This window comes from Polaribacter vadi (assembly GCF_018861005.1).
GTDB classification, from domain to species: Bacteria; Bacteroidota; Bacteroidia; order Flavobacteriales; family Flavobacteriaceae; genus Polaribacter; species Polaribacter vadi_A.
In genome coordinates this window covers 1-57,671 of sequence record NZ_JAHKQL010000034.1, presented here as the reverse complement: position 1 = coordinate 57,671, position 57,671 = coordinate 1, and the positions used below count along the sequence as shown (strand labels likewise).

At 29.3% G+C, this 57,671-nt stretch carries 45 protein-coding genes and 1 tRNA gene (1 of these 46 running past the window's edge); 19 read left to right on the top strand and 27 right to left on the bottom strand.

Features of this window, described 5'->3' with window-relative positions:
• Positions 1-282, bottom strand: the start of a protein-coding gene (locus KO506_RS15215; RefSeq protein WP_215995783.1) for a hydroxymethylglutaryl-CoA reductase, degradative. It extends 1,446 nt beyond the left edge of the window; only the first 282 of its 1,728 coding nucleotides appear in the window; its start codon is at positions 280-282; its stop codon lies off the left edge, out of view.
• A gap of 143 nt (positions 283-425) precedes the next feature.
• Between KO506_RS15215 and KO506_RS15210 the strand changes: the two genes are divergently transcribed.
• The 3 genes from KO506_RS15210 (at position 426) to KO506_RS15200 (ending at position 4,686) form a co-directional block, all read left to right on the top strand.
• Positions 426-2,612 carry a S9 family peptidase gene (locus KO506_RS15210; RefSeq protein WP_215995782.1) on the top strand — a complete coding sequence of 729 codons (2,187 nt, stop codon included), beginning with the start codon at positions 426-428 and terminating at the stop codon, positions 2,610-2,612.
• Between the two features lie 35 nt (positions 2,613-2,647).
• On the top strand, positions 2,648-4,039 hold the full coding sequence (locus KO506_RS15205) for a peptide MFS transporter (RefSeq protein ID WP_215995781.1): 1,392 nt from the start codon (positions 2,648-2,650) through the stop codon (positions 4,037-4,039).
• 125 nt (positions 4,040-4,164) lie between these two features.
• Positions 4,165-4,686 carry a thioredoxin family protein gene (locus tag KO506_RS15200; RefSeq protein ID WP_215995780.1) on the top strand — a complete coding sequence of 174 codons (522 nt, stop codon included), beginning with the start codon at positions 4,165-4,167 and terminating at the stop codon, positions 4,684-4,686.
• Positions 4,687-4,689: 3 nt separating this feature from the next.
• On the opposite strand, the gene KO506_RS15195 is transcribed toward KO506_RS15200, so the two are convergent.
• From KO506_RS15195 to surE, 5 genes are read right to left on the bottom strand one after another with little or no spacing between them, the layout of a single operon-like run.
• A complete protein-coding gene (locus KO506_RS15195; RefSeq protein ID WP_215995779.1) occupies positions 4,690-6,708 on the bottom strand; it encodes a ComEC/Rec2 family competence protein in 2,019 nt (672 codons plus the stop codon).
• A gap of 38 nt (positions 6,709-6,746) precedes the next feature.
• Positions 6,747-7,235 carry a C40 family peptidase gene (locus KO506_RS15190; RefSeq protein WP_215995778.1) on the bottom strand — a complete coding sequence of 163 codons (489 nt, stop codon included), beginning with the start codon at positions 7,233-7,235 and terminating at the stop codon, positions 6,747-6,749.
• A gap of 4 nt (positions 7,236-7,239) precedes the next feature.
• On the bottom strand, positions 7,240-8,352 hold the full coding sequence (gene lpxB / locus KO506_RS15185; RefSeq protein WP_215995777.1) for a lipid-A-disaccharide synthase: 1,113 nt from the start codon (positions 8,350-8,352) through the stop codon (positions 7,240-7,242).
• A complete protein-coding gene (locus KO506_RS15180) occupies positions 8,352-8,639 on the bottom strand; it encodes a hypothetical protein (protein ID WP_215995776.1) in 288 nt (95 codons plus the stop codon). Before KO506_RS15180 ends, lpxB begins: the two co-directional genes overlap by 1 nt.
• Positions 8,627-9,397 carry a 5'/3'-nucleotidase SurE gene (gene surE, locus KO506_RS15175; RefSeq protein WP_068363899.1) on the bottom strand — a complete coding sequence of 257 codons (771 nt, stop codon included), beginning with the start codon at positions 9,395-9,397 and terminating at the stop codon, positions 8,627-8,629. The genes KO506_RS15180 and surE overlap by 13 nt, the downstream gene beginning before the upstream one ends.
• 359 nt (positions 9,398-9,756) lie before the next feature.
• On the opposite strand from surE, the gene KO506_RS15170 reads away from it, so the two are divergent.
• Together KO506_RS15170 and KO506_RS15165 are read left to right on the top strand one after the other, a co-directional pair.
• Positions 9,757-11,895: a carboxy terminal-processing peptidase gene (locus KO506_RS15170; RefSeq protein WP_215995775.1), complete on the top strand. Its 2,139-nt coding sequence runs from the start codon at positions 9,757-9,759 to the stop codon at positions 11,893-11,895.
• Positions 11,896-11,963: 68 nt separating this feature from the next.
• Positions 11,964-12,407, top strand: coding sequence for an acyl-CoA thioesterase (locus KO506_RS15165; protein ID WP_215995774.1), 444 nt, complete (start codon positions 11,964-11,966; stop codon positions 12,405-12,407).
• Between the two features lie 61 nt (positions 12,408-12,468).
• On the opposite strand, the gene KO506_RS15160 is transcribed toward KO506_RS15165, so the two are convergent.
• The 17 genes from KO506_RS15160 to nirB form a co-directional block, all read right to left on the bottom strand.
• Positions 12,469-14,097, bottom strand: a complete 1,629-nt coding sequence (locus tag KO506_RS15160; RefSeq protein WP_215995773.1) for a sodium/sugar symporter — start codon at positions 14,095-14,097, stop codon at positions 12,469-12,471.
• Between the two features lie 257 nt (positions 14,098-14,354).
• Positions 14,355-15,626, bottom strand: a complete 1,272-nt coding sequence (locus KO506_RS15155; protein ID WP_215995772.1) for an alginate export family protein — start codon at positions 15,624-15,626, stop codon at positions 14,355-14,357.
• Positions 15,627-15,761: 135 nt separating this feature from the next.
• Positions 15,762-16,592 carry an ABC transporter ATP-binding protein gene (locus tag KO506_RS15150; RefSeq protein WP_215995771.1) on the bottom strand — a complete coding sequence of 277 codons (831 nt, stop codon included), beginning with the start codon at positions 16,590-16,592 and terminating at the stop codon, positions 15,762-15,764.
• A gap of 8 nt (positions 16,593-16,600) precedes the next feature.
• Positions 16,601-17,449 (bottom strand): ABC transporter ATP-binding protein, encoded by an 849-nt coding sequence (locus KO506_RS15145; RefSeq protein WP_215995770.1) that lies wholly within the window; start codon positions 17,447-17,449, stop codon positions 16,601-16,603.
• A gap of 83 nt (positions 17,450-17,532) precedes the next feature.
• Positions 17,533-18,639 (bottom strand): ABC transporter permease, encoded by a 1,107-nt coding sequence (locus KO506_RS15140; RefSeq protein WP_215995769.1) that lies wholly within the window; start codon positions 18,637-18,639, stop codon positions 17,533-17,535.
• Positions 18,640-18,720: 81 nt separating this feature from the next.
• Positions 18,721-20,106 carry a CmpA/NrtA family ABC transporter substrate-binding protein gene (locus KO506_RS15135; protein WP_215995768.1) on the bottom strand — a complete coding sequence of 462 codons (1,386 nt, stop codon included), beginning with the start codon at positions 20,104-20,106 and terminating at the stop codon, positions 18,721-18,723.
• A gap of 298 nt (positions 20,107-20,404) precedes the next feature.
• Positions 20,405-21,157, bottom strand: a complete 753-nt coding sequence (locus KO506_RS15130; protein WP_252726888.1) for a Crp/Fnr family transcriptional regulator — start codon at positions 21,155-21,157, stop codon at positions 20,405-20,407.
• Positions 21,158-21,172: 15 nt separating this feature from the next.
• Entirely contained in the window at positions 21,173-22,606 is a 1,434-nt protein-coding gene (locus KO506_RS15125; protein ID WP_215995767.1) for a rubredoxin, read from the bottom strand.
• Entirely contained in the window at positions 22,603-26,124 is a 3,522-nt protein-coding gene (locus tag KO506_RS15120; protein WP_215995766.1) for a nitrate reductase, read from the bottom strand. The genes KO506_RS15125 and KO506_RS15120 overlap by 4 nt, the downstream gene beginning before the upstream one ends.
• A 152-nt stretch (positions 26,125-26,276) precedes the next feature.
• On the bottom strand, positions 26,277-27,698 hold the full coding sequence (locus tag KO506_RS15115; protein ID WP_215995765.1) for an MFS transporter: 1,422 nt from the start codon (positions 27,696-27,698) through the stop codon (positions 26,277-26,279).
• 170 nt (positions 27,699-27,868) lie between these two features.
• Positions 27,869-28,528, bottom strand: a complete 660-nt coding sequence (locus KO506_RS15110) for a response regulator transcription factor (RefSeq protein WP_215995764.1) — start codon at positions 28,526-28,528, stop codon at positions 27,869-27,871.
• Positions 28,529-28,614: 86 nt separating this feature from the next.
• Positions 28,615-29,634, bottom strand: coding sequence for a zinc-binding metallopeptidase family protein (locus tag KO506_RS15105; protein WP_215995763.1), 1,020 nt, complete (start codon positions 29,632-29,634; stop codon positions 28,615-28,617).
• 142 nt (positions 29,635-29,776) lie between these two features.
• On the bottom strand, positions 29,777-30,295 hold the full coding sequence (locus KO506_RS15100; protein WP_215995762.1) for a hypothetical protein: 519 nt from the start codon (positions 30,293-30,295) through the stop codon (positions 29,777-29,779).
• A gap of 75 nt (positions 30,296-30,370) precedes the next feature.
• Complete coding sequence (locus tag KO506_RS15095) at positions 30,371-32,191, bottom strand: sensor histidine kinase (protein ID WP_215995761.1); 1,821 nt, start codon at positions 32,189-32,191, stop codon at positions 30,371-30,373.
• Between the two features lie 15 nt (positions 32,192-32,206).
• The gene (locus KO506_RS15090) at positions 32,207-32,791 is read right to left on the bottom strand and encodes a DUF4202 domain-containing protein (protein ID WP_215995760.1); all 585 of its coding nucleotides are present in this window, start codon (positions 32,789-32,791) and stop codon (positions 32,207-32,209) included.
• Between the two features lie 9 nt (positions 32,792-32,800).
• Entirely contained in the window at positions 32,801-33,178 is a 378-nt protein-coding gene (nirD, locus tag KO506_RS15085) for a nitrite reductase small subunit NirD (RefSeq protein ID WP_215995759.1), read from the bottom strand.
• Between the two features lie 298 nt (positions 33,179-33,476).
• Positions 33,477-35,996 carry a nitrite reductase large subunit NirB gene (gene nirB / locus KO506_RS15080; protein ID WP_215995758.1) on the bottom strand — a complete coding sequence of 840 codons (2,520 nt, stop codon included), beginning with the start codon at positions 35,994-35,996 and terminating at the stop codon, positions 33,477-33,479.
• Positions 35,997-36,596: 600 nt separating this feature from the next.
• Between nirB and KO506_RS15075 the strand changes: the two genes are divergently transcribed.
• The 4 genes from KO506_RS15075 to KO506_RS15060 are packed head-to-tail and all read left to right on the top strand — an operon-like array spanning position 36,597 to position 40,687.
• On the top strand, positions 36,597-37,595 hold the full coding sequence (locus KO506_RS15075; protein ID WP_215995757.1) for a GntR family transcriptional regulator: 999 nt from the start codon (positions 36,597-36,599) through the stop codon (positions 37,593-37,595).
• The gene (locus KO506_RS15070) at positions 37,595-38,488 is read left to right on the top strand and encodes an aldose 1-epimerase (protein WP_215995756.1); all 894 of its coding nucleotides are present in this window, start codon (positions 37,595-37,597) and stop codon (positions 38,486-38,488) included. The genes KO506_RS15075 and KO506_RS15070 overlap by 1 nt, the downstream gene beginning before the upstream one ends.
• A gap of 7 nt (positions 38,489-38,495) precedes the next feature.
• Positions 38,496-39,644 (top strand): galactokinase, encoded by a 1,149-nt coding sequence (gene galK / locus KO506_RS15065; protein WP_215995755.1) that lies wholly within the window; start codon positions 38,496-38,498, stop codon positions 39,642-39,644.
• Between the two features lie 20 nt (positions 39,645-39,664).
• Positions 39,665-40,687, top strand: a complete 1,023-nt coding sequence (locus KO506_RS15060; protein WP_215995754.1) for a UDP-glucose--hexose-1-phosphate uridylyltransferase — start codon at positions 39,665-39,667, stop codon at positions 40,685-40,687.
• A gap of 677 nt (positions 40,688-41,364) precedes the next feature.
• Here KO506_RS15060 and KO506_RS15055 read toward each other — a convergent pair.
• Together KO506_RS15055 and KO506_RS15050 are read right to left on the bottom strand one after the other, a co-directional pair.
• Positions 41,365-41,446, bottom strand: a tRNA-Leu gene (locus KO506_RS15055).
• Positions 41,447-41,534: 88 nt separating this feature from the next.
• On the bottom strand, positions 41,535-42,842 hold the full coding sequence (locus KO506_RS15050) for an NAD(P)/FAD-dependent oxidoreductase (RefSeq protein ID WP_215995753.1): 1,308 nt from the start codon (positions 42,840-42,842) through the stop codon (positions 41,535-41,537).
• A gap of 192 nt (positions 42,843-43,034) precedes the next feature.
• Here KO506_RS15050 and KO506_RS15045 point away from each other — a divergent pair, with 192 nt between their 5' ends.
• Both KO506_RS15045 and KO506_RS15040 read left to right on the top strand, forming a co-directional pair.
• On the top strand, positions 43,035-44,420 hold the full coding sequence (locus KO506_RS15045; RefSeq protein ID WP_215995752.1) for a dipeptidase: 1,386 nt from the start codon (positions 43,035-43,037) through the stop codon (positions 44,418-44,420).
• Positions 44,421-44,575: 155 nt separating this feature from the next.
• The gene (locus KO506_RS15040) at positions 44,576-45,754 is read left to right on the top strand and encodes an OmpA family protein (protein ID WP_215995751.1); all 1,179 of its coding nucleotides are present in this window, start codon (positions 44,576-44,578) and stop codon (positions 45,752-45,754) included.
• 90 nt (positions 45,755-45,844) lie between these two features.
• On the opposite strand, the gene KO506_RS15035 is transcribed toward KO506_RS15040, so the two are convergent.
• Positions 45,845-46,471, bottom strand: a complete 627-nt coding sequence (locus tag KO506_RS15035; RefSeq protein ID WP_215995750.1) for a peptidylprolyl isomerase — start codon at positions 46,469-46,471, stop codon at positions 45,845-45,847.
• A gap of 109 nt (positions 46,472-46,580) precedes the next feature.
• Here KO506_RS15035 and KO506_RS15030 point away from each other — a divergent pair, with 109 nt between their 5' ends.
• From KO506_RS15030 to KO506_RS15005, 6 genes are all read left to right on the top strand, one after another.
• The gene (locus KO506_RS15030; RefSeq protein ID WP_215995749.1) at positions 46,581-46,952 is read left to right on the top strand and encodes a BlaI/MecI/CopY family transcriptional regulator; all 372 of its coding nucleotides are present in this window, start codon (positions 46,581-46,583) and stop codon (positions 46,950-46,952) included.
• Positions 46,949-49,243 (top strand): M56 family metallopeptidase, encoded by a 2,295-nt coding sequence (locus KO506_RS15025; protein WP_215995748.1) that lies wholly within the window; start codon positions 46,949-46,951, stop codon positions 49,241-49,243. The genes KO506_RS15030 and KO506_RS15025 overlap by 4 nt, the downstream gene beginning before the upstream one ends.
• 90 nt (positions 49,244-49,333) lie before the next feature.
• Positions 49,334-50,434 (top strand): DUF4407 domain-containing protein, encoded by a 1,101-nt coding sequence (locus tag KO506_RS15020; protein WP_215995747.1) that lies wholly within the window; start codon positions 49,334-49,336, stop codon positions 50,432-50,434.
• Between the two features lie 434 nt (positions 50,435-50,868).
• Positions 50,869-52,566 (top strand): lysine--tRNA ligase, encoded by a 1,698-nt coding sequence (lysS, locus tag KO506_RS15015; protein ID WP_215995746.1) that lies wholly within the window; start codon positions 50,869-50,871, stop codon positions 52,564-52,566.
• Positions 52,567-52,712: 146 nt separating this feature from the next.
• Positions 52,713-53,630, top strand: coding sequence for a glutaminase (locus KO506_RS15010; RefSeq protein ID WP_215995745.1), 918 nt, complete (start codon positions 52,713-52,715; stop codon positions 53,628-53,630).
• A 55-nt stretch (positions 53,631-53,685) separates the two neighbouring features.
• Complete coding sequence (locus KO506_RS15005) at positions 53,686-54,543, top strand: DUF3667 domain-containing protein (protein ID WP_215995744.1); 858 nt, start codon at positions 53,686-53,688, stop codon at positions 54,541-54,543.
• On the opposite strand, the gene rsmG is transcribed toward KO506_RS15005, so the two are convergent.
• Positions 54,540-55,172 carry a 16S rRNA (guanine(527)-N(7))-methyltransferase RsmG gene (gene rsmG / locus KO506_RS15000; protein WP_215995743.1) on the bottom strand — a complete coding sequence of 211 codons (633 nt, stop codon included), beginning with the start codon at positions 55,170-55,172 and terminating at the stop codon, positions 54,540-54,542. The two genes, KO506_RS15005 and rsmG, sit on opposite strands and share 4 nt — an antisense overlap.
• A 119-nt stretch (positions 55,173-55,291) precedes the next feature.
• Between rsmG and KO506_RS14995 the strand changes: the two genes are divergently transcribed.
• On the top strand, positions 55,292-56,383 hold the full coding sequence (locus tag KO506_RS14995) for a fatty acid desaturase family protein (RefSeq protein WP_215995742.1): 1,092 nt from the start codon (positions 55,292-55,294) through the stop codon (positions 56,381-56,383).
• 27 nt (positions 56,384-56,410) lie between these two features.
• The gene (locus KO506_RS14990) at positions 56,411-57,598 is read left to right on the top strand and encodes a pyridoxal phosphate-dependent aminotransferase (RefSeq protein ID WP_215995741.1); all 1,188 of its coding nucleotides are present in this window, start codon (positions 56,411-56,413) and stop codon (positions 57,596-57,598) included.
• Positions 57,599-57,671: the final 73 nt, after the last annotated feature.

Here is a 57,671-nt window from a genome sequence, read left to right as displayed (position 1 = left end):
CAAAGATGCTGCAGCCACAACAGAACTTTCTTCTACAACCATAGGTATAACGTAGGTTCTATCATTAATTACAAAGTTAGGTGCAACTCCATAAGGCATGTAAAAATTAGAAATTGTGTTTTCTATAAAATCGTCATGTAAATCTTGTAAATCAGTATCAACATTCCAATATTGTTTGATAATATTTACAGTTTCTGTTTGATTGTGAAAGTAGTTTTTAGTTAACCAATCAATTTTTTCTTCTTTGGTAAACTTTGAAAAACCAGATATAATTTTACTCATTTAAGTATCTATAAGCTATAAAGAACAAATATAATTGAAACCTTTCAAAAAGTATGATATAATCAAGTTTTATGGATTTTTAAGATATTTTTTGTGGATTTTTCCGTAAACTTGGCAAATCTTTATTAAAAACAAAGTCTCAAATGAAAAAAAGCATCATTTTAGTAACAATTTTCACATTGATCACTTCCTTAAATTATTCACAACAAGAATCAAAAAACACTTCTGGCACCAAAAAAATTACCCTCGAAGAAATTTGGGATGGTACTTTTTCTGCTAAAAGAATGAACTCTTTAAACTCTATGAATGGCGATTTTTATTCGCTCTTAAATAGGGATAAAGACAGAAACACCTCTGTTGATAAATATAGTTATGCCACTTTAGAAAAAGTTGAAACCATTGTAAATAGCAAAGATTTACCAGAAATTAATGGTTTTCAATCTTACAGCTTTAACAATGATGAAACCAAAATTATATTAGGTACAAACTTTAAAAAGATTTACAGACATTCTTATACAGGTACTTATTACGCTTATGATGTTGCATCAAAAAAAGCAACTTTAATAGGAGAAGATATTCAAGAGCCTATTTTTTCTCCTGACAATAAAAAAGTAGCTTACGCTAAAAACAACGATCTTTTTATCAAAGATTTTTCTGAAAACAAAATTATTCAAGTAACCAAAGACGGAAAAAAGAACAGCATTATAAATGGTATTACAGATTGGGTTTACGAAGAAGAATTTGCATTTGTTAGAGCTTTTGAGTGGAGTAATAACAGCAAATATTTGGCATATTTACGTTTCGATGAAAGTAAAGTACCAACCTTTTCTATGGATATTGTTGGGAAAGATTTATACCCAAGTCAACAAGTTTTTAAATACCCAAAAGCAGGAGAAAAAAATGCTGATGTAACTTTACATATGTATACAATTGCATCAGAAAATAGTAAGAAAATTGCTTTAGGTGATTATGAATATATACCAAGAATAAAATGGTCTAATGATGATGAAATTTTAATAGCTACTACCTTGAATCGTCATCAAAATGATTTAAAATTATACAAAGTTGATGCTGTTAAAAGTACAACTTCTGTATTGTTAAACGAAACTGATAAAGCTTATATAGACATTACAGACAACCTTACTTTTTTAGTTGATAATTCTTTTATCTGGACCAGCGAAAAAGATGGATACAACCATATTTATCATTATGATTTTGATGGAAAATTAATCAATCAAATAACAAAAGGAAATTGGGAAGTAACTCGTTATTATGGTTTTAACGAATCTAAAAAAACAATTTATTATCAATCTGTAGAAAACGGATCTATCAACAGAGGTGTTTATTCTATCAAATTAAATGGAAAAAACAAAAAGCTTTTAAGTAATAAAGATGGGCAAAATTCTGCAGCTTTTAGCACCAATTTAAATTACTTTATCAATACGTATTCTTCTGCTGAAACTCCACCAATTTATTCTTTATACAATGCCAAAGGAAAAATGCTAAAGGTGATTAAAGATAATGCAGAATTAAAAGAAGAATTAGCAGCATACAAAATGAGTCCTAAAGAATTTTCTACCATCAATATAAATGGTAATGATTTAAATATGTGGATGATAAAACCTGTAGATTTTGATGAAAGCAAAACTTACCCAATGTTTATGTTTCAATATTCAGGACCAGGCTCTCAGCAAGTAGGTAATCATTGGAATGCAGCCAATGATTATTGGCACAATATGTTAGCCCAAAAAGGGATGATTGTAGTTTGTGTAGATGGTAGAGGAACAGGTTTAAAAGGTGCAGATTTTAAGAAAGTTACACAAAAAGAATTAGGTAAATTTGAGGTTGAAGATCAAATAGCTGCTGCTAAAAAACTAGCAGAATTGCCTTATATAGATAAAGAGAATATTGGTATTTGGGGTTGGTCTTATGGTGGTTTTATGAGCACAAATGTTTTACTAAAAGGTAATGATATTTTTACCACTGCAATTGCTGTAGCTCCTGTTACTTCTTGGCGTTTTTACGATACTGTATATACAGAACGTTACATGCAAACTCCGCAAGAAAATGCAAGTGGTTATGATGATAATTCTCCTATAAATTATGCAGATAAGCTAGAAGGAAATTACTTATTAGTACACGGAACAGGAGATGATAATGTACACGTGCAAAACTCAATGAGAATGATAAATTCTTTAATTGAAGCCAACAAACAATTTGATATGTTTATTGTGCCAGACAGAACTCACGGAATTTATAAAGGAAGAAATACAAGATTAAATTTATACACCAAAATGACAAATTTTGTTGTAGAACATTTATTAAACTAATCAAATAAAACTTAAGAAATAAAAGGATATATTTTATGAGCAATACAGCTAAACTACCACATCAAAAAGAACTATTTGGACATCCTGCAGGATTATATGTTTTATTTTTCACAGAAATGTGGGAAAGATTTTCTTATTACGGAATGAGAGCTTTATTAGTTCTTTATTTAACCTCAAAAACTACTGATGTAAACCCAGGTGCAGGTTGGTCTCAAGGAGAAGCTTTAGCTCTTTATGGTTGGTATACAGCTTTGGTTTACATTATGTCTATACCTGGTGGTATTTTGGCTGATCGATTTTTAGGTCAAAAAAAATCAGTTATAGTTGGTGCAATTTTATTGGTAATTGGTCACAGTATTCTAGCTATAGAAGCAATGTGGGCATTTTATACAGGTTTAGGTTTTATTATTCTTGGAGTTGGTTGTTTAAAACCTAATATTTCTACTATGGTTGGAGGATTATATAAAAAAGGAGATGTAAGAAGAGATAAAGGTTTTACAATTTTCTATATAGGTATTAATGTAGGTGCATTTTTATCTGGAATTGTAGTTGGTTATGTAGGAGAAGTTCATGGATGGCATTATGGTTTTGGGTTAGCAGGAATTTTAATGGTTTTAGGTTTAATACAATTTCTTATGGGACAAAAATATTTAGTTCATGTAGGTAATTATTTAGGCAAATCTGAAAACATTGAAGAACAAGAAGATTATAAGCGACCTTTAACAAAAATAGAAAAGGATAGAATTATTGTTTTATTAATTTCATTTCTGTTGATTATTGCATTTTTTGCTGCTTTTGAACAAGCTGGAGGTCTAATGAATATTTATGCTAGAGAGAAAACAAATAGAATGCTTATGGGATGGGAAATTCCAGCAACTTGGTTTCAATCTTTAAATTCATTTTTCATCATTACATTGGGGGTCGCAATTGCCGCTTTTTGGGCAAAAAGAAAATTAAAAGGAAAGGAAGCTTCATCATTATTTAAAATGATTATTGGTTTAGGAATTACTGGTATAGGTTTCTTATTTATGTCTGCTGCTGCCAACGAATATGACACTACAGGAAGTTCTATGATGATTTGGTTAGTTCTTGCTTATCTGTTTCATACAATTGGAGAGTTATGTTTATCTCCAGTTTCTCTTTCATTTGTAACAAAATTAGCACCTGCAAAATACGCTTCAATAATGATGGGTATTTATTTTGCAACGACTGGTTTAGGTAATAAAGCTGCAGGATTACTTGGTGAATCTTCATCTATTTTTGGGGAATTTAAAGTGTTTACTGGTATTGCAATTTTTTGTGTAGTTTTTTCTGGTTTAGTTTATATATTCTTTAAAAAACTAAAAGAATTAACACATGGAGCAGAAGATAATGAAACAGATTTTAGCACAAAAGAAACTGAAGGTTTCGAATTAGCTGATAACTAAAATATAAAAATCACAAAACCTCATAAACTAAAATTAATGAGGTTTTTTTTATGCTCAAAAATAAGGAAAATTTTAAATCAGCAGATATTTATTAACTTTGGCATATACTTTGTAAATGTTTAATTATGAAAAAAACATTTTTATTATTACTAATAATATTCGCTAGTTTTACAAGCAATGCACAAAACGAAATCAATTGGCTTTCTTTCGAAAAAGCAATCGCTTTAAACAAAGAAAATCCAAAACCTATTTTAATTGATGTTTATACAAATTGGTGTGGCTATTGCAAAAAAATGGATAAAGAAACCTATTCTAACCCAGTAATTATAGACTATGTAAATACAAATTTTTATGCTATTAAATTAAATGGAGAAGGCAAAGAAGATATTAATTACAAAGGCTACACTTTTAAATATAAAAAAGAAGGCAGAACTGAGTTCCATGAATTATCTGCTGCTTTGTTAGAAGGTCAATTATCATATCCTTCAACAATATTTATGTCTGCTAAAGAAGAAATGCTACAAAAAGTACCAGGTTATTTATCTGCTGAGAGATTTGAAAAAATACTCGCTTTTTTTAACACAAAAGCATATAAAGATCAAGAATGGATTAATTTTGAAAAAGGTTTTAAAAGCAACCTAAAATAAGAGTTAATTCTCTAAAATATAAGCTCCTTTTTGTTCTGTGTAATGAAAAGGAGTTTTTTTATTCTCTGCAGTTTTCTGCCATCTTTTTACATAACTTTTATAATTAGAACCATCAGCAATAATTTGTTTTGGCTTTAATTCATTAATTAATCTCTCTAAATTTATTTTAGGTGATTGTTGCAACAATACAATCGGATTTTTTAAACCATTTATTTGATAAATACCTAAACTATCTACAACTAAAATAATTTCATTTTTAAATTGATAAATGTTTGAAACTTCATTTTTTAACGTTTGATGTATATTTTCTCCAATCCTATAAGAAGCTAATAAACCCAAATTTTGGATCATAACAGTATCTAAATCGTGATGAATTACAACTTGTTCTCCTACTCTGTTTCCAAGAATTGAATTTCTACTTTTATGAAAAACAATAAACTCTTCCTTTATTTTCTTTTGATGTTTCTCATACAGGAAAAAGCTTTGTACAACTAATATAGATGCTAGAAAACAAACTAATCTTTTGGATGTATTTTTTATCAAAAACCGAATTCCGAATACAACTAAAGTATAAGTTAACAACATCATAAAAAATGAAAGAGAGATCTCTTTAAGTAAGAATTGTTCTTGATGAGAAACCCAACTTACAAAACTGTTCATTGCAGAGATTATATAACCATAAAGGTTTGCCAAAAATTGAGGTAAAACTCCAAATACTGCCAATATTATAATTAAAATTCCGAAAATTAAAATAGCTCCTAAAAACGGAATAATGATTAAATTAGAAAGCATAAACAATCCTGGAAACTGGTGAAAATAGTACAAACTTAAAGGCAAAACTCCTATTTGAGCAGCAATAGAAACTGAAGCTAATTGCCAGATTTTTTCATCAACTTTAAATCTTGGTTTATAAATTTTATACAATTTGGGTTGCACTAAAATAATTCCGAAAACTGCTAAATAACTCAATTGAAAACCTACATCAAATAAAAACATTGGTTTAAAAATCAACAAGAAGAACATTGACGTTATTAAAGAAAATAACGAAACATTTTTTTGATTAAAAGACATACCAATTGCCAAAAAAGTAAACATAGTTACAGCTCTTGTTACTGAGGCTGATAAACCAGCTATAAATGCAAACATCCAAAGTAATAAAACAACAAGTACTGTTTTAATAATTTTACCATTTTTAATTCTTACAAGAGGTTTTAATAACCAATTTAAAATCAGTAAAATTATACCAACATGTAAACCAGAAACTGCCAAAATATGAATGGCTCCTGCATTAGAATAATTTGCTAAAAGTTCTTTAGAAATTTCTTGTCTTTGCCCTAATAAAATCGCGTTTATTACTGCTAGTTCATCATCTTTAAATTGATACTTTTGTAGTGATTCTTGAATTTTATTTCTAACTTTTGCTGATAACCCAATTAACGAAAAGCTTTTAAAACCTACTCTTAAAAAGTTATTTTTTGTAAAATATAATTGCTGATGAATGCCTTGTTTTGCTAAGTAAAACCGATAATCAAATTGATGCGGATTTACAGGCTTGTTTATTGCTAAAAAAGATGATTTTACATAAAAAACTTCATCAACCTTAAAAGGTTTAAGTTTACTATCTTTTGATAGGTTTACTAATATTCTACCTTTGGTTTTTATGCTATCTATTTGTATAACCTCAGCTTCAAATTTATAATGATATAAACTTGATTTCAGTATTTTATCAACCTTTAAAATAGCAGTAGAATCATCAGTTAAATGGTTTTGATAATAGTTTTCATAATTCAAATCGTTGTTTACAAAAACAGAAAAAACCCCTGTAAAAAAGAAAAAGATGAATGCTAAAATAGTTCTGATAATTTTATTGTTAAGCAACAATATAAAACCTAAAAGCAAAGAAAGTAGTACTCCTATTTTGATAAAACTAAAGTGCCAAATTTTGAAGTAAAATTGTAAAACAATCCCTAGAATTATAAAAACAACAAAATGTAAGGGTAAATAACCCAGTATCTTTTTCATATAGCTTGATAAAGATACTAAATTTTTAACAGACTTTATTACAGTATATTAGTCGCTTTTACAAAGGTTTTTTTCCAATATTTTTCTGACATTGATGAAATAATTACACCTCTAGAAGTTGTTGCATGTATAAAGAAAATTTGTCCGTTTTTAATCTCAGTTACCAAACCCACATGATTAATTTGGTTTGACCTTCTGCTTATTTTAAAGAATAATAAATCGCCTTTTTTAACTTTACCTAAAGCAACTTTATTACCTTCATTTGCCATGTATCTAGAAGATCTTGGCAATGCAATATTTTCCGCTCCAAAAGAAACAAAAACAACTCCAGAACAATCCATCCCTTTTCTGGTTGTGCCTCCATATTTGTATTTTACACCTTTATATTTTAGTGCATTTGCAACAACAATATCTGCTTTAGTAATAGATTTAGATTTTGTTTTACTATGGTAATTTACAGCACTGTTTGTAGAAGAACAAGAACTTAAAATAAAAAGGAATAGTATAAAAAGTATTTTTTTCTGCATAGGCTTAACCCTTTAAATTCTCTACTATAAGTTTTGCTGTTTTTGCTGATGCTCCTTTACCACCTAACTTTTTCTCTAGTTCAAAATAGTCCAAAAACAATTTTTCTCGATGTTCTTGATCGAGTATTTTAGACAATTCTTTTTTAAGTTTTGTTTTGGTAAAATCGTTCTGAATCAATTCAGTAACAACTTCTTTATCCATAATTAAATTTACTAAAGAAATGTATTTTAAAGTTACAATTCTTCTTGCTATTTGATACGATATAAAACTACCTTTATAACAAACCACTTGTGGCACTTTAAACAAAGCTGTTTCTAAAGTTGCTGTACCAGAAGCTACTAAAGCTGCACTTGAAACCGATAATAAATCATAGGTTTTATTATTTATAAAACTTACTCTTTTAGTACCAATTATATTTTGATAAAAAGAAAAATCTTGACTTGGTGCACCACCAATTACAAATTTATAATTAGGATAATCGTCTACCAAAGACAACATTACAGAAAGCATTTTGGTGATTTCTTGTTTTCTACTTCCTGGTAATAAAGCAATTATTGGCTCATTACCTAAATTATGTTCTTCTCTAAATTTTTCTACATCTGTTTGCTCTCTATCTGCAATGGCATCAATTAAAGGATGACCAACAAACTCTACATTATAATCGAATTTTTTATAAAACTCTTTTTCGAAAGGTAAAATCACAAACATTTTATCTACATCTCTTTTTATCCCTTTAACCCTTGTAGCTCTACTTGCCCAAACTTGTGGAGAAATGTAATAATTGGTTTTAAAACCTTTTCTTTTTGCCCATTTTGCAATTCGTAAATTAAAACCAGAATTGTCTATAAAAATAATTACATCTGGTTGAAATAATTCGATATCATTTTTACAAAATTTAATAAAAACTAGAATTTTATTTAAGTTTTTTAGCACTTCAAAAAAACCCATAAAAGCTCTTTCTTTATAATGACTTACTAAATAACCACCAGCAGCTTTCATTAAATCTCCTCCCCAAAATTTAATATCTGCATCAGCATCTTCTTTATACAAGGCTCTCATTAAATTAGAACCATGTAAATCTCCTGAAGCTTCACCTGCTATAATGTAATATTTCATCAGATAAATTTTAAAATTAAGGTGGTTAAAGCAATAAAAATGGTTGTCATTAACACACCTTTTGCTCTATTATCTTGTTTCTTTTTGATAAAAATTAAGAACACAAATAAATTAGGAATTGCAGCTATAGATAGAATTTTACCATATAAATCTCCATCTTCTATCAATTGCAAAGTCTCATTAAAACCTACATTAGAAAAATATTCTACATATAAATAACAACCAGCAAGCGTGGCAAATAAAGCCACTAAAACTCCTATGAATATTTCTTTTTTTACAGTTCCCAAGAATTTAATTTTTGAATCATATGATGTGCAGTTAAATCGAACTGAACAGGTACTATAGAAATGTAACCATTTTCTAACGCATAAATATCTGTGTCCTGACCTTTATCTCTGTTTACAAACTCGCCAGAAAGCCAATAATATTCTTTACCAAAAGGACTTTTTCTTTTGTCAAAATCTTCTTTCCAAACTCCCATTGCTTGTCTGCAAATTTTTGTTCCTTTTATTTCCTCTTCTTTTAAATCAGGAATATTTACGTTTAAAACAATACCTTCTGGTAAACCATTTAACAAGGTATTTAAGGTAATGTTTTTTACAAAGTTTTCACAAGATTTAAAATCTGCATGCCATTTAAAATCTAATAAAGAAAAACCAATTGCAGGAATCCCTTCTATACCAGCTTCTATTGCAGCACTCATTGTACCAGAATAAATAACATTTATAGATGAATTTGGTCCATGATTAATACCAGAAACACACAAATCTGGTTTTTTATTAAGAATTTCACTAATTGCCATTTTTACACAATCTGCAGGTGTACCAGAACACGTATATTCTAACTGAGGTCCATCATCTATAGTTATAGGATTACAAGTCAACACATTATCAACAGTAATTGCATGTCCCATTCCACTTTGTGGGCTATCAGGAGCAACAACTACAACTTCTCCAATTTTGTTCATTATTTTAATAAGCGCTCTAATTCCTGGAGCTGTAATTCCATCATCATTTGTTACTAAAATCAAAGGTCTTTCATTCATAAAGAATAATTTTTAGATTTTAAATTTAAGTCTTTTAAACAAATGTAATTTATTTTAATCGAATTTCTTTTTAACATTTTGTAAAGATTGAAAACCTCTATTTTTAAGTAATATTGTTAGTTAAATAACAAAGAATTAAACAGAAAAAATATTTAACTCATTAAAAAAACAAATACTTTTCTTTTAATCTTAATTATATAATATTCTGTTTAAATTTCTATAAAATTAGAAACCTTAATTATCTCTTAAATTTTAGAGGTAATTATAAAAAGTGTTGATTCTTAAATAATTTGGCACTATTTTAGTAGATTAGCAAGTAATATTAGTAATTTTTAAATAAAAATAACGACAGTAGATTTATGAAGACGAAATTTAAGTTAAGTACCATTTTATTAGCATTTGTATTGTTTATAAATAGCATGTCTATAAATGCATCAGAAAATAATGAAATAACAAACCTTGATCCTGAAAAAGACAAAGTTTTAATTTTTGTACTAAAAAACATTTTAACAAGAGGTCATTTTGTAGTTAAAGATATGAATGATGATTTTTCTGAACATGTTTTTAATTCTTTTATTGATGGTTTAGATAGCAACAAAAGATATTTTACTCAAAAAGATATTAAAGAGTTTTCGAAATATAAATATCAAATAGACAATCAGCTTTTACAAGACGATTTAACTTTTTACAAATTAGTTTACGGGCGTTTTTTAAGTAAAATTAAAAATGCAAAATCTTATTATGGAGAACTATTAGCTCAGCCATTTAATTTTAACAAAAATGAAGTTATTGATTTAGATTATGAGAAAGTTCCTTTTGCTAAAAATGATAATGAATTAATTGATTATTGGAGAAAGCAATTAAAATTACAAACTCTAAGCAGAATCGAAGAACAAACTGACTTACAAGAAGATAAACTTAAAAAAGACAAAACATTTAAACCAAAATCTTTTGCCAATTTAGAAAAAGAATCGAGAGCTAAAGTGCTAGAAAATATGGATGAATTGTATATTAGAATTGAAGAATTAGAACATGATGATTGGTTTTCTACTTTCTTAAATTCGGTTGTTGGTGCTTTTGACCCTCATACAACTTATATGGACCCTTCAATAAAAGAACGTTTTGACCAAACCATTTCTGGTAAATTAGAAGGTATTGGAGCGCGTTTACAAAAAAAGGGAATTTACACACACGTTTTTGAATTGGTTGCTGGTGGACCTGCTTCTAAACAGGGCGAATTAGAACCTGGAGATATTATTTTAAAAGTAGCACAAGGTGATGAAGAACCTTTGGATATTGTTGGTATGCGTTTAGATGATGCCATTAAATTTATAAAAGGAAAAAAAGGAACAGAAGTACAATTAACTGTTAAGAAAAAATTAGATGGTTCTACCAAAGTAATTTCTATTATTAGAGATGTTGTACAGCTTGATGAAACTTTTGTAAAATCGAGCATTGTAGAAAAGAACGGAAAAAAATATGCCATTATAGATTTACCAAGTTTTTACATCGACTTTTCTGATAACAATTACAGAGATTCTGCAAAAGATATGGAAAAGGAAATTGAAAGATTAAAAGCAGAAGGTGTTAATGGTTTAATTATCGATTTAAGAAATAATGGTGGTGGTTCTTTAAAAACTGCCATAGAAATATCTGGTTTATTTATTGATGAAGGCCCAGTTGTACAAGTAAAATACAGAGGAGAAAGCCCAATTATTAAAAATGATATAGATCCTAAAATGCAATGGGATGGAGCAGTTGTTGTTTTGGTAAATGAATTTTCTGCATCTGCATCAGAAATCTTTGCAGCTGCAATGCAAGACTATAAAAGAGGTATTATTTTAGGTGGTAACCAAACTTATGGTAAAGGAACTGTGCAAAATGTATTACCTATCAATCAATTTTATCAAAAATATGAAGGCGACTTAGGTTATTTAAAAATGACAATTCAAAAATTCTACAGAGTTAATGGTGGTTCTACTCAAAAAGAAGGTGTTTACTCTGATATTGCAATGCCAAGCAGATTGAGTTATATGAAATATGGTGAGCGTGATTTAGAAGATGCTTTAGATTGGGACAAAGTACCACAAGCCAACTTTACTCAAACAAATTCTTACACTAATTTTAATGATGTAGTATATAATAGTAAACAAAGAATTGCAAATAGCGATAACTTTAAATTAGTAAATGAATATGCAAAATGGCTTAAGAAAAACCAAGATGACACTTCATATTCATTAAATTATAAAACATTTTTTAAAGAAAGTGAAACTAGAGAAAAAGAAGCAGAAAAGTTTAAATCTGTTTTTGATTACAAATCTAATTTAACCTTTACTTCACCAAAATACGAACAATCTTTATTTAAAGAAAATGAAGATTTAAAAGATAAAAGAGTTGCTTGGCACAAAAATTTATCTAAAGATATGTATATATCTGAAGCTCTAAATGTTTTAAGCGAATTAAAATTAAAAGAAAAAACAGACATTGTTAAACATTAACAATTATTAAAATTAATTTTTAAGCCTGATAAGTTTCTATAACTTATCAGGTTTTTTATTTTTGAACTATGGAATTTAAAGTAAACTTTACAACAAAATGGTCAGATTTTGACCCAAACAGGCACATGCGTCATACAGCCTATAATGATTATGCAGCAGAAGTAAGAGTTCGTTTTTTTGCAGGCCAAAACTTTACGTTAGAAGATTTTAGCAAACACAATATCGGACCAATACTTTTTACAGAAGAAACTTCTTTTAGAAAAGAAATTTATATTGGCGAAAATATTTCTGCAAACTTTAAAATATTAGGTCTTTCTAAAAACAATGAACGCTGGAAAATTACTCATGAAATCTTTAATCAAGCAGGTAAATTATCAGCAATTGTAAAAGTTTACGGTGCTTGGTTAGATTTAAAAACTCGTAAGTTAACAGTACCTCCAAAAGAAGCTCAACATTTATTTTTAGCAGCAGACAAAAGTGATGATTATGAAGAAATAATTCTAAAAAAATAATTACAATAAAAAAACGTCTAAATTTCTTTAGACGTTTTTTTATTGATTTTTAATTTAATTTTTACCAAAATAAAGAATACAATACTGCTAATAAAATACAAACTACGATTGACCCCATATTAAATAATGGTGATGTTTTAAATAGGTTTTTAGAAATTTCTATACCTTTTTCATCATCAGCACCTTTGTTCTGTAAATAACTTAATATCATAGTTACTGCCATAGATAATAAAGTTGCAATTCCCATTTGATGCATCCAAGGCTCTAAAGCCGCAATTGGAATGAATTTTAAAGCTAGTGCAATCGGAATTGATAAAATAGCTCCCCAAATTGCTGCGTTGTTAGTAGTTTTTTTCCAAAATAAACCTAACATAAATACAGCTAAAATACCAGGACTTACAATACCTGTCCACTCTTGTATAAATTGAAAAGCTTGATCTATACCCCCTAATAAAGGAGCAACAATTACAGCAATCAATAATGAGACTGCAGCAGAAATTCTTCCCACATTTACAGTTTGTTTATCATTTGCATTTTTATTGATGTATTGCTTGTAAATATCCATCGTAAAAATGGTAGAAGTTGAATTTAACATAGATGCTAAAGAAGAAACAACAGCAGCAGCTAATGCAGCAAAAGCTACACCTTTTAATCCTGTAGGTAAAAATTGTAATAACCAAGGATAAGCTTTATCTGCTTGTTCTGGAGAAGGTGTATTTAACATACCAACTTCACCTAAATTTGCCATAATTGCAGGATCATTTACCATAACATAAGCTGCAATACCTGGTACAACAACTATTAATGGAATAATTAATTTTAAAAATGCAGCTAATAAAATCCCTTTTTGAGATTCTTTTAAAGATTTTGCTGCTAAAGTTCTTTGAATTATATATTGATTGAATCCCCAATAATATAAATTGGCAACCCATAAACCACCAACTAAAACCCAAATTCCTGGTAAGTTTACATAGTTTTCATTGCTTTCTTCTAAAATCATATGAAACTTTTCTGGTGCAGCTTCCCACACTTTAGAGAAACCAGCTATCATTCCTTCACCTCCAGATACTGTATTTAAGGCTAAATATGTGGTTATTAATCCTCCTAAAACTAAGAAAACTACCTGTATAACATCTGTCCAAGCAACTGCAGATAAACCACCATATAAAGAATATGCAGCTGCAAATAATGCCAAACCTATTATAGCATACATCATATCTACACCCATAATAGTTTCTATGGCTAATCCTCCTAAATAAAGAACAGAAGCTAAGTTTACAAAAATGTATAATGCCAACCAAAAAAGCGCTAAAATGGTTTTTAAGTTTGTTGAAAAACGTTTTTCAACAAATTCAGGAATTGTATATAAGCCTTTTTCAATAAAAATCGGTAAAAAGTATTTACCTACAATAATTAAAGTTAAGGCTGCCATCCACTCATAAGAAGCAATTGCAATACCCAATGCAAAACCAGAACCAGACATACCTATAAACTGTTCTGCTGATATATTTGCTGCAATTAAAGATGTACCAATAGCCCACCAAGGTAAAGATTTACTCGCTAAGAAATAATCTTCTGCATTTTTTTGATGCCCTTTTTTATCACGTGAAACCCATAAACCTACACCTAAAATTAAAATGGCGTAAGCCACAAAAACCACATAGTCCCACATATCAAATCCTGCTGTCATAATTGTTTTTTATTATTTGTTTAGTTAATTTTTAAGACTCAAATATACTATATATTCAAAAGAATAGTAATAGCTAGAACATAAACCAACACAACAAATAACTTAATTTATACAATTAATTGTTTTTTTTTGATAATACAAGTAGACCTCAACAATATACTTTTTTAAGTAAAGTCAAGTTTTATTTTATAAAAAAAGGCTGTTCTACGTAGAACAGCCTATAGCTAATTATCAAATTCAAATAATAAAAAGTTTATTTATTTTCCTAAAAACTTCGGTTTAATGACTAACATAACCCAAGCCCAATTTTGAGTACCTGCAGCTGCAGCTTCTGTTACTCCTTTTAATTCATACATACCATCAGAAGCAAACATTTGAGAATAACCTGCAACTAAAGCGTAACCTTTAAACTTCTTTTTGTATACTAAATCTACCTCTGTTCCCAAAGATTTTTCTCCACTAGCTAAAGCTTGCTCTCCACTAAAATTTAATGCTTTTACTAACAAACTAGAACCTTTACCTAAATTAAAATTAGCACTTACATGAAAATCTACTAAACCAATTGAGTTTGCATGATTACCTACATAGAAATAATCCATAAAACCATTAAATTTATGATTTGTACCATATAAAGGGAAGAACGCTCCTGTTTCTCCTGCTGCACCATCATTACCACTTATAGATTCTATACCTGCTCCTAAAGTAACTTTATCTGATGCTTTAAGTGATGCATCTAAACTAAATAAATAAGCTCCTTTTACATCTACAGCTCCTTGTCTTTTACCTGTTTGTAAAAAAGCGTTAGCAGCCAAACCAAAACTACCAGATTTGTAGTTTAAATGTGTACCAATAGTTTGTAAATTACTTACACCATCTGCTGCACTTGCTGCATCAAATTCTTGAAAACCATTATTTAAAAGTAATAAACTACCTGTAAATTTCTCCCAACTTTGTTTCATATATAACATTTGCATTGTTTTATATGAGAAAAAACCAGTTGTATTATATGCTGTACCTGATGAAATAAAACCTGTTGGGTTTGAGTAATCTTGATTAAAAGCAAACGCAAAATCTAACATAAATTTATCCTTTTTATATTTAATTAATGCTGCATCATGATTTCTACCTTGTTGTGCCCAATCTAAACCTCCTAAAATTCTTTGATCATCGTAAGAAAGTACTTGACGACCAATTTTTGTAGTTGTATTTTCTCCTAACTTAAGAGATGCCCAAGCTTGGAAAACTGCAAATGAATTGTTAGCATCATAAGGCAAAATTTGTCTGTTTTCTCCCCAAACCATTACATCTTGCAAACTAATAAAAACGTTATATGAATCTGTTTTAAAACCTGCATTTAATCTTGCTCTTGTAGATATTCCAAAACCTGCATCTGATGCATCAGGAATTAAACTACCAAATCCGTTTCTATATTCTGTACGTGGTCTAAATTCTCCATCTAATGTAAACTGTGCATTTACAAATTGAAAGCTTACTAACAATATCGCTAAAATTATGTATTGTCTTTTCATTTTTTTTACTTTTTTAATTAGTGTTGTTTGTTATTTAATTTGTTAAGTTTTGGCTGTTAATGCCTAAGTTTATGAAGTTTCATACTTCAAAAACCGATTTTAATTTTAAAATTTATGTTTGTTTGTTATACTTTCTTAATGCTCTAAAAAGTCGATTAAGTGTTTTCGATATTTATAATAATCGTCGTGTTCTAAAACTGATTTTCTTGTTCTTGGTCTTTTAAAATCGATATCTAAAACATCTCCAATTTTTGCTCTTGGCCCACTTGTCATCATTACAACTCTGTCTGCTAAAAAGATGGCTTCATCAACATCATGAGTAATCATTACAGCAGTAATTTTTTCTTTGTTCCAGATTTCGATTAAAATATCTTGTAACTCTCCTCTTGTTAAAGAATCTAACATTCCAAAAGGTTCATCTAGCAATAATACTTTGGGTTTTATAGCAAATGCTCTTGCAATACCAACTCTTTGCTGCATTCCTTGAGATAATTCACTTGCTTTTTTATGAAAAGCATCTTCTAAACCTACTTTTTGCAAATAATATTTAGCAATATCATTTCTTTGCGCTTTTGTTGCGTGAGGAAAAACTTGATTTACCCCAAGTAAAACATTCTGCAAAGATGTCATCCAAGGCATTAAACTTGGCGATTGAAAAATTACACCTCTATCTGGCCCTGGACCTTTAATATGCTTACCCAGTACAGAAATATTACCTCCAGAAATAGGGTTTAAACCTGCAATCATAGAAAGCATTGTTGTTTTTCCACAACCTGAATGCCCAATAATGGTTACAAATTCTTCTTTACGAATTTGCAAATTTAAGTGTTCTAGAACTACATAATCTCCTTTAGGAGTTGGGTAAACTTTCTTTAAATCGTTTAGATCTAACATTACATCATTAGAAGGAAATTTTCCGTTTTCTAAAACATTTTTTGTGATGGTATTTTCAGTTATTATGCTCATAATTTTTCCTATCTAAATTGATTAACAAAATCTTTTGGTGTTAAATCTGGTAATATAAATTCTTCTTTAGCTTCAGATTTACGTTCGTTTCCTATATCCATCAAATACTCAATAATTGCGTTTCTAGTTTTCTTAAAACTTTCGCTATCATTCATTTCTGTTTTATCTCTTGGTCTATCTAAATCAATTTTAAATTCAGGGCCTAAAGTTGCATTTGGTCCAGGTCTTAAAGGGATAATTCTATCTGCCATATAAATACCTTCATCAACATCATTAGTAATTAATAAAGCTGTTCTTTTATCTTTACCCCAAATGTTTAAGATTTGATCTTGTAAATTACCACGAGTTAAAGCATCTAAAGCTCCAAGAGGTTCATCCATTATAATCATGTCTGGCTTCATAGATAAAGCTCTAGCTACAGCAACTCTTTGACGCATTCCTCCAGACAATTCTTTTGGAAGTTTATTTATAGCAGGTGTTAAACTAACCATATCTATATAATGTGCAGCTTTACGTTTCCAAACAGCTTTTTCTCTTTTCGGAAATGCTTCTTTTACTGCCATTAAAACATTTTGCTCAACAGTTAACCAAGGTAATAACGAGTAGTTTTGGAAAATTACACCACGTTCATGGCTAGTTCCAGAAACAGGTTGTCCTTTAAACAAAACCTCACCACTAGTAGGTTTCAATAATCCATTTATAAGATTTACTAAAGTAGTTTTTCCACTACCCGTAAAACCAACTATGGCAACAAATTCTCCTTCTTCTATTTTTAAGTTGATGTTAGACAATACTTCTGTCTCACTATCTCCTTGACCATAGGTTTTGTAAATATTATTTAATTCTAAATATGCCATTTTTTGTATGTTGAATTGTTTAATTGTTTAATTGGGTAATTGTTTACGCTTACACGATTTAACAATTACACGTTTACACATATTTATATTGCATCTTGTTTATCAAAAGAAACCCAGTTTTGAATAGTTAACATTAATCGATCTAATAAGAAACCAATAATACCAATCACAAACATTGCAACAATAATTTTTGCATTAGAATCGTTAGCTCCATTCTGGAATTCTTCCCAAACAAATAATCCTAAACCAGGACTTTGAGCTAATAATTCGATTGCAATTAAAACCATCCAAGCTACTGATAATGTAATTTTTAATCCTGTAAAAATTAATGGTAAAGAAGATGGTAATACCACTTTAAATATCTTTTGAAAAGTTCCTAATTTTAGAACTTTTGCAACATTTATATAATCTTTATCTACAGTAGAAACTCCCATAGCTGTATTTACTAATGTTGCCCACATAGAACATAAACCAACACTTATAAATGAAATTGTAAAAGAACTATCGTCTGTAGAACCTATTAATAATGTTTTTACAATCATAAAAACTAATAGATACCAAACTACTGGAGATACTGGTTTAAAAATTTGAATAAACCAATTGAATGCGCTTTTTAAAGTAGGACTCAATCCAATAAAAATACCTAGTGGCACAGCTATAAATAAGGCTAATAAAAAACCTGCAAATACAGTTTGTAAACTTCTAAAGATTTGGTCTACAAAAGATGGTCTACCTGTATAAACGATTGCATCTTTACCAGCAGCAACTCTTTTTGCATTTAAAGCTGCTGTTTTTTCTACAAATGCGGCTTTGTCTGCACTAATAATATTGTGATCTCTTAATAATGATTGAAAAGAATCCCAAACTTGACTTGGAGATGGCAATGTATTTGGCTGACAACTAGATTCGCCAGAAGCTATACAAGCTGTTAAAGCATCTGCTGCTGCTTGCCCTTGATCTTGTAAAGCTTTTTCAATTTTATATTCTGCCTCTATATTGTATAAAGATTTTGCACCTAAATGCCATAAAAGAAAGAACAATAAAATGGAAGCAAGTGGAACAATAAACTTGCGTAGTAAATTTTTAAAGTCTTCTTTTTCTAACTTTCCAGTAAATAGATCTTTAAGCGTTGTAAAGAAACCCAATCCTAAAAAACTAGAAACTTTTCCTAATGTTAAACTTGCTTTCATTTTTTTATCCTTTTTAGTTTTGTATGCTTTAAGTTATACCTACAAGGCTTTAAAACCTTGTAGGATTTTTAGTAAACTAAATTATTTTTTGTCTTTATTACCTATCGAAAAACTATTGATGTATCCAATAGGATCTTTTGCATCATAAGTAGTACCATCTATAAAATCTGCTGTTGCTGGTTTATAACCATCTGTTGCTGGTATATCTGTTGCTGGTATATTGCCTTCTTCTACTAAAAGAGCCGCAGCTTTTTTCCAGATATCAGGTCTGTAAATATCTTTTATTGTAGAAGAATACCAATCTGCAGTTTTAGCTTCTGGTATTTGTCCCCATCTTCTCATTTGAGTTAAGAACCAAATTCCATCAGAATAAAAAGGATAAGTTGCATTGTATTTATAGAAAACATTAAAATCTTCCATTTCTCTTTTATCACCTTTTTCAAATTCGAAAGTACCTGTCATTGAGTTTGCTAAAACTTCTACTGGAGCTCCAACATATTGACTCATAGATAAAATTTGTACAGCTTCTTTTCTGTTTTCTGGTTTATCTAACCATTTACCAGCTCTAATTAATGCTTTTGTAACTGCAACTGCTGTATTTGGGTTTTCTTCGATAAATTTCTCTGTCATTACAAATACTTTTTCAGGATTATTTTTCCAGATGTCGTAGTTTGTAACTACAGGAACTCCAATTCCTTTAAAAACCGCTTGCTGATTCCAAGGTTCTCCTACACAATATCCAAAAATGGTACCTGCTTCTAAAGTTGCTGGCATTTGTGGTGGTGGAGTTACAGATAATAAAACCTCTGCATCAATTTGTCCTTGCACATTTTCTTTTGTGTACATACCTGGGTGAATCCCTGCTGCTGCTAACCAATATCTAATTTCGTAATTATGAGTAGATACAGGAAAAACCATACCCATTTTAAAGGCTTTACCAGAATTTTTGTATTCTGTAATTACCGGCTTTAAAGCATCTGCTTTAATTGGATGAACTGGTTTTCCATCACCATCTGTAGGTACATTTGGTTTCATTTTAGACCAAACATCATTAGAAACTGTAATTCCATTTCCATTTAAATCCATAGAAAAAGGAGTTACTAGTTTTGCTTGACGACCAAAACCTGCACCAGCAGCAATTGGCTGACCTGCTAACATGTGAGAACCATCTAATTGACCATCTATAACTCTATCTAAAACATTTTTCCAGTTAGATTGTGCTTCTACAGAAACAAATAATCCTTCGTCTTCAAAGAATCCTTTTTCTTTAGCAATAGCTAAAGGAGCCATATCTGTTAATTTGATAAACCCAAAAGTTAATTGAGGTTTTTCTATGTCTAATTGTTTTGTTTTTGATGTTTTTACAACTTCTGTTGTTGTTTCTTTCTTTGTTCCTTTACCTCCACAAGCAAATAATAACATTGCTACTGGTAAAATGTAAATTGTTTTTTTAAATAAAGATTTCATTGTTTCGTAAGTTTTAGTAATCTACGTATTAATACTTAATTTTTTAACAAATATATACCTAGTTATTATTTCAACTTATGATATTACACATACTTAAAACTCTTTTTATACATATAAAAACCTATCAAAAAACATATTTAAAAAATAAAACATTGTTATACATATACTTAACTAAAAAACAAGCACTAAGTAAAAACTAGATATACTTATTTTTTTTTTAAATAAGTACGTAAAAAAAAGCCTTTCAATTAAAAAACTGAAAGACTTTATGGTTCAAAAATAAAAAAGGGTACTAATATTATGAATCTAGATAATAATTATGTTCGCTAATTTCGTTTTTAAGTGCTTGAAGATTAGTAATACCAATCTTTTTTCCTTTAGCAATTATTAATTCTTCTTTTTTTAATAAAGAAAAAACTCTAATTACTTGCTCTTCTGTTGTACCTGCATAATCTGCGTATTCTTTTCTACTTAAAGGCAAATTTAAAAAACCTCTTAAATCACCAAATTTTCTATTGATATATAATAAAGTATCTATAACTCGTTCACGAACCGTCATTTGGGAAATAGATTTAACTTTAGATTCACTCCTATTGAGTTCGTTAGCGTAAAACAACATCATATCATAAGCAAACTTCGGATTTTTTAATAAAGCTTCTTGTAAATCAGTTTTAGAAAAATAACACAAAATAGTATCTTGTAATGCGATTGCACCTATTGAATAATACTCTTCTGTACCAAAACCTCTGTGCCCAATAATTTCACCTTCTTTTGCAAAGCGTACAATTTGTTCACGACCATTAATACCTGTTCTAAATACTTTAACTGTACCTTTTAAAATAAAAAACAAGCCATTTACTGGTGCACCTTCAATAATAAATTGTTGACCTTTTTTACATCTCAGTGATTTTTTATTATCAACAAAACCAGCGTTACCAATAATATTTATATTCTTTTTAATTAAACAATTAGTATTAATACAAGAACCACAAGAAAAATCAACATTTACTTTTCTTGAATTTTTTAACGCTATGTTTTGATTAAATGCCAATTTATAATTAGGGTTTTATTTTACCATCACAACCTTTTCAAAATTACTTTTAGAAGCCTCACAAAGAGGGCATTCATAATTTTCTGGAAGCGCTGTAAATAAGGTTTCTGGTGCTATATTTTGAGTTACATCTCCATAAGCTTCATCGTAAATTGTGAAACAATCTTGACATTGATACACCTCTAACTCAACCTGTTCTTTTTTAACTTCAGTTCCTTTTTCATCTTCTTTTTCACTACCTAAATCATCAAAATACAGCTGACTTAACTCCATTAACAAACCAGGTAATTCAACTTTATCTACATCTTGTACATGCATGATATATTGCCTTGTATTTGGATCAAAGTTTTTGGCATACAATAAATTATAAGTATCTCTAGTTTGAAAATTACCAATCATTTCTGGCTGTTTATTTTTCTGAACTACTATAGATGTAAAATAATAAGAAGCTTTACTGTAATTTGTAATTCCAAAAGTTAAACCATAGGTACTAATATCATTTTGATCGAAATTAGCTACTAAGTATTTTTTTAAATTTAATGCTTCTTTATTTGCAACTGGTAAGTGCCAATTTAACTCTAACATTGAGTGACGTACATTGATACCTCTTTTACCCAAAAATTTTTCCCAAACTAATTTTGATTCTCTTGGAATTCCTTTTACAATAAAAGATTTCCAAGGTGTAATTGAAATTTTACCAATCTTGTTTTCTGAACATAATTCGCACATTTCTTTTAGAAAAGAAATATCATATTTATTATTTCTCCAATACAAACCCAACCAATACTTATCAGGTCCAATTTTATTCATCCCTTCAAAATAAGGAAAAGGATAAAAAGGTACCTCTAAAGGCTTATCTACTGTTCTATTATTTGCATCTAAAGCATCGTTTACCAATTCAAAAATGGTTTCAATAGTCTCAGGCTCTTCTTTTAAAATATTCTCTATTGTCGTTTCAATTTTATCTAAATCCCACGTATAAATTAAAGCTGGGTACATTTTTATTTCATCCCAACCAGGAAGCCTTATGTACAAATACCAATAATCTTCGTGTTCTGAAGCAATAAAATTAATATGTCCTGTAAATAAAGGCACTAAACGTTGTTTTGGGTCTGTAATATTTATTTTTAAAGTTGATTTTGATCGGAATTGTTCTAAAATATACAAATATCTATCTCCAGTTAACCAAGAGGTACTAGGAAAAATATCTGCACAAACATAAGAAGACACCATGTTCTCTATACCAATTTCATCTGCTTCTACCACTTGTAATTTATCAAATTGAGATAAATCTTCTTTTTTTACTTTTTTAGGCAATAAAATATCTTGTCTAGAACCAAATGAAATAGTTTCTTGACCTAAACTTTCTACAGATTCGCAAATGTATTTTAGTTCTCCTGGCGATAAAACACCACCTTTTACAATAACTCGATTCAATTGCTTGCTCATACTTTTACTTTTGCGTTATTCAAAATTTCTCTTACCTCAGTTTTACAACTTCCACAACCTAAACCAGCACCAGTTTTATTACATAATTCTGTAAAATTTGTGCAACCCCCAGCAATTGCCTCTTCTATATTACCAGCCCCAACTTGGCTACAAGAACAAACCAATTCACCTAACATTGGCACATCATTAGAAGAACCTCTAAGCAATGTATCTCTTTTATCAGACATTTCGATTTTGCTTTCTATCATTGTTTTGAATTCTGCAAACTCGTTTTTATCGCCCATTAAAACAGCCCCAATTAAAAGATCATCTTTAACAATACACTTTTTATAGTATCGTTTAGACATATCTGTAAAAATGATTTCCTCATAGCTATTATCGTTTTCTGGCACTTTAATTTCACCTATTGAACAGAGGTTTAAATCATTGAATTTCAGAATATTCATTAACACAGAACCTTTATAAGATTCACTAATATCACCTGCAATAAAATTGGCTAAAATTCCTGCTTGCTCTTCTGCTGCAGATGTAATACCAAATAATTGATTGTTAAATTCTGCAATTTCTCCGATAGCAAAAATATCTGGATGTGAAGATTGTAAATGCTGATTTACTTTTACACCTCTACCACAAATAATTCCGTTATTTTTTGCAATTTCTATATTTGGTCTTGTACCAATAGCATACACAATTGCGTTTGCTGTAATGTATTTTCCTGATTTTAGGTTGATGGTTAATTCACCTGTTTCATCATCATCAAAAACAGTACTTACTTCATTATCAAAATAAATTTGAATTCCTCTTTCTTGTACATCCAAAGACAATAATTTACTAGAAATTTTATCTAATTGACGCTCCATTAATCTTGATGCTCTTTGCACAATTGTAATTTTCACATTCTTGTGCTTCATTGCTGCAGCCAATTCTAAACCTAATAAACCACCACCAACAATAACAACATGTTGCTCTTCTGGAGGCAAACCTGTATTTTCTAAATATTTTTTAAATTCATCTGCATCACTTTTATTACGCATTGTAAAACGACCAGGTAAATCAATTTGCACATCTTTAGGAATAAATGCTCTACTACCTGTGGCTAAAATCAATTTATCAAAATTATGCGTTTCACCATTTGAATCTGTAACTATTTTAGCTTCTTTATCAATCTTATCAATTAAAGTTTCTGGATGAATATGAATGTCTAAATTACTTAATTCAGCATTTTTAATCTTTAATAATTGTTGCCAAGTAAGCTCTTCTGTAATATATTCTGGCAACAAAACACGATTATAAAATAAGTTTGATTCTTTAGAAAACACGTGAATTTCATCTACCTCATTATAATCTCTATAATTCTGTAAAAAACGAAAAGCAGCAGCTCCTGCACCAGCAACAATTATTTTTTCTTTTATTTTTTTATACTTAGAAACTGAAACCGTAGTAAATTTAAAATCTGGCTCTTTAGAAACAGGATCTATATGTGTATTTGTTAAATTATTAGCTCTATTTAAATTACTTTTTAAAACCTTACCCCAATGCATAGGTAAAAAAACGACACCTTCTTTTATAGCATCCGTAATTTTTGCACGCACTCTAACTACACCATTTGTACTTTTTATTTCTGCAACATCACCATCTTTAATTCCATTTAAATATGCATCAACAGGATTAATTTCTAAAACTGGTTTTGGATAATGCGTTTTTAAACGCGACACTTTACCTGTTTTTGTCATGGTGTGCCATTGATCTCGAATACGACCTGTTGTAAGAATTAAAGGAAATTCTTGATTTGTTTTTACTGATGTATTTTCTATGGTTGATGGAACATTAAAAATTGCTTTTTGAGATGGTGTATAGAATTTTTTATCTTCAAAAAGACGAGGCGTACCAGAATGACGATATTCATTTACTGGCCACTGAAAAGTACCTTCGTTTTTTAAACGATCGTAGTTTAAGAAAGAAACATCAATATTTGTACCTTTTGTCATTGATGCATATTCGTCGTAAATTTCTTCTGCACTATTGTAATTAAAACCTCTAAAGCCCATTCTTTGCGCAAAATCGCAGAAAATTTCTACATCTGGCCTTGCTTCTCCTGGTGCATCTATTTCTTTGGGTAGGTAAGAAATTCTACGTTCAGAATTTGTCATTGTACCTTCTTTCTCTAACCAAGCTGCTGCTGGTAAAACCAAATCTGCATATTTTACAGTATCTGATTTATGAGAAATTTCTTGTACCACAACAAACTTAGAATTTGCCATCGCTTTTTCTATTTGATGCGAATTTGGCAAACTCACTAACGGATTTGTACAAGCAATCCAAACAGCTTTTAGCTTTCCACTTTCTAAAGCATCAAACATTTCTGTAGCTGTTAAGCCTGGTTTTGGTGATATTTTATCTACTCCCCAAAACTGTGCAACTTCTCTTCTATGCTCTTCGTTTCCTAAATCTTTATGTACAGCCAAAAGGTTAGCCATTCCACCAACTTCACGACCACCCATTGCATTTGGCTGACCTGTTAACGAAAATGGACCTGAACCAGGCTTACCAACTTGACCTGTAATTAAGGATAGATTTAATAGCGATACATTTTTATCTGTACCCACCACACTTTGGTTTAAACCCATTGCCCACATACTAATAAAACCTTTTGATAGCCCAATTATTTCTGCAGCTTTTTCTATATCATCTTCAGGTACTCCACATATTTTTGAAGCTTTTTTTAAGTTTGTATCTAAAATTATTTTACGATAATCTTCAAAACCTTGAGTATGCTTTTTGATAAAATCTTCATCAATTAAACCTCTTTTATACAAACGTCTGGCAATTGCATTATACAAAACTACGTCTGTACCTGGAGTTAGTTGTAAATGTAAATCTGCAAAATTTGCTGAATCTGTTCTACGAGGATCAATTACAATAATTTTTACATTCGGGTTTTCTTCTTTTCTTTTTTCTATCCTTCTAAATAATATGGGATGACACCAAGCAGGATTTGCACCTGTTATTAAAAAGCAATCTGCCAATTCTATATCTTCATAAGAAACTGGCACACTATCTTCTCCAAATGTTTTTTTATAACCCACAACAGCAGAACTCATACATAAACGTGAGTTTGTGTCTATATTATTTGTACCTAAAAAACCTTTTGTTAATTTATTTGCGATGTAATATTCTTCTGTTAAACTTTGTCCAGAAACGTAGAAAGCCACTGAATCTGGCCCATGTTTTTTTATGATAGATTTAAATACGTTTGCAGCTCTATCCAAAGCTGTATCCCAAGAAACTCTTTCTCTAGGATGAGAACGAGACCAACGCATTTCTGGATATAATATTCTATCAGACACATCATTTGCTACATAATGTAAGTTCATTCCTTTAGAACACAACATCCCTTTATTTACAGGATGATCTTTATCTCCTTCAACAAAAACCTTGTTGTTAATGTCTTTTTTTACGATAATACCACAACCTACCCCACAATAAGAACATGTTGTTTTAACTTCATTTTTGATCATTTAAACTAAGATTTTATACTAAATACGACATTAAATTTTCACAAACCAAACATTGACTTTATTATTCTTAATAACTTAAAATAGTTTAGTTGGTTTTACATCAAAAAAACCAAATATTTTTTTCTGATTAAGAATACAACAACTGTAATTCTTTATTTTACAGTTACCAATTCTGGTGCTATTTCTTTTACTTTTTCTGGAGCTTCTGAGTATTCATCTTCTTTAGAAAACTTAATAGTTAAAGATACAACTGCTGTTGCAATCACCACAAAACCAATTAATAAATACCCACTAGAAACTGCACTTGATGAAGCTACAGATTGGGCTGCTTTAATTGCTTCTTCCCCTAAACCTTCATTAGCTGCAATAGCTGCTTTTTCTGCTACAGCAGATTTTGATTTTAATAACATTGCTGCTAAAAAAGCACCAACATTACCACCAGCACCAACAATACCAGAAACAGAACCAATTGCTTTTTTATTTATAAATGGCACTACAGAAAATGTAGCTCCTTCTGCCATTTGTACACTTAAACTGAAAGAAATTAATAAAACAATTCCTAAAATTATACTTGTTGCTCCTGAAAAGGATATCAACATAATCCCTTGTAATGTTAAGATAAAAGACAAGAATAAAACTCGACCTCTTAAACCTTTTAATTTCCCAAATTTATCACCAAAGAAACCACCTAAAGTTCTTGCAAAAATATTCATTAAAGCAAATGAAAGTACAATATTACCAGCTGTAACTCTTTCTAATTGAAATGTATTTTGAAGGTAATCATCCATAGTTCCGTAAACTGTTAATTCAATTCCAAAACTTGCTGCATAAACCACAAAAAGAATCCAAACTCTATAATCTTTTAAAACCTCTAAAAAACCAATCTGATCTTTTTTGGTCGTAATCATTTCTCCTGAAGCTTTTAATTCTTTAAAATTTCCTTTTGGAGTATCTTGTGTAAAAAAGAAATAAACAATACCCATTAAAAAACAAACAACACCTGCAATAACCATAGAATATCTCCAAGCATCTGCATCTGCAATTCCAAAAGCAACAACTACCCCAGCTATTAAAGGCATTCCTAATCTATTTGCTCCTCCTCCTAAATTACCCCAACCTGCAGAAGTTGCATTTGCAGTACCCACAATATTTGGCGCAAACATTAATGAAGTATGTACTTGCGTTATTACAAAAGATGCCCCTATAAAACCAATAAATAATCTACAAACTAAAAATTGAGTTGGTGTTTGCACTAAACCACATAAAATAACTGGAATAGCACCTAACATTAACAACCAAGTATAACATAATCTTGGACCATATTTATCGCATAATTTACCTATTAGTAAACGCGCAAAAACAGTTCCTGAAACTGCTAAAATTATAGAATTCCATTTTTGATCTGGTGTTAAACCTAAATCTTTTACAACATCTGGCATAAAAGGCACAATACCAAACCAGGCAAAAAAGCACATAAAAAATGAAATAGATGTAATCCAAAAAGTACGAGTGGATACATTTTTAAAATTAAACAAACTTAGTTTTGTTGCTTTTTCTTGAGTTAAAGTAGACATAATACATATATTTATACCACAAAACTAAGTATAAATACTTAATTCTAAGTATAAAAAATACGTATATTCTAATTATTAGGATATCAACAATTACACAACACTGATTTTAAGGATATTGTAAAATTGAAGTTAAAAAATAATTGTTTTAAAAAACAAACTTAATTAAGTACTTATATTAATTGATATTCTTTAACCTTATTAGTTAATTCCATTAGATTTTTAACCTCTAATTTCTTCATTAAGTTAAATCGATGTACTTCTGCAGTTCGTTTACTGATTTTAAGTTCATCAGCAATATCTTTATTATTTTTTAATTCTAAAACTAGATCTAAAATCTGCCTTTCCCTTTTAGTTAATTTAAAAGGAAGCTCTGTACTTACTTTTATAGAAGTATCAATACTTGTGGTATTTCCGCTTACAAAATTGTTCATTATTATAGAAGAAACATCACCTGTAAAGTATTTACCACCAGAAGCTACTTTTATTACAGCTTTTAAAAACTCTTCTTTACTTGCTCCTTTTAACAAATAACCATCTGCACCTGCTTGTATAGATTTTACTACATATTCTTCTGAATCGTGCATAGAAAGCATTAAAGTTTTTACATCTTTAAAATGTTTTTTCACCTCTGCAACAGCTTCAATTCCATTCATTTCTGGCATACGAATATCTATAATTAAAACGTGTGGTTTGTTTTTAGAAAGCACCTCTAAAGCCTCTATACCATTAGAAGCTTCATCAATTACAGTAATTCCTGATTGATCTTCTAATAGCGCTTTTATTCCATCTCTTACCAAAACGTGATCGTCTGCTAACACTACATTTATCATAATTAATTATAGATTTTATACTTACAAAAATAAGAATTTTAAGTAAAACTACGTATGTTGAATAATTAGATTAAGTTTATATTAAATTATTTCAGATTCCAATTGTTATTAAATAATAAATTGTGAATGAACTCTAACTTAAAATAAACGGGCTCTGGAATAATAAAAGGATAAATATCTGGCAAGCCCATTGCTCTATTTAAACTATTTGCAGCAGAAGTTAAAGTAATACTTGCATCAAAAATTTTTCTAAAATCTTTAATTTTATAAGGATCATCAAAATTAGAAACACAATCTTTAGACAATATTGTTTTAGATTTTGTAAAAGAAATACCTAAAGAACTTGCAGTTTCTAAAGTATCCATAATATGTAGATAATGTGCCCAGGTTTCTGCCCAATCTTCCCAAGGATGTGAACTTGCATAGTTACTTATAAAATTCACGTTCCAATCTTTTTGCTCACCGTTTTTGTAATGTGCTTCTAATGATTTACCATAATCTTTTCTTTCATCACCAAAAAGATTTCTAAAACTCTGTAAGTGTTCTTTTTCGAAAAATAGCATCCAATAATAATGTCCTATTTCATGCCTAAAATGCCCCAACAAAGTTCTATAAGGTTCGTTCATCAGCTTTTTTAACTGAGCTCTATGAACAGCATCAGCTTCAGAAAGGATTATAGTTACAACACCATCTGCATGACCAGTAAGTTTATTTTCTTTGTTGTTTTCTGATAAAAAATCAAAAGCAATACCTTTGTCATTATGGTTTTTTGCAACTAATGGTAATTTTAATTTATACAACTGATAAATTAATCGATGTTTAGCAAATTCTAATTGCTCCCATTTATTAAAATCATCAAGATCTCTTTTATTTGGTATTGTTCTATTTAATTGGCAAGCTGTACAGAAATCATTTTCATCAGAAACATTTATCAACCAATTACAATTATCATAGATATAATTTTTACAAAATTTTAGGCTATTATTATCTGGTATCTTAAAATTATCAGATTCTAGATGATACCCCAAAGTCCTTTCACAATTTTCGCAACTTGTATTCTCAAAATAAACAGTATTACTACAATTAGGGCATTGAAAAATATTCATAACTATCGTGTTTATATAAGTTTAGTTGCGTGATTCAGTTGTTAATTTAGTAAATAAACAATGAACGGCGAAATTACTTCAGAATTTCGAAAATAAGTAAAACTAGCAATATTTTTATGTGATGTTGTCAATTGGATTTTTATTAAACAATATCGAATCCAATTTCTTTAATTCCTAAAAAATCTTGTTTAGATTTTCTTTCAGTTAATATTCCGTTTTCTTCTAATTCTCGTAATAGTTTTTTTAAGACTTTAATCCTTTGCTTTTGACCTAACAACCAAGCTTGATCAGAAACAGGTGCTCCATTTAATTTCATTAGATTAATTGGGGTAATAACTATTTTTTTTTCAGATTTTTTAAGAGTATTTATCAATTCCGAAAGTAATTCTAAAGATAGTTCTTTGTGTTCAATTTTGGAAACATTAGGATATGTTTTCCAATCATAAATAGACTCCAATTCTTGAGCTTTTAAATCGAAACTATTTTCGAATTTTAATAACCCTTCTAATAAATTTTCGTCCTCAATATAAAATACTTCTGGATTAGATTTTTTAGTCTTAGTTCCACAAATAATTAATTGACCTAATCTAAAATTAGGATTAGCTTTCCAAATTCGTTCAAGTTCACTTAATATTTTCGGTATTCGATTCTTATCTCTCAATTTCGGATTCGTAATTTTTCAGCTTGTTGTCAACTCAGATATAAAATGATGCTTTAGCAATTTTATTAAAATAAATTAAACTGTTTTTAAAGGGATATTTAAAGTTACCCTAGTACCTTTTCCTAATTCAGAATTTAAGAACAAACGACCATCAATATACTTAATTCTTTCTTTCATAAAAGTCATACCCATTCCCCCATCACCATTTTTAACTTTTTTTACTTTGGCTGGCTCAAACCCCTTACCATCATCATCTATAACAATGCTTAACATATTTTTACTATGAGAAAGTGACACTAAAATACTGGAAGAATTTGCATATTTTATTGCATTATTAATTGCTTCTTGCGTAATTCTGTATAAATTTATTTCAGTTAAAGAATCTAATCGTTGATTGAAATCGGTTTTATTAAATAAAAGAATTTCTTTACCTGTTAGTTTACCTAATTCTTGAGTTAATTTTGATATTGCTGGTACAATTCCATGATCTGACAATTCTGGTGGCGTTAAATTAAAAGTAGCTGTCCTAACCCCTTTTATAATATTGGTAGTCAATTCTTTTAAGTGCTCAATTTTAGTTTTAGACTTTTCTAAATCATCTAAATTTATACTTTCTAAGTTAAACTTTAAGCCCGTTAACATTTGCCCTATTCCATCATGAACATCTTTTGCAATTCTATTTTGTTCTTTTTCTTGATTTTCTATAATCTTGCTAGAAATTATTTTTTGCTGACTCATTTTCTCTTCGAAACTAACTTTTGTAAGCCTCTCTACTTCTATCTGCGCTTCTTTTCTATCTGTAATTTCTGATGCAATAATTAATAATTCTGATTTATCTTCTGTGGGTCTATAAGGTATAATAGACATTTCTAACCAAATCGAAATATTATTTTTAGCAGTTGCTTTTACCTCTCCTTGCCAACCTATTTTTTTATGTTTATTTATTAAATTTTCTATTGCAACTTTTTCATTTTCGTTGATTGACAAAAGGTCCCAAAATAAAATTTCTTTATTAAAATTTGATAATCGAAACAAACGCGAAAACTTATTACCCATATGGATTAAGTTTCCATTTGGAGAAATTCGTGCAAACAACAACGTTTCATCCATTGCATGACTTAAAGCTCGTAATTCTTTTACAGACTCTTCTTTAGCAACACTTAACTGATCTGCATTAAAAGCCATTTTTTTAGCTCTTTTTTCAGCCAATAATAATTCTGACAATGTTGCTTTTACCGATTTTGCAGTTGGCCAAAAAATGAATAAAAATTCACCTAAAAGAATTATTAAGGTTAATGCCATTAAAAAGAACTCCAACTTTCTTAACCAAGCTACTTTTTCATTTGCCTCTAAATCATATTGATTTACAATATCATCCATCTTTGCTAAAAAAGAACCTTCATTTTTAGTCACTTTTTTTATATCAGTAGCTAAATCATAAATAGCCAAATCTGAATTTTGTTGCAATTTTTCTATGATAGATTCTGAAGCAGTTTTTATAATCTTAAAAACAGGGTTAATTTCTTTAAAACGTCTTTTTATCTCATAACTATTTTCTGCTGGTAAACCTAAAGAATCATTACCATTTTGGAGTGCATAGTGAGAAAGTTCCCACAAAGTTAATGTATTTTTAATTCTATTTTTTAATTGATTTCTAGTAAGTTCTTGGTCTGAAATAGATAAGGAAAGAATATCTTTTGTTAATTTTTGACTTAGCATTCTTTGCCTACCAGCAACATTTATTACAGTTGAATCACTTTCTTGATTTGCCAAATGATTACGAACTAAAACTTGGCTAATTATAACAGAAAGCGCAATTGTACTTAAAGCAAGAATATACAAACGGCTTAATTTAGAAAACGTACGTTGATCTAAAGAATTCCCGTTTTTTGTCATTTTAAGTCATTTTTGTTATGAAATAGCTTGTTTTACCAAAGCCAAGCTTTTATCTGAAAAAGGAATAGTTAATGCAGCTGCATGACCTTTGTCTGACATTTTAACCCAAGTCTTTTTTAAGATATCAATTACTTTTTCATCATTGTGTTTAGCTGCAAATTCATCGAAATAATAATCTAAAAAAACCAAGCAAATGGCATCTTCTAAAGTTTGAGATTCCTCGTTTTTCTTTATTAATTTCTTAAGGATAATTTTCTTTACTCTTTCTTGAAATTGCTCATCAAAACCTACTTGTTGCAAAATTTCTACAGTTAAATCTGCGTGCATTTTTTTTAGCGTTTCTCGCCATTTTAAATACCCAACTCTATCCATAGGATATTCTTTCCTTTCAATTTTCCACCTACAAATGTGCTGTGCTCTTGCTGCAATTTGTAATGCCTTAGATGCATTAGGCTCAAATTGAAGTAATTTTCTTGTCATTCTTTGCGAGTACAACAGCTCTTTAGCGTATTCTAGACCAGCAACTTGATAGGCATTTGGGTCTTCAGCATTTTTTTTATCTATTAAGGCAATTGCAGTTTCAAATCTTGTTGGCTTCATAAAATGGCTTTATTCTGAAAAGCCAATATACACAATTTCATCTTCTATTTTAACAGGATAAGTAGCAATTTTAAAATCTTCGCCAGTTAAATTAGATCCGTCTTCTAAAGAAAATGTTTTTTTATGTAAAGGACAAGCAACTTTTGGAGTTCCTTTATCATCACCAATCATACCTCTACTTAACACCATTTCCATTTTATGAGGACAAACATTTTGGCAAGCATACCATTTATTTAGTCTTGCAAAATTAAAAACAGCAATTTGTTTGTTTTTGTATTTTACACAAGCACCACCATCAAAAGGAAAATCTTGTACAGTTGCAGCTTTAAACCAGATTTTTACATCTTCTAGTTTTGTTGATGTGTATTGCTCTAAAATTTGTTCCATAATTATGTGATTAAGAGTCTCCTTAACATCTCTAAATAAAAGAAATAATTACCATTGGAGAAATTGTATTATTTTTATTTTGTTAAAACCTAAAAGGTCTTAACTCTTAAAATTGTATCTATTAAATTAATTAATACTTAATTGTATAAACTAACTTTTGCGTTAGGGATTGAAGCATTTGTTTGAGCTCTTTTTTCTTTTTCAGAAAAAAAGCGAGTGCTAAAAGCCCGTTAAAACGCCCAAATTAAAATGCTTTTTCTTGTTATATCTACAAGGTTTTTGAAACCTTTAAAGAGATTTAAGTCCATTGTTCTGGCATTTTCTGATCTCTCATTGGTACAAAAACTATATTATCATCTTCTTCATCAGAATTTACAAAGTGATTGAATCGTTTCATAACTTCTGGGTCATTTACAGCTTGCGTCCATTCACATTCAAACTTATTTACTAAAGTTTCCATTTCAGTTTCTAAGTCTTCTACAATACCTAATTTATCTTCAATAACTACCTCTTTTAAATACTCTAAACCACCTTCTAAACGCTCTTGCCAAGCAGCAGTTCTTTGTAAAGGTTTTGCTGTTCTCATATAAAACATTAAATATCTGTCTAGATATTTAACTACAGTTTCATTATCAATTTGTTCTGCAAACAACTCTGCATGTCTTGGGTTTGCACCTCCATTTCCACCTAAATAAAGATTCCAACCACCTTCTACAGCAATTAAACCAAAGTCTTTTCCACGAGCTTCTGCACATTCACGAATACAACCAGAAACTCCTCCTTTAATTTTGTGTGGTGCACGAATTCCTCTATATCTATTTTCTAATTCTATACCAAAACTGACACTTTCTGCCATTCCATATCTACACCAAGTAGAACCAACACAGGTTTTTACAGTTCTTAATGATTTACCATAAGCGTGTCCGCTTTCAAAACCATGAGCAATTAATTCTTTCCAGATTAATGGCAATTGATTTAAGGTTGCACCAAACAAATCGATTCTAACTCCACCTGTAACTTTAGTGTATAAATCGTATTTTTTAGCAATTTGCCCTAAAGCGATTAATTTATCAGGAGTAATTTCTCCACCAGGAACTCTTGGGACAACAGAGTAGGTTCCATTTCTTTGGATGTTTGCCAAAAATCTATCATTAGAGTCTTGAATTGCGTATTCTTTATTTGCAGTATCTGCATTAATTGTAGCCATTAAAGAAGCTACTAAAGGCTTACATAACTCACAACCATGACCTCCATTTCCATGATTATCTAAAACTTCATTAAAAGTTGTATACCCCTTTACTTCTATAATTTTATATAAATCTTGCCTGTTATAATCGAAATGTTCGCAAACAGAATCTTTAACTTCTATACCTAAAGATTTTAATGTTGCTGTAGTAATGTCTTTTACCATAGGCTTACAACCACCACAACCTGTACCTGCTTTTGTACAAGAAACTACATCTGCTAAATCTTTAGCTTCTCCACTTTCAATTACTCCACAAATCTGACCTTTTGTAACGTTTTCGCAAGAACAAACTTGAGCTTCATCTGGCAAATCCATAACATCACCAAAAGATGAACCACCTTCTGTTGCAGGTAAAATTAATTGTGCTGGATCTTCAGGAATTTTCATTCCGTTTAAATAAATTTGATGCAACATATTATAGTCTGATGCATCACCAACTAAAATTCCTCCTAATAAAGATTTACCATCAAGACTAACGTTAATTCTTTTATATAAATGTTGTGTTTTATTTTCGAAAATGATAGAATGCCCTTTTGATGCAGGCATAAAAGGTTCTCCAAAACTTGCTACGTCTACACCTATTAATTTTAATTTAGTAGACATATCTATACTTGCAGGCATTAAACTTTCTTTATTACCTAAAATTTGGTCTACTGCAACTCCTGCCATATCATAACCTGGAGCTACTAAACCATATATCATTTGATTATACAAAGCAACCTCACCAATTGCAAAAATATTTTCATCTGAAGTTTGCATTTTATTGTTTACAACTATTCCTCCACGAACTCCCATTTCTAAACCAGAAGTTTTACCTAATTCATCCCTTGGACGAATTCCTGCAGAAACCACTAGCATATCTACATTTAGAACATCATCTTCACCAAATTCCATTCCAGTAATTTTACCTTCATCACCTAAAATCTGATTTGTAGCTTTACTTAAATGGATATTTAAACCAATAGATTCTAATTTTAACTGTAAAACCTGACTGCTTCTAGAATCTAATTGTCTTGGCATTAATTTAGGAGCAAACTCTACTATATGTGGCTCTAACCCCATATCCATAACAGCTTTACCAGCTTCTAAACCCAACAACCCACCACCTAAAACAGCAGCTTTTGCATCTGGATTTTCTTTTCTTAGCTTATCTGCATAAGCTAACATACCTTCTAGATCCTCTATGGTTCTATAGACAAAAACCCCTTCTTTTTCCACTCCTTTAATTGGAGGCACAAAAGCAGAAGAACCTGTAGCTAAGACTAAATAATCGTAAGTAAAAACTCTATTTTTTGCAGTTATAACTGTTTTTGTATTTCTTTGGATATCAGAAACCCTTTCATCAACAATTAAATCGATAGCATTTTCTGCATACCATTCAGCAGGTGCCATTTCTAAAGCCTTTGCATCTTGATTTTCAAAAAACTCGCTTAAATGAACTCTATCATAAGCTGGTCTTGGCTCTTCACCAAATACGATAACCCTAAACCCTTTATTATTAGCAGCTGAAACAAATTTTTCACAAAATTTATAACCTACCATTCCATTACCTACAACTATAATAGTTTTCATAATTACGTATTTTATATCACAAAACTACGTATTATTACTTACTTTTAATTGTTTTTAACTATAAATTTTAAGTATATCACTTATTATTAGAGATTTCGAAAAAAATTGATAATTAATTTATTTTTATTAAATAAAACATCATTTAAATTATTAAAACTATACTAAGGCAATTATAAAATGGAATAAAAAAGAAAATAAGACTTCCTTTAATAGAATAACTTAAAACAATAAAACCTGAAATTACTTTAGAGTTATCTGAATATTTAAATAAAGAAAAAATGGTTCATCTATTTAATCATTCACACAAATACATTTTTTTTTCTTTTAAAAGCCACTGTGGTTCTAGGAAAAATAGTATTTATAAAAGTTGATTTTGTATTTGTAATTTTAAAGACTCTCTCTAATGTTTCTTTTGATGAATTTGACAAGTCATCTAAAATTAAACATAGCACTTGCTTTCTATTAATTCAATTACAGTGTGAGAACCAATATAACTAGTCATTTTAATTTTATTTTTCATTTTTAGAACAACAAAAGGATTAAAAAACATACTAGAACCTACTAGTTGTTTTTTATTGTAAAAACATATATCTTTGTTGTATGAAAATTGTATCACTTAAAAAAAATATTGGTGTTCCAAAATACAAACAGATTGTTGCATCTATAGAAGAAGCTATATCTAATGGGTTATTAAAAAAAGGAGACCAATTACCTTCTTTAAACGCTATAAGAGACAAACACAAACTATCTAGAGACACTGTTTTAACTGCATTTAACGAATTAAAAAACAGAGGTATTATCCATTCTATAGTTGGTAAAGGGTATTATGTTACCAGCGAAGACATTTTAGTTCAACAAAAAATATTTGTATTGTTTGATGAATTGAATTCTTTTAAAGAAGATTTATATAACTCTTTTTTAGAGAACCTTGGAGACTCTATTCAGGTTGATATTTTCTTTCACCACTTTAACCATGATGTATTTAAAAAACTCATAAATGATAGCGTAGGCAATTACTCCTATTATGTTATTATGCCTGCTAATATAAATAACACAAAAGCTATCATCAATAGTTTACCAGATGATAAAGTTTACATTTTAGATCAAGTACCTGAAGGATTAGAGAATTACCCAGCCATCTATCAAGATTTTGAAAATGACATTCAAAAAGGACTATTTACAGGTTTGCACGCCATCAGAAAATATGAAAAATTAGTTTTAGTTTTTTCAGATTACAAACAACCCAATCAATTACTAAAAGGATTTAAAAGTTTTTGTAACGATTACAAAATTAATTTTGAAGTTACTGAATCCATCTACAAGAGAGTTCCACAAAATGGGGAATTGTATCTTGTTTTTGAAGATAAAGACCTAATTAAAATTATTAAAAAAATTAAAGAACAAAAACTAGAACTAACTAAAGATATTGGAATTATTTCTTACAATGACACACTGTTAAAAGAAGTGGTTGCAGATGGTATTACAACCATTTCAACAGATTTTAATTTGATGGGTAAAACATTGGCAGATATGATTACTAATAACTCACAAACTTCTGTTGCAAATCCAAGTAAATTAATTTTTAGAAAATCAATATAATGTTTAGCATATTCAACAAAACTGAGAACAATTTACCAACCATCATTTTACAAAACGCAGACAACTCTACTTCAGCAAAAATTTCTTTACAAGAAGGAGGTAGATTACAAGAATTAAAATGTAAAAATATCTATTTAATAAAAGACATCGCAAATTTTGATTATGTAAATTCTTATTCGTCTTCGATCTTATTCCCATTTGCTAGTAGAATTGAGAATGGCTCATACAGTTTCTTAGAACAAAAATATCAACTAAAGAAAAACGACAATAATACAAGTGCATTACATGGTTTAGTCTATGATAAAAAATTTGAATTATTTGATTCTAAAACAGATAAAGACAACTGCTCAGTAACATTAAGTTATTATGAAAATAATGAAAGCGTAGGTTTTCCTTTTAAATACTTTATATCGCTTACCTATACTTTATTTGAAAATAGTTTGCAATTAAATATTACTATTAAAAATATAGACGATTCTCCTTTTCCTTTTATTTTAGGTTGGCATCCTTACTTTTTAAGTGATGATTTGTCAAATAGTTTTTTAAAGTTTAAAAGTGATAAAAAAGTAATTTTTGATGAAAACTTAATCACCAAAGAAATTGTAGAAAATACACAAGATAAACTTTTTAGAATTGAAGATAAAGAGTTAGATGACTGCTTTTTCTTAAAAGACAATAAAGTATCATTTTCAACATCAAAATACAACTTACAAATAACAAGTAGTAATAAAGAAAATTTCTTGCAATTATATACACCCAAAAACCTACCAATTATTGCTATAGAACCAATGACGGGTATTTCTAACAGCTTTAACAACCTTATAGGATTAAAGGTGTTAGAACCTCAAAAAACAGATGGTGTTACTTGGAATTTAGATATTGATATTAAATAAAAAAGATATGAGTGAAATATTAGTAAAAGAGGTAAAGCAAAAGTTTCTAAAAACTTTTAATTTAGAACCTATGTTAGTTTTTTCTCCTGGAAGAATTAATATTATTGGAGAACATACAGATTACAATGGAGGTTTTGTATTTCCTGCAGCAGTAGATAAGGGAATTGCAGCTGCAATTCAAAAAAGTGATACAGGAAGTTGTACTGCAATTGCTATGGATTTAGATAGCACAATCCATTTTGAATTAGACAAATTAAAACCATCAAAAGAAGGTAGTTGGGAAAATTATGTTTTTGGTGTGGTTGCAGAAATTCAGAATAGAAGTAAAATTATTGGTGATTTTAACATCATATTTAAAGGTAATATTCCTGGTGGTGCAGGTATGTCTTCTTCTGCAGCTTTAGAAAATTCTGTTGTTTTTGGTTTAAATGAATTGTTTGATTTAGGTTTGACTAAACATGAAATGATTTTGATATCTCAAAAAGCAGAACACAATTATGTGGGTGTAAACTGTGGAATTATGGACCAATATGCAAGTATGTTTGGCATTAAAGACCATGCATTGCATTTAGATTGTAGGACTGTAGAATCTAAACCCTACAAAATTGATTTTAAAGAACATCAACTAATGTTAATCAATACAAATGTAAAACATAGTTTGTCTGATAGTGCTTATAATGATAGACGTTCTGCTTGTGAAAGTATATCTGAATTATTAGGAGTTGAAGCTTTAAGAGATGCCACAGAAGAAGTTTTAGAAACTGTGATTGATAAAGTTACCCCTACTAATTATCAAAAAGCATTGTATGTTATTCAAGAAAATGCAAGAACAATTAAAGCTGCAAAAGCTATTGAAAACAATGATTTAGAATTATTAGGTTCTTTAATCTATCAATCTCATGCAGGTTTATCTGATCAATACAAAGTAAGTTGCGAAGAATTAGATTTTCTTGTTGCACAAGCAAAAAAAAACAAACATGTTTTAGGTGCAAGAATGATGGGTGGTGGTTTTGGTGGTTGTACTATCAACTTAATTGCAAAAACGGAAGCAAAAGTTTTTGCTGAAACAGCTTCAAAAGCTTACAAAAATAAATTTGACAAAGATTGTTCTGTGTATTTTATTGAACTTTCTGAAGGAACACATTTAGTAAAATAATCAACTAAAAATTAAAAAAAATGAGCAATACCAATCTACAAGATTATTCGCATAAGCGATTTAATATCTTAACAGCAGAATGGGTTTTAGTTTCACCTCATAGAGCAAAAAGACCTTGGCAAGGTCAAAATGAAGAAGTAAATAACGAGAAAAGACCAACATATGATGAGTCTTGTTATCTATGTGCAGGAAACACAAGAATTAACGGAGAAATAAATCCAGAATATAAAGATGTTTTTGTTTTTACCAATGATTTTGCTGCTTTACAAAACGATTCACCTACATTTAATATAAATGATGGTCTTTTAAAAGCTGAAAGTGAAACAGGTATTTGTAAAGTAATTTGCTTTAGTCCTGATCATTCAAAAAGCTTGGCAGATATGTCATCAGAAGAAATACAAAAAGTAGTTTTTGCCTGGCAAAAAGAATATACAGAATTAGCAGCAAACCCAAACATCAACTACGTACAAATTTTTGAAAATAAAGGGGCAGTAATGGGATGTAGCAACCCTCATCCTCATGGACAAATTTGGAGTCAATCTTCTTTACCCAACGAAGTTGATAAAAAAAATACACAACAATTAAATTATTTTGAAAAAAATAATAGTAGTTTGTTAGGTGATTATTTAGCACAAGAATTAGAAAAAAAAGAACGTATTATTTTTGAAAATGATGGTTTTGTTGTGCTAGTTCCTTTTTGGGCAATTTGGCCATTTGAAGCAATGATTGTTCCTAAGAGACATTTATCTAATATTTTAGAAATGATAGAAGACGAAACATTACAATATGGAGAAGCAATTGCTGTTTTAACAAAAGCTTACGATAAAATTTTTAACACTTCTTTCCCTTATTCTAGTGGAATACACCAAGCACCAACAGATGGAAATACTAATAAACATTGGCATTGGCACATGAGTTTTTATCCACCTTTATTAAGAAGCGCTTCTGTAAAGAAATTTATGGTAGGTTATGAAATGTTTGGAACTCCACAAAGAGATATTACTCCAGAACAGGCTGTAAAAATGATTAAAAATTGCTTGTAATAACATATAAAGTTAAAAAAGCTTCTCATAATGAGAAGCTTTTTTAATTTAGATAAATAAATTCTAATTATAACATTAGTCCTTAAAAATCCTTTAGTTTTTTGTTTGAAGGGATTATTTAGATAATCTTGTTACTCTAATATAAAAAGCACCCCAATCAACATTTTTATTATTTTTAAACCAAGCACTCATATTTGTTTTTCCTTTAGAAAAATTTCCTTCAAAAACAATAGCTTTAGCATCTTTTATTACTTGTCTGAATGACTAATTTACAAATAGCCCTGATAGTAAAACTACAAGTAATTATAGCATCAAAATTTATGATATAAATCTTTTAGATTATAGAATTTTGCTGATGCTAAAAGGAGAAAAAAGAAGTAAGAAATCATCTTACTAGCAAACAAATAAACCACCACATATTGGGTTAGTTTATCTTTTACTTCAAAACTTTTTTCTTCTAATCCATATTATCAATAGCTGACAGCCATCATTAATTATTCTGGAAATTAAGTCGTTTTGAATTCTCTTTTTTATCCATAATTTATAGGTTTTAAGATTAATAAAAAGACCAAGATTTTAATCTTATGCTTTTGGATTTTCTAAAACACTAAAGTAAATCCTTATTTGTTGTACCTAATAAAAAAACCTTTCAAAGAAAAACTCTGAAAGGCTTATTGTACAGGCGGAGAGACTCGAACTCTCACACCTCGCGGCACTAGATCCTAAGTCTAGCGTGTCTACCAATTCCACCACGCCTGCATTTTGGATTGCAAATATAATCAAGATTTTTAAATAGCAAACCTAGAAAGTATAAAAATGTGTTTATGTTTATTCGAAAGACAAACACTTACAATTCAGAATTTGTTCTCACCTTTCTCTCACTTACACTAAACCTTCTAATGATTAGCCTTGAAGCTTTATTATAATTTGTGTAATTATATATCCAATTAAAAAACACAATTAGCCTATTTCTAAATCCTACTAAAGCCATTAAATGAATAAACATCCAAACCAACCAAGCTAAAAATCCATTAAGTTGTAAGTTACCAATATCTGCAACAGCTTTGTTCCTTCCAATGGTTGCCATAGAACCTTTGTCTTTATATTTAAAAGACTTTAAATTAGTATCACCTTTCAATATTTTCTTAAAATTACTAGACAGATTATTTGCTTGCTGAATTGCAGGTTGAGCTACTTGTGGATGCCCATTAGGGTAATCTTCACTTTCCATTAAAGCAATGTCTCCTAAAGCAAACACATCCTCATAGCCTTTAATTTTATTGTATTTATCTACATAATAGCGTTTACTTCTTGCATTGTAACTTTCTTCAGAAAAACCTTTTATTAGGTTACCTATTACTCCTGCTGACCATATAAGCGTTCTCGTTTTAAACTCTTTACCGTCTTTGGTTTTTACAAGTGTACCATCAAAATCCGTAACTATAGTATTGGTATGTATTTGTACACCTAATTTCTTTAAAGCTTCAGCAGATTTATTGGAAGATTTTATACTCATTGGAGGCAGCACTCTATCTGCACCTTCCAAAATGTGAATTTGCATCAGTTCTGGATCTAAATCAGGAAAATCCAATGGCAGCACACTATGCTTAAATTCTGCAATGGCACCTGCTAATTCAACTCCTGTTGGCCCTGCTCCAACAATTACAAAATTTAATAAAAATTCTTTATCAGCCTTAGGAACAACTACAGTACTCTTTTCAAAATTCTGTAAAATCAAACTTCGCAAATTCAATGCCTGAGGAATAGTCTTCATTGACATCGCAAATTTTTCAATACGTTTATTACCGAAAAAATTGGTTTTTGTACCTGTATTTATAATCAAATAATCATACGTCAACTCACCAATATCAGCTATAATTGTTTTACTTTCTGGATTTATTTCTTTTACATCCGCTAATCTGAAATAGAAATTTTTTTGTCGTTTGATGAACATTCGTAATGGATAAACAATGGAATCTGGTTCAATACCACTTGTAGAAACTTGATACAGCAAGGGTTGAAATGCATGATAATTATGTTTATTAATCATTACTAATTGTACTGGAAGTTTTCTCAGTTTTTTAACAAGATTTAAACCTGCAAACCCTCCACCTATTACTACAACTCTTGGTAAATCTGATTTTTGAACATTCATGTAAATTATTCTTAAAATTGTTTGTAAATTTACAACAGTCACCATTAAAATGCACTTTGAATCTTAATATTTTTCAACTATTGGCACTTTTATAAAATATACTAGCTATCTCTTGATCATTGCCAAAAAAAAACATGAAAAATTAATATCTTCACACTATTGATGTCAAAAATAAAAACACTTTAAAAATTTATGGATTCTATAAAAAACTATATTAAAGAACATAAAAATCGCTTTTTAACCGAACTTATTCAACTTTTAAAAATTCCATCTATTAGTGCAGATGCTTCTTATCATAAAGAAATCTTACTTTCTGCCGATTTTATTAAAAACAGTTTAGAAAAAGCAGGTTGTGATAAAGTAGAATTATGCGACACCCCAGGAAATCCAATTATTTATGGTGAAAAAATTATTGATGCAAGTTTACCCACAGTTTTAGTATATGGTCATTATGATGTACAACCTGCAGATCCTATAGAACTATGGACTTCACCTCCTTTTGAACCTGTTATCAAAAAAACGGAAATTCATCCAGAAGGTGCCATTTTTGCACGTGGTTCTTGTGATGATAAAGGACAAATGTATATGCATGTTAAAGCTTTAGAATACATGACATCAACAGGAAATTTGCCTTGTAACGTAAAATTTATGATTGAAGGTGAAGAAGAAGTTGGTTCAGAAAGTTTAGCTTGGTTTGTACCAAGAAACAAAAAAAAATTAGCCAATGATGTTATTTTAATTTCTGATACAGGAATGATTGCAAACGATATTCCGTCCATAACAACTGGTTTACGTGGATTGAGTTATGTAGAAGTTGAAGTTACTGGTCCAAATAGAGATTTACATTCTGGTTTATATGGAGGAGCAGTTGCAAATCCTATCAACATTTTAACCAAAATGATTGCTTCTTTACATGATGAAAATAATCATATTACAATTCCTGGTTTTTATGATAATGTAGAAGAACTATCAACTGAAGAAAGAGCAGAAATGGCAAAAGCACCTTTTTCTTTAGATGATTATAAAGATGCTTTAAAAATAGATGATGTTTATGGAGAAAAAGATTTTTCTACAAACGAACGTAATGCAATAAGACCTACTTTAGATGTTAATGGAATTTGGGGAGGTTATACTGGTGAAGGTGCAAAAACAGTAATTGCAAGTAAAGCTTTTGCAAAAATTTCTATGCGTTTAGTTCCTAATCAAGATTGGAGAGAAATTACGGAATTATTCAAAAATCATTTTGAAAGTATTGCTCCAAAATCAGTAAAAGTAGTTGTAAAACCTCATCATGGAGGCCAAGGTTATGTAACTCCAACAAATAATATTGCTTATAAAGCAGCAAGCCAAGCTTATGAAACAACTTTTGGTAAAACTCCAATTCCTCAAAGAAGTGGAGGAAGTATACCAATTGTAGCCTTATTTGAAAAAGAACTTAATAGTAAAACTATATTAATGGGCTTTGGGTTAAATTCAGATGCCATTCATTCTCCTAACGAACATTTTGGAGTTTGGAATTACTTAAAGGGCATTGAAACTATTCCATATTTTTATACTAATTTCACTAAGCTTTACTAATAATTATTATCTTTGACGCAATTTAACAAGTTATTTTATCTCTTTAACGATAAAATAAAACAGTTGATAAGATAAAATTCCCCAAAATCATTAATAGTATTAATTTTGTCATTAATCAAGTAACTGAAAAAAAATAATAAATAAACAAAAATAAGATGAAGAAAATTTACTTTGGGGCAGTATTTACATTATTGTCTTTTTTAACTCAAGCACAAGAAGATTTCGACCACTGGTCTATAGATATTGGAGGTGGATTACATCAAATTGGTTCAACTATATCTCCAGGTTATTCTGCAAATATTTTAGGGCAAGGAAGTATGGGGTATAGATATATGTTCAATGAAAAATTTGGTGTACGTTTAGACTTAGGTTACAATAGCTTTAGTGCAAACGAAAACAGTACTGCAGATTTTAAATCTAATTATTACAGAGCTTCTTTAGAAGGTGTTGTAAATTTAGGTAACCTTTTAAATTTTAAATCGTTTACTAATCGTTTTAATCTTTTAGCACATATTGGTGCAGGTGCAGCTTCTTTAAATGTTACAGAACCAACAGATAATGGTGGAGACTTAATGTATGTAATGAATTTGGGGTTAACACCACAAATTAAATTAACAGATAGGTTTTCATTATTTTTAGATATCAATTCTTTAATTCATTTTCATCAAGAAGATAATTTTGATGGTGGGGCTAATACAAGTTCAAGAGAATCTAATATTAGTTTAATGAATACTTCTATAGGTCTAAATATTGCTTTAGGTAAAAACAAGCAATCTGCTGATTTCTGGAATGAAGAATTAGATGAAGAAGTAATGGATAGCGAACTAGTTACATTAAAAAAGCGTTTAGATTCAGCTGAGAAAGAAATTGCAATCTTAAAAACAAAAGGATCTGGTCCTAATAAAGAACTTATTATGACAGAACTTGATGAAAGATATGTTAAAAAGAACGAAATTAATAAATATGCAAATGTTGTTAGTGGTTCTAATGTAGATTTTATCAAAAACTTACTAAACAGCGGTTATATTAATGTATATTTTGATACAAACAAAACTAAAATTCAGGATGGTTCATTAAACTCAGTAAATTATTTAAAACAATTTATGCTAGATAACCCTTATGTAAATGCAGAATTAATTGGTTATGCTGATGAAACTGGAACTGCTGAAAGAAACAAAACACTTTCTCAAAATAGAGCAAAAATGGTATTTGACGTTTTAGTAGCTGCAGGAATAAACCCAACAAGACTTTCTTATTTTGGTGGTGGAGAAGATACATCTGTTGCAAAAGACGCAAGACAATTAGCTAGAAAAGTTACTTTTAAAATTAAATAAATTTTAAATTTTATCATATTTTAAAAAGCATCAACATTAATTTGTTGATGCTTTTTATTTTTTAACAAATCCTAAGCTTTCTTAAAGTTATTATTTTAAAATATAAGCTTTGGTTATATAATCTACTTTAGGAAACTTTTCTCTTAAAAACTTATTCCCAAATTTGTTTATAGAATCTTGTTTACGGCCTAATTTATCTCCATAACCATCGTAAAACTCTAAAATATTTTCTTGACCAGAAATTACTTTTGCAATTACAGGAAAACCAGTTACTCCAGAATAAGCCAATTTATCTAATCTATGATTTTCTTTTAGGTTGATAAATATTTGATTAGATCTAGAATTTACTCCTCCTCTAGCAAAAGAAATAGTCATAGAATCATTTTTCTGAACTACAGGCTCATCTATAATTTTTCTACTTTGCCAAGCTTTATTTATTAGAGTATCATTATGTAAACCAAATTGAGCTACAAAATTTGGTACAACTCTAAAAATAGCCATATCTTCATAATAATCATTTTTTATTAGTTGATACAATCTATCCACTCCATTTGGAGACCATTCTCTTTTTGCTTCAATCTCAAAATTACCTTTTGTAGTTTCAAATCTTGCTTTAAAACTAGCAGGAGCTTCTTTTTTTAACCATTTTTCATTAAACTTTTTTGCTGCACAAGAATACATTATAAGTATCGATACTAATAGTAAAATTCGTTTCATTCTATTTTTTTTATAAAACCAAAGGTATAAAAAGTAAAAACTATTTTAACTCTACGTTTGTAGAATTAAAATTTTTATTCTATGTTTGTAGAGTAAAAATATTTGAAGGATGCAATTATCAAAAACAGAAGAACAATTAATGCAATATTTATGGAAGCGTAAAAAGGCATTTTTAAAAGATTTATTAGAAGATTTTCCTGAGCCAAAACCAGCGACTACAACTGTTGCAACCCTTTTAAAAAGAATTAAAGACAAAGGTTTTATAGATTATAAATTATTCGGAAAATCTAGGGAATATTACCCAATCATAAAAAAGACAGATTATTTTTCGAAACACGTAAATAGTCTAATCAAAAACTTCTTCAATGATTCTGCAAGTCAATTTGCATCGTTTTTTACTAAAGAAACAAATTTATCAACTGATGAATTAGAAGAATTAAAAAAGGTAATAGATTCTCAAATAAAAAAACAACAAAAATGATTGCATATCTTTTAAAATCAGCAACTTGTTTAGCATTACTTCTTGCATTCTATTACTTAGTTTTAGAAAGAGAGAAAATGCATAATTTTAATCGATTCTATTTAATAGGTAGTATATTCTTTTCATTTTTAGCTCCTTTATATATTATTTATGTTGATGCTACTCCTATCATTATTGAGAATGTTTCAGCCGGAAATATAACTTACGATATTGAAAATATCTCATCAGAAATTATTATTGAGAACCCTATTGATTACAAATCAATTTTAGTCACCATTTATTTTATAATATCATCAATATTAGGCATTCGCTTGGGTAAAAATCTATTCAACATAATTAATAAAACAAGAAAAAAGACAGCAATTCCTTATCAAAAAGCAATTTTAATTTTAGTTGATGATAAAATATTACCTCATACTTTTTGGAACTATATTTTCATCAATAAAAATGATTACGAAAACAAAAAGGTTGAAAAAGAACTTTTTACACACGAGCTAACACACGTTACACAAAAACACACACTAGATATATTACTCTTAGAATTATTACAAGCCATTTTTTGGATAAACCCTTTCTTTATTTTATTAAAAAAAGCGGTGCAACTTAACCACGAATTTTTGGCAGATGAGAGTGTAATTCATCAACATAAAAACACAATCCAATATCAGCATTTATTAGTAAATAAAGCTGCTTGGAAAAACGAATATTACTTGGCCAGTAATTTGAATTATTCACTTACTAAAAAAAGATTAAAAATGATGACCACACAAAGTTCGCACACAAAAATCTTGTTAAAAAAACTGGCGGTAATTCCGTTATTAGCAGGATTTGTTTACCTCTTTGCAGAAAGAGTTGAAGCGCAAGAAGTACAAGAAATTGAAGAAAACCCAATAGAGACTATTGAAGAACAACTTAATTCAAAAGAAGGATACCCTATTAAAACAGGGTTTATAGAAATTAAAAACAACAAATATTTTTATGTAGATGTAAATAAATCTATTAAATATTATAATAAAAATGGAATATTGAGTGATAAAAATGGTAAAACATTATCAAATAAAAAAGCAAATGCAAGTGAAGTTCTACCAGATAATTACATAACAAAAACATACTTAAATAATAAAGTATTCTGTGAGTTTCTAGATGATAAACCAAGTGAAAAAGCAAAATGGCAAAAATTATCTGATGTAGATACTATACAAATTATTGAAGTTATAGAAGAAAAGAAGCCAAAAGAAATTGAAATAAAAGAGCAAAAAAAGAAATATAATTCTCCAAGCAGTATTGGTTCTCAACAAAGTTTTAAAGATATTAAGTTAGCGGATGTTAAAAAACTATATGCAAAAATAAATTCAACAAGTAATCTTTATAACAGAAAAAATAAATATTACGAAGAATTACGTTTAGAAAAACCACATTTTGTAAAAAGTACTAAAGAAAGACAAAAACAATTAGAAAAATTATTTTCTGAATTAGGGAGTTTGTACTTTAAATTATCAAAAGAAAATAAAGAAAAAGCTAAAAGACCTATTCATCCCTATGATCCTTATTTAAAATTAAGGAAAAATAATAAAGTTTTTTATAAGTTAAGATCAGAATTAACAGAAGAAGATAAATTATTAATTCCACCTCCACCATCAGTTCCTAATGCATCTGAAGAAGAAATTTTAAGAGCAAAAAAAGCTTACAAAGAGTGGAAAAAAAGAACTGGAAATGACTTTGCTCCTCCACCTCCACCAAATAATCATTTAGACCAAGTGATTGAAATGGCTAAAAAGGGAGCCGTATTTTATTATGAAAAAGAGCCTATAAATTCTGATAAAGCAATAGCCTTATTAAAAAAGAATAAAAATTTAACCATTCACTCAGAAAGCACTAATAACAGTAATTATAAAGTTTGGATTTCAAATACATCTCTAAAAAATAAACCATTAGATAAAGAGACTGTAAGTATTCACAACAGTACAAATAAAGTAGTGAAAACAAAATTTTCTATCATTCTAGAAAAAGATCAAGAACAAATTAAAATGATTTGTAAAAAAGGGTGTGAATGGAAAGAATTGAATTTTGATTTAAAATTAAACACTCCTCAAATTGTAAATAAATATGGTTTAAACAAAGTGAATCAAAGAAATAAAGATGATTCTTTTTACTTTGTTTTACTACAAGATGAGGATATTTTTGATATGAAAAGTACTAAAAACACTAAATGGAAAGGTTTAAGTGGATCTTCTAATGAAAAAATGAAACTATTAGTTAATGAATATAAAGTAAAATATATAATTAAATAAACAGTTTATAAGCCTCGAAAAATCGAGGCTTTTTTTATGTAACAAATTCGTTTTTAAAACGTTGTATTTATACATTTAAATACAAAAACCTTGCTTAAAAATTTCTTTCTTACTTGTTCTGGTGTTGATAAAAACTTAATTAACGAATGTTCTAATGGCGAACAAAATAAATATGTTGGCATTGGTGCTACAGTATTTTTTACTGCAATTATGGCAACTATTGCAGGTTCGTATGCTTTATACACTGTTTTCGATAATTTGTATAGCGCTATTTTCTTCGGATTAATTTGGGGATTATTAATCTTTAATTTAGATCGATTTATAGTCTCTACTATTAAAAAAACAGATTCTAAATGGAAAGAATTTGCACAAGCAACTCCTAGAATAATTTTGGCAATTATTATTGCAACTGTTATTTCGAAACCTTTAGAATTAAAATTGTTCGAAAAAGAAATCAATCAGGTTTTGTTAACGGAAAAAAACCAAATGACTTTGGATAACAAATCTCAAATTGCACAACAATTTACACCAGAGATTGATAAAATAAACGCTGAAATTGAAGTGCTTCAACAAGAAATTATTAGTAAAGAAAATGAAACCAATAATTTGTACGAAATTTATATTTCTGAAGCAGAAGGCACAACAGGAACAAAAAAATTAGGTAAAGGCCCTGTTTACAAAGAAAAAAGAGCAAAACACGATGCTTCTTTATTGGCTTTAAAAGAATTGAAAAAAGAAAACTCAGCTAAAATTGAACAAAAAGAAAATGCAATTTCTACTTTAATTGATAATCAAAAGTTGGCAGAAACAAAATCGCAACCCATAATTTCAAATTTTGATGGATTAATGGCAAGAATTAATGCTTTAGGTGAGTTACCATTCTTTACATCGTTCTTTATCTTCTTGCTGTTTTTGGCCATTGAAACATCGCCTATTATTGCAAAATTATTAGCGCCAAAAGGTGAATATGATTTTAAACTCGAAGAAAAATTATCTGCTGTTAAAACTTGGGCAACTCAACAAATGCAACAAAGAGAAAAAATGTTAAATGCTGATATTACTATAGATAATAAAGTGTATAAAGATATAACTGCTGATGAAGAATTGTACAACTACAAACAAAAAATGGCAAGAGAGTTAATGAAATTACAGGCAGATTCGTTTTATAAAAAACAACAGAAAATGTTATAAAAAATAGTATTCTTCTTTAAGATTCGAATAACCTTAAAAACTTCAATAACACATCAAACAAGTTTAGCCCAGATTGAATGGCTTGTTTGAGCTCTTTTTGTTTTTACAAAAAAGCGAGTAATGAAAGCTGGAAATAGCTACAAATAAAAAAAAATATAAAAGTCTCGTTTCTAAAAGAGAATAAAAAACGTGTAAAAACAAAAAAAGCGTCCCTTTATAGGGAAGCTTTCCATTGGTTAACAAAACCACGACACTTTTACTAAAGTGCCAAAACAACACAACTAAATGTTACTTTAACAAAAAGCAACATGCAAATATACACTGTTTTTAATTATCAAGAAATAATTATCTGTTTTTTTACAATTTTCTCAATTGTCTATTTACTCATAGATTGTATCTTTGTTGCCTTTATTTAACACTAGAATTATAAGCAAATGCAATTATCAGAACAAGAAGTTGTACGTAGAGAGAAACTCGCAAAATTAAGAGATTTGGGTATAAACCCTTATCCAGCAGATTTATTTCCAATAAATTCAAATTCGAAGGAAATAAAACAGGAGTTTACTGAAGAAAAACAGGTAATTATTGCTGGTAGACTAATGTCTAGAAGAATACAAGGTAAAGCGTCTTTTGCTGAATTACAAGATGGTGAAGGTAGAATACAAGTGTATTTTAATCGTGATGAAATCTGTAAAGGTGAAGACAAAACGTTGTACAATGACGTTTATAAAAAATTACTAGATATTGGTGATTTTATAGGTATTGAAGGTACGTTATTTACTACAAAAGTTGGTGAAAAAACAGTAATGGTTAACAATTTTAAATTGCTTTCTAAGGCTTTAAAACCACTACCATTACCAAAAGTAGATGCAGAAGGTAACACTTTTGATGCTTTTAACGATCCTGAAATGCGTTACAGACAACGTTATGCAGATTTAGTGGTAAATCCGCATGTAAAAGAAGTATTTGTAAAAAGAACAAAGTTGTTTAATGCAATGCGTTCTTTCTTTAATGATGCTGGTTATTTTGAAGTTGAAACTCCTGTTTTACAACCAATTCCTGGTGGTGCAGCAGCAAGACCTTTTATAACACATCATAATTCTTTAGACATACCTCTTTATATGAGAATTGCTAACGAATTGTATTTAAAAAGACTAATTGTTGGTGGTTTTGATGGTGTTTATGAATTCTCTAAAAACTTTAGAAATGAAGGAATGGACAGAACTCATAATCCAGAATTTACAGCCATGGAAATCTATGTTTCTTACAAAGATTACAACTGGATGATGGATTTCTGTGAGCAACTTTTAGAGCATTGTGCAATTGCTGTTAATGGAACTTCTGAAGCTACTTTTGGTGAGCACAAAATAGACTTTAAAGCGCCTTATGCTAGAGTTACTATGGCAGATTCTATTAAACATTTTACTGGTTTTGACATTACAGGAAAAACAGAAGATGAAATTAGAACAGCTGCTAAAAGCATGAATATTCCTGTGGATGAAACAATGGGGAAAGGAAAATTAATTGATGAAATTTTTGGTGAAAAATGTGAAGGAAACTACATACAGCCAACTTTTATTACAGATTACCCAAAAGAAATGTCTCCGCTTTGTAAAGAACACAGAGACAATCCAGAATTAACAGAGCGTTTTGAATTAATGGTTTGTGGTAAAGAAATTGCAAATGCATATTCTGAATTAAATGACCCAATTGACCAACGTGAGCGTTTTGAACATCAACTAAAATTAGCAGCAAAAGGAGATGATGAAGCAACAGAATTTATTGATCAAGATTTTTTACGTGCTTTAGAATACGGAATGCCACCAACTTCTGGAATGGGAATTGGAATGGATAGATTAATAATGTTTTTAACAAATAACCAATCTATACAAGAAGTGTTATTTTTTCCGCAAATGAGACCTGAGAAAAAAGCTCCTTCTATAGAACTGAATGATGAGGAAAAAGCAGTTTTAGCCATTATTACAAAAGCAGAAAAAATAGAATTAGTTGCATTAAAAACACAATCTGGTTTATCTAACAAAAAGTGGGATAAAACCATTAAAGGCTTAACTAAAAAAGATGTTGCAAAGGTTTCTAAAACTGATGAAGGTTTGTTTGTAGAAATTGTGTAACAATTACAAATTCTGATTTTTTTTTCAGAATCTATAAAATATTAAGAAGGGATTACAGCAATGTAGTTCCTTTTTTTGATTTCTTATTTGTTGTTTCTTAACAAATATTCTAATACGTTTGCAAGTACTAATTCTATAAATAATCAATGGAAAATTATAAAGAAGTAATTGAATGTGTTTATAATGATTTAAAAAACATAAACGATACAGGTAAAGTAGCAGATTATATACCAGAATTGGCGTTTGTAGATTCTAATAATTTTGGAATTAGTATAACTACAATTGATAAACAAAACTTTGGAGTTGGAGATTTTGAAAAAAAATTTTCTATACAAAGTGTATCTAAAATTCTTTCATTAACCTTAGCGTATAAATTTGAAGGCGCAAAATTATGGGACAGAGTAGATGTAGAACCTTCTGGAAATCCGTTTAATTCTCTTTTGCAATTAGAAGCCGATTTTGGGAAACCTAGAAACCCATTTATAAATGCAGGAGCCATTGTTATTTGTGATGTTTTAGTTAGTCATTTAAAAAATCCGAAGAAAGAATTTTTAGAATTTTGCAGAGAAATCTCAAACAATCAAAACATTAATTACAATGAAAAAGTTGCTGAATCTGAAAAAACATCTGGTTTTAGAAACGTCGCTTTATGTAATTTTATTAAATCTTTTGGCAATATTAAAAATGATGTAGATGATGTTTTAGATTTCTATTTTCATATTTGCTCTATAGAAATGACTTGTAAAGAGCTCTCAGAAATTTTCCTTTTTTTAACTGATGACCAGTATACAAACAAAAAAGGAGAAAGTATACTTACTGAAAGCCAGGCAAAAAGAATAAATGCAATAATGCTTACTTGTGGTTTTTACGATGAATCTGGTGAGTTTGCCTTTAGAGTTGGTTTACCAGGTAAAAGTGGTGTTGGTGGTGGTATTGTTGCCATTCATCCTGATGAATATTGCATTACAGTTTGGAGCCCAAAATTAAATAAAAAAGGGAATTCTTATAAAGGAATGCTATTTTTAGAAAAATTTACTACTAAAACAGCTTCTTCTATTTTTTAAAAAACTAAAATTCAATTATTTAAAGTTAAAATAATTTTATTTTTATCTTTGGTTTATGAATTGTAAAAACTGCCAAAATCCTTTAAAAGAAAATGCACATTTTTGTGAAAATTGTGGAGCTAAAGTAGTTGTAGATAAAATTACTTTTAAAAATCTGTTTTTAGATTTTTTTATAAATGTTTTCGGTTTTGATAGTACTTTTTTTCTAACAATGAGAACTATTTTAATTACTCCTGAAAAAATTCTAAAGGAATATTTAGGTGGAGTTCGCAAACGCTATATGAATCCGTTTGCATTTTTAGCAGTTTCTGCTGGTATTTCTCTTTTAGTTTTCAATTATTTTGCTGATGATTTTATTGCTATCAATAAATCTGTAAACACAAGTCAATTAATTCAACTAGAAAAAGACACCAAAATTGACACTTCTAAAATGATAGATCTGTCTGAAAAAGAAAAAAGCAAATTAGAAAGAAGAAAAAAAACTGCAGAAATGCAATTGAAGTTGAATGATGGTATAATGCAATTTATGCTTCGTTATTTAAATCTTTTAACTTTTGTATTTTTATTTATACTTGCTGTTTTAAGTAAATGGACCTTTTGGAAACCTTATAATTATGGTGAACATTTAGTGATTAATGCTTACATATATGGTTTTGCTAATTATTTAACTTTAATCTTATTTTTCTTAGCAATTGCCTTTTATCCTTCTATATACTTTTACAGTACTTTACTTTATATACTATTTTATATCTATGCTTTTGGTAGATTTTTTAAAGTGTCTATTTGGAAAAACTTTCTAAGAACACTAAAGTTTTTATTTGGTTTAGCAGTTGTTTGTTTAATACTATTTATAATTACTACTATTATAGTTTTGCTTTTGAGTGTTATGGGAGTTATAGATTTTGCTGTTTAATTCGCTTTATACTTCATACCTAAATGCACCACTTTTTTAGTTTCAAAAAATGGTTCATCAAAATAATTAGGCAAATCGTAAATGGTTGCAGAAGTATATAGTTTTAATTCTTCTGATAAATCACCACCTTTTAAATATAGAATTCCGTTTTTTAAATCGTGGTTTTGCTTTTTGGCAATTTTACCTTTATTCCACCTTACAAAAGTTTCCATTTGGGCAACTGCTCTACTCACTATAAAATCGTAAGTATCTTTTACCTCTTCTACTCTACCATGTGTTGTTTTTACATTTTCTAATCCTAAACCTGCCACAACTTCATCTACCACTTTTATTTTTTTACCAATAGAATCTACTAAATGAAACTGTGTTTCTGGAAACAAAATTGCCAAAGGAATACCTGGAAAACCACCACCTGTACCAACATCCATTACTTTTGCTCCTGGTTTAAATTGCATCACTTTAGCAATCCCTAAAGAATGTAAAACGTGTCTTAAATACAACTCATCTATATCTTTTCTAGAAACTACGTTTATTTTCAAGTTCCAATCTTCATATAAATCTTGTAATTTAGAAAATTGCTTAATTTGATTTTCAGATAAATCTTTAAAATATTTGTGTATAATTTCCATGAATAATAAAATTTGTAATGCAAAAATAGTTATTTGTTACTTACAATTCTTTACAAAAGCTGACGTTTATCATATACAGCAATGTAAAATATCTTATTTTTGCTAACTTTAATAAATATATGAATACAATAAAATTTTCTAGAGTAGATAAAGCTAAGTTTTTTAGAACTCTAAATAAAAGAGTAAATACTTACTTTAAAGAAAATAATATAAAAAGAACAGGAAACTGGAAACTATATACAAAAGCAATTGTAATGTTTTCTTTATTTTTAATTCCTTTTATATTAATACTAACAGTTTCTATGCCTCAATGGGTTATGGCACTTTTAATGGTAATTACTGGTGTTGGAATGGCTGGTGTTGGTATGAATGTAATGCATGATGCTAATCATGAATCTTTTTCTAAAAGAAAATGGGTTAATAAATTAATGGGTAGCAGCATTTATATTTTAGCTGGTAATGTTTATAATTGGAAAGTACAACACAATGTTTTACATCATACTTTTACTAATGTAGAAGGCCATGATGAAGATATAGATGCTGGTAGAATTATCCGTTTTTCATTACATTCTAAATGGTTCAAAATTCATAAAATTCAGAAATATTATTCTATATTTTTATACGGATTACTAACTATTAATTGGGCAATAACTACAGATATAAAACAAATGCGTAGTTATTTAAAACGTAAATTATCTTATGGTAAGTTTCCTAATCCAAAAGTAGAATGGACTAAATTAGTGATTTCTAAAATTGCATACTATGCACTTTGGATAGTTTTACCAATCTTGGTTTTAGACATTGCTTGGTGGAAAGTTTTAATAGGCTTTTTTGTAATGCACTATACTGCAGGTATGATTTTAAGTTTGGTTTTTCAATTAGCACACATTGTACCTAATACAGAAATGCCTCTTCCTGATGAAAATGGAAATTTAGAACACACTTGGGCAGTCCATCAATTATACACCACAAGTAACTTTGCACCAAGCAATTGGCTAGTAAATTTTTATACTGGAGGCTTAAATCATCAAGTTGAACATCATATTTTTCCACACATTTCTCATGTACATTATAGTAAATTAGCTAAAATTGTAAAAGAAACAGCTAATGAATTTAATTTGCCCTATAATGAATATCAAACAATGAGAAAAGCTATTATAGAGCACTTTAAACACTTAGGTGTTTTAGGACAAGAACCTGAATTAGCGTAAACAAAATTTCAACAATTTACATTTAAAATGACACATCCATTATCGGACAGAATTAACAGCTTGCCAGCGTCTCAGACATTAGCAATGGCTGCTAAAGCAAGAGAATTAAGAGCAGAAGGAAAAGATATTATTGGTTTAAGTTTAGGAGAACCTGACTTTAACACACCAGATTTTATTAAAGATGCTGCTATTGATGCTATTAATGAAAACTATAATTCTTATACACCTGTAGATGGTTATGGAGAATTAAAAGAAGCAATTTGTACAAAATTTAAACGAGACAACGATTTAGATTACAAACCAAGTCAAATTGTAGTATCTACAGGAGCTAAACAATCTATTGCAAATATTGCACAAGTTTTATTAAACCCTGGAGATGAAGTTTTATTACCTGCACCTTATTGGGTTAGTTATTCTGCAATTGCAACTTTATGTGAAGCTTCTTTTGTAGAAATACCTTCTTCTATTGATACTGATTTTAAAATTACACCAGAACAATTAGAAGCTGCTATTACTCCTAAATCTAAAATGATTTTCTTTAACTCACCAAACAACCCTAGTGGAACTATTTATAGTGAAGCTGAGTACAGAGCATTGGCTGCAGTTTTAGAAAAATATCCGCAGATTTATGTTTTATCTGATGAAATTTACGAACATATTAACTACGACACAAAACCTTTTAGTTTTGCAGCTATAGAAAGTATGTACGATAGAACTATAACTGTAAATGGTTTAGCTAAAGCATTTGCAATGACTGGTTGGAGAATTGGTTATATTGGCGCTCCAGAATGGATTGCTAAGGCGTGTACAAAAATGCAAGGGCAAATAACTTCTGGTACAAACTGTATTGCACAAAGGGCTGCAATTACTGCTGTATTAGCTCCAATAAATAAAATTCAATATATGGTAGACGAGTTTAAAACTCGTAGAGATATTATTATTGGCTTATTAAGAGAAATAGAAGGATTTAAAGTAAATGTACCTGAAGGTGCTTTTTATGTTTTTCCTGATGTTTCTGCATTTTTTGGTAAAACTATTGATGGCGTAAAAATTGAAACTGCCAGCGATTTTTCTTTATTTATTTTAGAAAAAGCTAATGTTGCCACTGTAACTGGTGATGCTTTTGGTGCACCAGATTGTATTAGAATTTCTTATGCAGCTTCTGAATTACAAATTAGAGAAGCAGTTAAGAGAATTAAAGAGGCTTTAAGTTAGTCTTAAACCTAAATAATTTTCGCATATTAAAAATAAAAATCCATCTAAAAAGATAGTCATGGTCGGAAGAAAT

Bases quoted from the DNA above. Each gene is read 5' to 3' on its own strand.
- KO506_RS15010 (WP_215995745.1), top strand. From the start codon at position 52,713: ATGGAAAATTATAAAGAAGTAATTGAATGTGTTTATAATGATTTAAAA.
- KO506_RS15090 (WP_215995760.1), bottom strand. From the start codon at position 32,791: ATGAAGCCAACAAGATTTGAAACTGCAATTGCCTTAATAGATAAAAAA.
- surE (WP_068363899.1), bottom strand. From the start codon at position 9,397: ATGAATGAAAGACCTTTGATTTTAGTAACAAATGATGATGGAATTACA.
- KO506_RS14995 (WP_215995742.1), top strand. From the start codon at position 55,292: ATGAATACAATAAAATTTTCTAGAGTAGATAAAGCTAAGTTTTTTAGA.
- nirB (WP_215995758.1), bottom strand. From the start codon at position 35,996: ATGAAAACTATTATAGTTGTAGGTAATGGAATGGTAGGTTATAAATTT.
- KO506_RS15050 (WP_215995753.1), bottom strand. From the start codon at position 42,842: ATGAATGTTCAAAAATCAGATTTACCAAGAGTTGTAGTAATAGGTGGA.
- KO506_RS15035 (WP_215995750.1), bottom strand. From the start codon at position 46,471: ATGAAACGAATTTTACTATTAGTATCGATACTTATAATGTATTCTTGT.
- rsmG (WP_215995743.1), bottom strand. From the start codon at position 55,172: ATGGAAATTATACACAAATATTTTAAAGATTTATCTGAAAATCAAATT.
- KO506_RS15195 (WP_215995779.1), bottom strand. From the start codon at position 6,708: ATGAAAAAGATACTGGGTTATTTACCCTTACATTTTGTTGTTTTTATA.
- KO506_RS15205 (WP_215995781.1), top strand. From the start codon at position 2,648: ATGAGCAATACAGCTAAACTACCACATCAAAAAGAACTATTTGGACAT.
- KO506_RS15190 (WP_215995778.1), bottom strand. From the start codon at position 7,235: ATGCAGAAAAAAATACTTTTTATACTATTCCTTTTTATTTTAAGTTCT.
- KO506_RS15005 (WP_215995744.1), top strand. From the start codon at position 53,686: ATGAATTGTAAAAACTGCCAAAATCCTTTAAAAGAAAATGCACATTTT.
- KO506_RS15060 (WP_215995754.1), top strand. From the start codon at position 39,665: ATGAGCAATACCAATCTACAAGATTATTCGCATAAGCGATTTAATATC.
- KO506_RS15120 (WP_215995766.1), bottom strand. From the start codon at position 26,124: ATGATCAAAAATGAAGTTAAAACAACATGTTCTTATTGTGGGGTAGGT.
- KO506_RS15095 (WP_215995761.1), bottom strand. From the start codon at position 32,191: ATGACAAAAAACGGGAATTCTTTAGATCAACGTACGTTTTCTAAATTA.
- KO506_RS15025 (WP_215995748.1), top strand. From the start codon at position 46,949: ATGATTGCATATCTTTTAAAATCAGCAACTTGTTTAGCATTACTTCTT.
- KO506_RS15210 (WP_215995782.1), top strand. From the start codon at position 426: ATGAAAAAAAGCATCATTTTAGTAACAATTTTCACATTGATCACTTCC.
- KO506_RS15075 (WP_215995757.1), top strand. From the start codon at position 36,597: ATGAAAATTGTATCACTTAAAAAAAATATTGGTGTTCCAAAATACAAA.
- KO506_RS15200 (WP_215995780.1), top strand. From the start codon at position 4,165: ATGAAAAAAACATTTTTATTATTACTAATAATATTCGCTAGTTTTACA.
- KO506_RS15115 (WP_215995765.1), bottom strand. From the start codon at position 27,698: ATGTCTACTTTAACTCAAGAAAAAGCAACAAAACTAAGTTTGTTTAAT.
- lysS (WP_215995746.1), top strand. From the start codon at position 50,869: ATGCAATTATCAGAACAAGAAGTTGTACGTAGAGAGAAACTCGCAAAA.
- KO506_RS15110 (WP_215995764.1), bottom strand. From the start codon at position 28,528: ATGATAAATGTAGTGTTAGCAGACGATCACGTTTTGGTAAGAGATGGA.
- KO506_RS15030 (WP_215995749.1), top strand. From the start codon at position 46,581: ATGCAATTATCAAAAACAGAAGAACAATTAATGCAATATTTATGGAAG.
- KO506_RS15045 (WP_215995752.1), top strand. From the start codon at position 43,035: ATGGATTCTATAAAAAACTATATTAAAGAACATAAAAATCGCTTTTTA.
- KO506_RS15135 (WP_215995768.1), bottom strand. From the start codon at position 20,106: ATGAAATCTTTATTTAAAAAAACAATTTACATTTTACCAGTAGCAATG.
- KO506_RS15040 (WP_215995751.1), top strand. From the start codon at position 44,576: ATGAAGAAAATTTACTTTGGGGCAGTATTTACATTATTGTCTTTTTTA.
- KO506_RS15105 (WP_215995763.1), bottom strand. From the start codon at position 29,634: ATGAATATTTTTCAATGCCCTAATTGTAGTAATACTGTTTATTTTGAG.
- KO506_RS15160 (WP_215995773.1), bottom strand. From the start codon at position 14,097: ATGACAGCAGGATTTGATATGTGGGACTATGTGGTTTTTGTGGCTTAC.
- KO506_RS15155 (WP_215995772.1), bottom strand. From the start codon at position 15,626: ATGAAAAGACAATACATAATTTTAGCGATATTGTTAGTAAGCTTTCAA.
- KO506_RS15150 (WP_215995771.1), bottom strand. From the start codon at position 16,592: ATGAGCATAATAACTGAAAATACCATCACAAAAAATGTTTTAGAAAAC.
- KO506_RS14990 (WP_215995741.1), top strand. From the start codon at position 56,411: ATGACACATCCATTATCGGACAGAATTAACAGCTTGCCAGCGTCTCAG.
- KO506_RS15140 (WP_215995769.1), bottom strand. From the start codon at position 18,639: ATGAAAGCAAGTTTAACATTAGGAAAAGTTTCTAGTTTTTTAGGATTG.
- KO506_RS15145 (WP_215995770.1), bottom strand. From the start codon at position 17,449: ATGGCATATTTAGAATTAAATAATATTTACAAAACCTATGGTCAAGGA.
- KO506_RS15125 (WP_215995767.1), bottom strand. From the start codon at position 22,606: ATGAGCAAGCAATTGAATCGAGTTATTGTAAAAGGTGGTGTTTTATCG.
- KO506_RS15165 (WP_215995774.1), top strand. From the start codon at position 11,964: ATGGAATTTAAAGTAAACTTTACAACAAAATGGTCAGATTTTGACCCA.
- KO506_RS15070 (WP_215995756.1), top strand. From the start codon at position 37,595: ATGTTTAGCATATTCAACAAAACTGAGAACAATTTACCAACCATCATT.
- KO506_RS15170 (WP_215995775.1), top strand. From the start codon at position 9,757: ATGAAGACGAAATTTAAGTTAAGTACCATTTTATTAGCATTTGTATTG.
- lpxB (WP_215995777.1), bottom strand. From the start codon at position 8,352: ATGAAATATTACATTATAGCAGGTGAAGCTTCAGGAGATTTACATGGT.
- galK (WP_215995755.1), top strand. From the start codon at position 38,496: ATGAGTGAAATATTAGTAAAAGAGGTAAAGCAAAAGTTTCTAAAAACT.
- nirD (WP_215995759.1), bottom strand. From the start codon at position 33,178: ATGGAACAAATTTTAGAGCAATACACATCAACAAAACTAGAAGATGTA.